This is a genomic window from Streptomyces sp. XY431, assembly GCF_001279805.1.
Taxonomy (GTDB): Bacteria; Actinomycetota; Actinomycetes; order Streptomycetales; family Streptomycetaceae; genus Kitasatospora; species Kitasatospora purpeofusca.
Map to the genome: position 1 here is coordinate 1 of NZ_LGDO01000424.1, position 51,480 is coordinate 51,480.

At 73.9% G+C, this 51,480-nt stretch carries 45 protein-coding genes and 1 tRNA gene; 29 read left to right on the forward strand and 17 right to left on the reverse strand.

The features are described 5' to 3' along the window. Positions 1–2,874: SdrD B-like domain-containing protein (locus ADK60_RS27755; protein WP_159400614.1), on the reverse strand; the 2,874-nt coding region annotated here is incomplete at its 3' end. 82 nt (positions 2,875–2,956) lie between these two features. Next, positions 2,957–3,721 (reverse strand): MarR family transcriptional regulator, encoded by a 765-nt coding sequence (locus ADK60_RS27760; RefSeq protein WP_045940599.1) that lies wholly within the window; start codon positions 3,719–3,721, stop codon positions 2,957–2,959. A 234-nt stretch (positions 3,722–3,955) separates the two neighbouring features. Between ADK60_RS27760 and ADK60_RS27765 the strand changes: the two genes are divergently transcribed. Next, positions 3,956–4,615: a DUF4097 family beta strand repeat-containing protein gene (locus ADK60_RS27765; protein ID WP_045940598.1), complete on the forward strand. Its 660-nt coding sequence runs from the start codon at positions 3,956–3,958 to the stop codon at positions 4,613–4,615. Positions 4,616–4,716: 101 nt separating this feature from the next. Here ADK60_RS27765 and cydC read toward each other — a convergent pair whose 3' ends face one another. The 4 genes from cydC to ADK60_RS27785 all read right to left on the reverse strand — a co-directional run bounded on the left by cydC (position 4,717) and on the right by ADK60_RS27785 (position 10,818). Beyond that, positions 4,717–6,426, reverse strand: coding sequence for a thiol reductant ABC exporter subunit CydC (gene cydC / locus ADK60_RS27770; RefSeq protein ID WP_053649605.1), 1,710 nt, complete (start codon positions 6,424–6,426; stop codon positions 4,717–4,719). Between the two features lie 74 nt (positions 6,427–6,500). Beyond that, positions 6,501–8,303 carry a thiol reductant ABC exporter subunit CydD gene (gene cydD / locus ADK60_RS27775; RefSeq protein WP_053649607.1) on the reverse strand — a complete coding sequence of 601 codons (1,803 nt, stop codon included), beginning with the start codon at positions 8,301–8,303 and terminating at the stop codon, positions 6,501–6,503. A gap of 82 nt (positions 8,304–8,385) precedes the next feature. Next, positions 8,386–9,462, reverse strand: a complete 1,077-nt coding sequence (locus ADK60_RS27780) for a cytochrome d ubiquinol oxidase subunit II (protein ID WP_053649609.1) — start codon at positions 9,460–9,462, stop codon at positions 8,386–8,388. Positions 9,463–9,522: 60 nt separating this feature from the next. Continuing rightward, the gene (locus ADK60_RS27785) at positions 9,523–10,818 is read right to left on the reverse strand and encodes a cytochrome ubiquinol oxidase subunit I (protein WP_053649611.1); all 1,296 of its coding nucleotides are present in this window, start codon (positions 10,816–10,818) and stop codon (positions 9,523–9,525) included. A gap of 248 nt (positions 10,819–11,066) precedes the next feature. Here ADK60_RS27785 and ADK60_RS27790 point away from each other — a divergent pair, with 248 nt between their 5' ends. The 12 genes from ADK60_RS27790 (at position 11,067) to ADK60_RS45110 (ending at position 21,789) form a co-directional block, all read left to right on the forward strand. Continuing rightward, the gene (locus ADK60_RS27790) at positions 11,067–11,990 is read left to right on the forward strand and encodes a LysR family transcriptional regulator (RefSeq protein WP_045940587.1); all 924 of its coding nucleotides are present in this window, start codon (positions 11,067–11,069) and stop codon (positions 11,988–11,990) included. Positions 11,991–12,241: 251 nt separating this feature from the next. Beyond that, positions 12,242–12,565, forward strand: a complete 324-nt coding sequence (locus ADK60_RS27795; protein ID WP_030397790.1) for a 2Fe-2S iron-sulfur cluster-binding protein — start codon at positions 12,242–12,244, stop codon at positions 12,563–12,565. Further along, positions 12,565–13,830 carry an NAD(P)/FAD-dependent oxidoreductase gene (locus tag ADK60_RS27800; RefSeq protein WP_045940586.1) on the forward strand — a complete coding sequence of 422 codons (1,266 nt, stop codon included), beginning with the start codon at positions 12,565–12,567 and terminating at the stop codon, positions 13,828–13,830. Before ADK60_RS27795 ends, ADK60_RS27800 begins: the two co-directional genes overlap by 1 nt. A 332-nt stretch (positions 13,831–14,162) precedes the next feature. After that, positions 14,163–14,651, forward strand: a complete 489-nt coding sequence (locus tag ADK60_RS27805; RefSeq protein ID WP_045940585.1) for a PhzA/PhzB family protein — start codon at positions 14,163–14,165, stop codon at positions 14,649–14,651. Positions 14,652–14,687: 36 nt separating this feature from the next. After that, positions 14,688–15,863: a 3-deoxy-7-phosphoheptulonate synthase gene (locus tag ADK60_RS27810; protein WP_053649613.1), complete on the forward strand. Its 1,176-nt coding sequence runs from the start codon at positions 14,688–14,690 to the stop codon at positions 15,861–15,863. A 97-nt stretch (positions 15,864–15,960) separates the two neighbouring features. Further along, on the forward strand, positions 15,961–16,584 hold the full coding sequence (locus ADK60_RS27815) for an isochorismatase family protein (RefSeq protein WP_045940583.1): 624 nt from the start codon (positions 15,961–15,963) through the stop codon (positions 16,582–16,584). Then, entirely contained in the window at positions 16,581–18,545 is a 1,965-nt protein-coding gene (locus tag ADK60_RS27820; RefSeq protein ID WP_053649615.1) for an anthranilate synthase family protein, read from the forward strand. Before ADK60_RS27815 ends, ADK60_RS27820 begins: the two co-directional genes overlap by 4 nt. A 301-nt stretch (positions 18,546–18,846) precedes the next feature. Then, positions 18,847–19,683 (forward strand): PhzF family phenazine biosynthesis protein, encoded by an 837-nt coding sequence (locus ADK60_RS27825; protein WP_045940581.1) that lies wholly within the window; start codon positions 18,847–18,849, stop codon positions 19,681–19,683. Beyond that, positions 19,676–20,398 (forward strand): phenazine biosynthesis FMN-dependent oxidase PhzG, encoded by a 723-nt coding sequence (gene phzG, locus ADK60_RS27830; RefSeq protein WP_079008731.1) that lies wholly within the window; start codon positions 19,676–19,678, stop codon positions 20,396–20,398. The genes ADK60_RS27825 and phzG overlap by 8 nt, the downstream gene beginning before the upstream one ends. Before the next feature lie 55 nt (positions 20,399–20,453). After that, positions 20,454–20,936 (forward strand): PhzA/PhzB family protein, encoded by a 483-nt coding sequence (locus ADK60_RS27835; protein ID WP_045940580.1) that lies wholly within the window; start codon positions 20,454–20,456, stop codon positions 20,934–20,936. Positions 20,937–21,073: 137 nt separating this feature from the next. Further along, positions 21,074–21,610: a hypothetical protein gene (locus ADK60_RS27840; protein WP_234326000.1), complete on the forward strand. Its 537-nt coding sequence runs from the start codon at positions 21,074–21,076 to the stop codon at positions 21,608–21,610. 23 nt (positions 21,611–21,633) lie between these two features. Then, the gene (locus tag ADK60_RS45110; RefSeq protein WP_157855447.1) at positions 21,634–21,789 is read left to right on the forward strand and encodes a hypothetical protein; all 156 of its coding nucleotides are present in this window, start codon (positions 21,634–21,636) and stop codon (positions 21,787–21,789) included. Positions 21,790–22,016: 227 nt separating this feature from the next. Here the strand turns inward: ADK60_RS45110 and ADK60_RS27845 are convergent, their stop codons facing one another. The 7 genes from ADK60_RS27845 to ADK60_RS27875 form a co-directional block, all read right to left on the reverse strand. Beyond that, complete coding sequence (locus ADK60_RS27845; protein ID WP_053649617.1) at positions 22,017–23,192, reverse strand: hydroxymethylglutaryl-CoA synthase; 1,176 nt, start codon at positions 23,190–23,192, stop codon at positions 22,017–22,019. A gap of 2 nt (positions 23,193–23,194) precedes the next feature. Further along, on the reverse strand, positions 23,195–24,253 hold the full coding sequence (locus ADK60_RS27850; RefSeq protein ID WP_030397801.1) for a hydroxymethylglutaryl-coenzyme A reductase family protein: 1,059 nt from the start codon (positions 24,251–24,253) through the stop codon (positions 23,195–23,197). Continuing rightward, positions 24,250–25,332, reverse strand: coding sequence for a type 2 isopentenyl-diphosphate Delta-isomerase (gene fni / locus ADK60_RS27855; RefSeq protein WP_045940577.1), 1,083 nt, complete (start codon positions 25,330–25,332; stop codon positions 24,250–24,252). The genes ADK60_RS27850 and fni overlap by 4 nt, the downstream gene beginning before the upstream one ends. Continuing rightward, complete coding sequence (locus ADK60_RS27860; RefSeq protein WP_053649619.1) at positions 25,329–26,606, reverse strand: phosphomevalonate kinase; 1,278 nt, start codon at positions 26,604–26,606, stop codon at positions 25,329–25,331. Before ADK60_RS27860 ends, fni begins: the two co-directional genes overlap by 4 nt. Next, on the reverse strand, positions 26,603–27,664 hold the full coding sequence (gene mvaD / locus ADK60_RS27865; protein WP_079008732.1) for a diphosphomevalonate decarboxylase: 1,062 nt from the start codon (positions 27,662–27,664) through the stop codon (positions 26,603–26,605). The genes ADK60_RS27860 and mvaD overlap by 4 nt, the downstream gene beginning before the upstream one ends. Further along, positions 27,654–28,691, reverse strand: a complete 1,038-nt coding sequence (gene mvk / locus ADK60_RS27870) for a mevalonate kinase (protein WP_078896587.1) — start codon at positions 28,689–28,691, stop codon at positions 27,654–27,656. The genes mvaD and mvk overlap by 11 nt, the downstream gene beginning before the upstream one ends. A gap of 177 nt (positions 28,692–28,868) precedes the next feature. After that, entirely contained in the window at positions 28,869–29,780 is a 912-nt protein-coding gene (locus ADK60_RS27875; RefSeq protein WP_053649621.1) for an aromatic prenyltransferase, read from the reverse strand. Between the two features lie 419 nt (positions 29,781–30,199). Between ADK60_RS27875 and ADK60_RS27880 the strand changes: the two genes are divergently transcribed. Further along, positions 30,200–30,272, forward strand: a tRNA-Lys gene (locus ADK60_RS27880). Between the two features lie 73 nt (positions 30,273–30,345). Here the strand turns inward: ADK60_RS27880 and ADK60_RS27885 are convergent. Further along, on the reverse strand, positions 30,346–30,648 hold the full coding sequence (locus ADK60_RS27885; protein WP_053649623.1) for a hypothetical protein: 303 nt from the start codon (positions 30,646–30,648) through the stop codon (positions 30,346–30,348). A gap of 204 nt (positions 30,649–30,852) precedes the next feature. Between ADK60_RS27885 and ADK60_RS27890 the strand changes: the two genes are divergently transcribed. The 9 genes from ADK60_RS27890 (at position 30,853) to ADK60_RS47025 (ending at position 42,282) form a co-directional block, all read left to right on the forward strand. Beyond that, the gene (locus tag ADK60_RS27890) at positions 30,853–31,656 is read left to right on the forward strand and encodes an RNA polymerase sigma factor (RefSeq protein ID WP_053649625.1); all 804 of its coding nucleotides are present in this window, start codon (positions 30,853–30,855) and stop codon (positions 31,654–31,656) included. A gap of 34 nt (positions 31,657–31,690) precedes the next feature. After that, positions 31,691–33,040 (forward strand): hypothetical protein, encoded by a 1,350-nt coding sequence (locus ADK60_RS27895; RefSeq protein WP_053649627.1) that lies wholly within the window; start codon positions 31,691–31,693, stop codon positions 33,038–33,040. A gap of 182 nt (positions 33,041–33,222) precedes the next feature. Next, a complete protein-coding gene (locus tag ADK60_RS27900) occupies positions 33,223–35,055 on the forward strand; it encodes an LCP family protein (RefSeq protein WP_079008733.1) in 1,833 nt (610 codons plus the stop codon). A 184-nt stretch (positions 35,056–35,239) separates the two neighbouring features. Continuing rightward, on the forward strand, positions 35,240–36,025 hold the full coding sequence (locus tag ADK60_RS27905; RefSeq protein ID WP_045940572.1) for a VOC family protein: 786 nt from the start codon (positions 35,240–35,242) through the stop codon (positions 36,023–36,025). Positions 36,026–36,196: 171 nt separating this feature from the next. After that, positions 36,197–36,979 (forward strand): HAD family hydrolase, encoded by a 783-nt coding sequence (locus ADK60_RS27910; protein WP_045940571.1) that lies wholly within the window; start codon positions 36,197–36,199, stop codon positions 36,977–36,979. Next, positions 36,976–39,387 carry a glycoside hydrolase family 65 protein gene (locus ADK60_RS27915; protein ID WP_045940570.1) on the forward strand — a complete coding sequence of 804 codons (2,412 nt, stop codon included), beginning with the start codon at positions 36,976–36,978 and terminating at the stop codon, positions 39,385–39,387. Before ADK60_RS27910 ends, ADK60_RS27915 begins: the two co-directional genes overlap by 4 nt. A 142-nt stretch (positions 39,388–39,529) precedes the next feature. After that, positions 39,530–41,269 carry a pyruvate dehydrogenase gene (locus ADK60_RS27920; protein WP_107094738.1) on the forward strand — a complete coding sequence of 580 codons (1,740 nt, stop codon included), beginning with the start codon at positions 39,530–39,532 and terminating at the stop codon, positions 41,267–41,269. A gap of 85 nt (positions 41,270–41,354) precedes the next feature. Next, the gene (locus ADK60_RS27925) at positions 41,355–42,044 is read left to right on the forward strand and encodes a helix-turn-helix domain-containing protein (protein ID WP_079008734.1); all 690 of its coding nucleotides are present in this window, start codon (positions 41,355–41,357) and stop codon (positions 42,042–42,044) included. 31 nt (positions 42,045–42,075) lie between these two features. After that, positions 42,076–42,282 (forward strand): DUF6126 family protein, encoded by a 207-nt coding sequence (locus ADK60_RS47025; protein ID WP_053649629.1) that lies wholly within the window; start codon positions 42,076–42,078, stop codon positions 42,280–42,282. Between the two features lie 18 nt (positions 42,283–42,300). On the opposite strand, the gene pdxR is transcribed toward ADK60_RS47025, so the two are convergent. Continuing rightward, positions 42,301–43,941 carry a MocR-like pyridoxine biosynthesis transcription factor PdxR gene (gene pdxR / locus ADK60_RS27935; RefSeq protein WP_107094736.1) on the reverse strand — a complete coding sequence of 547 codons (1,641 nt, stop codon included), beginning with the start codon at positions 43,939–43,941 and terminating at the stop codon, positions 42,301–42,303. Positions 43,942–44,106: 165 nt separating this feature from the next. Between pdxR and ADK60_RS27940 the strand changes: the two genes are divergently transcribed. Continuing rightward, positions 44,107–44,985 (forward strand): hypothetical protein, encoded by an 879-nt coding sequence (locus tag ADK60_RS27940; RefSeq protein ID WP_053649631.1) that lies wholly within the window; start codon positions 44,107–44,109, stop codon positions 44,983–44,985. A 6-nt stretch (positions 44,986–44,991) separates the two neighbouring features. Here the strand turns inward: ADK60_RS27940 and ADK60_RS27945 are convergent, their stop codons facing one another. Beyond that, positions 44,992–45,462 (reverse strand): carboxymuconolactone decarboxylase family protein, encoded by a 471-nt coding sequence (locus ADK60_RS27945; protein WP_234325997.1) that lies wholly within the window; start codon positions 45,460–45,462, stop codon positions 44,992–44,994. A 98-nt stretch (positions 45,463–45,560) separates the two neighbouring features. On the opposite strand from ADK60_RS27945, the gene ADK60_RS27950 reads away from it, so the two are divergent. The 4 genes from ADK60_RS27950 to ADK60_RS27965 all read left to right on the forward strand — a co-directional run bounded on the left by ADK60_RS27950 (position 45,561) and on the right by ADK60_RS27965 (position 49,251). Then, positions 45,561–46,454, forward strand: a complete 894-nt coding sequence (locus ADK60_RS27950) for a sigma-70 family RNA polymerase sigma factor (protein WP_053649633.1) — start codon at positions 45,561–45,563, stop codon at positions 46,452–46,454. Positions 46,455–46,685: 231 nt separating this feature from the next. Further along, positions 46,686–47,060 carry a YciI family protein gene (locus ADK60_RS27955; protein ID WP_053649634.1) on the forward strand — a complete coding sequence of 125 codons (375 nt, stop codon included), beginning with the start codon at positions 46,686–46,688 and terminating at the stop codon, positions 47,058–47,060. 50 nt (positions 47,061–47,110) lie between these two features. Further along, positions 47,111–48,466, forward strand: a complete 1,356-nt coding sequence (locus ADK60_RS27960) for an RNA polymerase sigma factor (protein ID WP_234371295.1) — start codon at positions 47,111–47,113, stop codon at positions 48,464–48,466. Then, positions 48,463–49,251, forward strand: a complete 789-nt coding sequence (locus ADK60_RS27965) for an alpha/beta fold hydrolase (protein WP_053649636.1) — start codon at positions 48,463–48,465, stop codon at positions 49,249–49,251. Before ADK60_RS27960 ends, ADK60_RS27965 begins: the two co-directional genes overlap by 4 nt. An 80-nt stretch (positions 49,252–49,331) precedes the next feature. Here the strand turns inward: ADK60_RS27965 and ADK60_RS27970 are convergent, their stop codons facing one another. Then, the gene (locus tag ADK60_RS27970; RefSeq protein ID WP_053649638.1) at positions 49,332–49,949 is read right to left on the reverse strand and encodes a GNAT family N-acetyltransferase; all 618 of its coding nucleotides are present in this window, start codon (positions 49,947–49,949) and stop codon (positions 49,332–49,334) included. Positions 49,950–50,092: 143 nt separating this feature from the next. Between ADK60_RS27970 and ADK60_RS27975 the strand changes: the two genes are divergently transcribed. Then, on the forward strand, positions 50,093–51,480 hold a 1,388-nt coding region (locus ADK60_RS27975), incomplete at its 3' end, for a serine/threonine-protein kinase (protein ID WP_053649639.1).

Here is a 51,480-nt window from a genome sequence, read left to right on the forward strand (position 1 = left end):
GGAGTCCTTGGTGGGGTCGGTGCCGGAGGCCCGGCTGGTGACCTTGGCGCCCTGCGGGAGCGTGGTCAGGTCGAACTGCACCTGGTAGGTGCCGTCGGGCAGGTTGTCGAACAGGTAGAGGCCGTTGGCGTCGGTGGTGGTCGTGACCGGCTGGCCGTCCTTGTTGCGCACCGGCTGGCCGTTCGCGTCCAGCAGGTTGACCTTGACGCCCGCGACGCCGGTGTCGCCCGGCTTCTGGACGCCGGAGCCGTCCTTGTCGACCCAGACGAAGTCACCGATCGCGTTGTTCGGCTCGGTGACCCGCTTCACCGCGACGCCGACCTTGGCCGGCTCGGCGGGCAGCAGCTGCCGGCCCTCGTTGTCGGTGGCGGTGTAGGCGAAGCTGTTCCACGCGTACTCGGTGTCCGGAGCGTCGAACGGGGCGATCATCGGCCAGGTCAGGGTGAACGACTCCCCCGCGGCCATGGCGCCGGCACGGTGGATGCGGAACCAGGTCGCCGTCCCCGGGGCGGGGAAGGTGGTGCTCCAGACCGCGTTCGCGTTGCAGCCGGTCCGGTCGACGAGCACGCTCTCGACACAGGGGTTGGGGTCGGTGGTGTACTCGATCACCACGCTCGGGTCGCTGCTGACGATCGGCTCGCTCAGCGACGGCGTCCAGGTGCTGCCGCGCTGCGCGTCCTGGGTGAGGACGTAGTTGTCGCCGGGGGTGGGCAGCCTGTCGTAGGCGATGAAGTTGGTGACCGGGTCCGGCGAGTCGTTGCGGACGGTCATCCGGTAGGAGATGCGACCACCGGGGGTGGCGGTGCCGATGCTCAGGTAGTCGGAGTCGAGGTCGCCCTTCACCTCCTTGAACGAGCGCAGCACGCTCGGCACGTCCACCTGGATCTTGGAGGAGGCGTGGCAGAGCAGCTCGGTGGTGTTGCCGTTCCCGTTGAGGTCGAGCACGTCCGGGGTGCTGCCGCTGTCGGAGCCGGAGAACATGCAGGCGACCGGGTTGGTCGGCTGGTCGACGGTGACGTAGACGTCGTTGGTCAGCTCACCGGAGCGGATGCTGCTGGCGACCTGGACGTCGAAGAGCATCCGGTAGGCCAGCGGGTCGTGCAGATAGGTCGAGTCGGGCGCGCCGGCCGGCCACTGCATCCTCAGCAGCTGGCGGCCGTCGGGGCCGGGGGTGACGGTGATCGACTCGGGGGCCTTGGCGTCCGGGTAGTTCGGGTCCGGCCGGGCGGAGCCCTCGATGTAGACGACGCCGGGCGGCAGCAGGTCGAGCAGGACGAGCGGGCGGTCCAGGTCACGGGCGCTGCGGTTGTAGGGGATGACCTGGAAGGTGGCCTTGCCGCCGGGGGCGGACAGCTCACCGGCGACGGTGGTCTTGGCCGCGCCGAGGTTGGTCGCCTCGGTGATGGTGGTGCTGGCGCAGGCGTTGGCGTTGGCGTTGTTGGTGCCGTCGGTCGCGGAGGTGTCGACACAGTTGGTCAGCGGGACGGGGGCGGCGCGCCCGTCGTGGCCGGGGGTGGCGACCTGGGTGACCAGCTGCACCGCGTTGCCCGGGCTCCAGCCGGTGGGGATGGGGCCGTTCCAGACGAACTGGAGGCCGTCGAGCCAGCGGCCGGCGGGGATGCCGAGGATGTCGTTGGCGGGGTCGCCGGCGCCCTCCGCGAAGGTGATCCGGCGGGAGGTGGCGCCGTTGAGCGCGGTGCCGGGGCTGAAGGTCAGCCAGGTCGGGTCACCGTTGAGCCGGTACTGGAGGGTCAGCTGGATGCTGGTGGGGTTCCAGGCCTCCAGCTGGAGGGACTGGGGGAAGATCCAGTTGTAGAGGCCCTCGGTGGTGCCGGCGCCCGGGTCGGTGATGGTCAGGCTGGTGGCCGGGCCCGAGGTGTTGGTGGCCGACAGGCTGAAGCTGTTGAGGTCGCCGGAGGTGACGGTGTCGCGCCACACCTTGCTGGCGGTGACCGCCACGCCGGTGGCCGGGGGCTGGAACTGGCCGGTGGTGGCGGAGGAGGAGTCCAGCGTGGTCTCGGGGTCGGCGCCGAGCGGGTCGCCCAGCAGGTCCACGTTGTTGGTGGAGGTGGTGCCGTTGGGGAAGTCGGCCTCCGGGTAGTACACGACCAGCGCGCCGGGGTTGCGGCAGCCGCCGCGGCCGTTGCCGGAGACGAACGGGCCGATGTCGTAGCCCCAGGTGTTGGGGCCGGGGGCGACCTGGGTCCAGCCGGGCGAGCGGCCGGGGTCGACCACCGCGCCGGGCGGCAGGGTGTCGAGCAGGCGGCTGGTGTCCAGGTCGACGTTGGGCACGTTGTCGGTGGCGCAGGGGCTGAACTGGTAGGTGACGGTGCGCCCGTCCTGGCTGCTGGTCTGGATGCCCTTGGTCACCGTGTACTGCGGCTGGACCTCGGCCCTGGTGTTGGCGCTCGCGTTCTGCGAGGTCTCACCGGTGGCGCTCATGGTGGCCGAGTTGGTGGAGGTGGTGCCGTTGGGGGTGGTGAAGTTGGGGTACTTCATGACCACCGTGATGGTGGCGGTGGTGCCGGGGCTGAGGTTCTGCAGCTTGATGTCCATCGTGCCGCCCATCGCGCCCGTCGCGGGCACGGTGGAGGCGGCCTGGTCGACCGAGGAGGGGTCGGGGGTCCAGCCGACGAACTGCATGTTCGCGGGCAGGGTGTCGAGGATCTGGCCGCCGGTGCATTCATTGATCGAACACGTGTACCGGAGGGTGTAGGTGACGTTCTCCCCCGGGGAGACGGTCGCCTTGTCCACGCTCTTGGTGAAGGAGATCGCGGCCTGCGCCGGTGGGGCGATCAGGCCGCTGCCCAGGAGGGTTCCTCCTAGGAGGGCGAGAACCGAGGCGATCCGCCCGGTCCGGAAGGGAATACGCATACCGGACAGTTGATCCGACCGTTCGTCGCACGGCCGGGCGGCGCGAGGGCAGGTGACGGTGTTTCACCTTGTCAGACGAGCGTCAAATCCCATCGTCCGGATCGGTCGGGTACGAAGCCGGGACCGAGGCCGGGTTCGCGCCGGTGTGGAGGATGTCGCGGGCCTGTTCGGCGGAGCGGCTGATGCTCTCGCCGACGAAGTCCATGAAGCGCGCGATGTTCTCCAGACGAACGGCCGCCGGGGTGCCGGTGCCGAGGACGCCGACGCCCTCCCGGGCGGTCTCGGCGAACCGGGCGTGGGCCTGGGCGGCGGCGATCATCGACTGGTACCAGACGTCGCCGTCGACGACGTAGCGCTCGCGGCGGCGCTCGTCGCGTTCGCGGCGGACGAGGCCCTGGGCCTCCAGGAAGGCGATCGCCTTGGAGACGGACGCCGGGCTCACCTGGAGGCGCCGGACCAGTTCGGCTGCGGTGACGCTGCCCTCGTCGGTGGTGAACACGCAGGTCAGGACCCGGGCCATCATCCTGGGCAGGCCCTGTTGCATCACCAGGGTGGTGAACACCTCCTCGTACGCGCGCACGGCCTCCGGGTCGCGCCCGTGGGCGGTCGGCTCGGGCGGCTGCGGCCCGCGGGGGGCGGCCTGCCGGCTCCGGTGGGCGCGGCGCTCGGTGGCGCGGTGGGCCACGTCGGCGCGGTAGGCGGCGGGGCCGCCGTTGCGCATCACCTCGCGGGTGACCGTCGAGGTGGGGCGGTCGAGGCGCCTGGCGATCTCCGCGTAGGCGAGGCCGTCGGCCACCCCGAGTGCGATCTGCTGGCGTTCCTGCTGGGTGAGTCTGCCTCCCGGCACCGCGGTCTCCCTTCGTGTGGTCCCCGGCCTGCGCAGCATAGCGTTCATGCACCGTCAATGCAACGACCTACGGTGCTGACGTTGCGTTGAAAGTGGATCCGTTGCAACGATATTCGGTCTCTGGCCTGCGGTGATGCCACTTTTGCGCAACAAGGCTATTGATGGATATGCGAACGCAACGTAGCGTTCGTGATGTCAGAAAACAGCAGCGAGACACCGCAGGAGAGCAGCATCATGGAGAAGTTCGCCACCACCGCCCCGATCACCGCCGTCGTCGACCTGCCGGCCGGGCGGGTCCAGGTGATCGCCGCCGACCGTGCCGACGCCACCGTCGAGGTGCGGCCGGCCGAGTCCGGCCGCGGCCGCGACATCCGCACCGCCGAGCAGACCGCCGTCGGCTTCCAGGACGGCGTCCTGCGGATCAACACCGTGCCCGGCGGCCGGCTGGTCGGCGCCGGCGCCGTGGAGGTCACCCTCCAGGTGCCCGTCGGCTCCCGGATCGAGGTGACCTCCGAGAGCACCGAGCTCCGGGCCGTCGGCCGCCTGGGTGACGTCGTCGTCCAGGGCGCCTACCGCCGGATCAAGATCGACGAGGCCGACAGCGTGCGGCTGACCGCGGTCGACGGCGACGTCGAGGTCGGCCGGCTCAACGGCCCGGCCGAGATCAGCACCTCCCGGGGCGCCATCCGGATCGCCGAGGCGCTGCGCGGCGCGGTGGTGCTCCGCACCGAGTCCGGCGACATCGAGGTGGCCGCCGCGGCCGGGGTCTCCGCCGCCCTGGACGCCGGCACCGGCCACGGCCGGATCAGCAACAGCCTGCGCAACGACGGCGCCACGGCCCTCGACATCCGGGCCACCACCTCCTACGGCGACATCGCCGCCCGGAGCCTGTGACCGGCCGGAGCGCAGCCGACCCGGGTGCGCGGTGCCCGGGGACGTGCGGGAGCCGGGTGCCGTCGGTGGCACCCCACCCGCCCCCCGGCGGGCGGGGCGGGTCAGGACACGGCCGCGGCCGGTGCGCCTGCCGGCACGAGCCGGCCCGCGGCGAGGGTCAGCACCTCGTCGACGGCGTCCAGGGCGGCGTGGTCGTGGGTGACCAGCAGCGTGGTGCGGCCGCGGGTCGCGTCGAGGACGTCGGCGAGGACGGCGGCGGCGGTGTCCGGGTCGAGTCCCTCGGTCGGCTCGTCCAGGACCAGCACCGGCGGGTCCGCGAGCAGGGCGCGGGCGAGCAGCAGCCGGCGGCGCTGACCGCCGGAGACGGTGGCGCCGTCCCCGCCGAGCATGGTCTCCCAGCCCTCGGGGAGGGAGTCGATCCAGTCGAGCAGCCGGGCCCGGCGGGCCGCGTCGCGGAGCTCCTCGTCGGTGGCGTCGGGGCGGGCCAGCCGCAGATTGGCCCGGATGGTGGTGTGGAAGACATGGGCGTCCTGGGTCATGCCGGTGATCGCCCGGCGGACGTCGGCGCCCGCGCAGTCCCGCAGTTCCCGCCCGCCGACGCGGATGCTGCCGCCCTCGTACGGGAGGAAGCGCATCAGCGCCGCGATCAGGGTGGACTTGCCGGAGCCGCTGGCGCCGACCAGCGCGACCCGGCGGCCGGGCGGCAGCCGCAGGCTCACGCCGTCCAGGACGGCCGGGCCGTCGGGGCGGTGGCGCACCCGCAGGCCGGTGATCTCCACGCCGAGCGGTCCGTCGAGGGGGAGCGGGGCCGGGTCGGCCGGGTCGGTGACCGGGGCCGGGGTGTCCATCAGGTCGGCGAGCCGGCGGGCGGAGGCCCAGACGTCGGCCAGCCGGCGGGCGGCGGTGGGCAGGCCGGCCAGGGCGTCGAAGGAGACCAGGGCGAGCACCGCGAGGACGGTGAGCCACACGGCGGGCAGCCGGCCCTCGGCGTGCGCGCGCAGGCCGAGCCAGGTGACCCCGACCGTGGCCGCCGCCTGGAGCAGCAGGACCACGGCGGAGGCGAGCGAGGTGGTGAGCGCCCGGCGCTCCTCCAGGGCGGCGATCCGGGCGGTGGCCGCCGAGGTCCGGGCGTGCGCGCGGCCCCGGGCGCCGTACGCGGCGAGGTCGGCCGCGCCCCGGGTCAGGTCGACGGTGAGCGCGGCGAGTTCGGCGCGCGCGGTCTTCTCGGCGCGGCCGTCCCGGTGGGACAGCGTGAGCACCAGGGCGGGCACCACGAGCCCGGCGAGAACCAGCAGCAGGCCGAGCAGCAGTCCGGCCGTCGGGAGCAGCACCAGTGCGGTGCCGGCGGCGGCCGCGGCGACCAGGACGGCGGCGGTGACCGGGATCAGCACCCGCAGCAGCAGGTCCTGTGCGGCGTCGACGTCGTCGACCAGCCGGGTCAGCAGGTCGCCGCCGCGGAAGGCGGGGGTGCCGGCCGGAGCGAGCGGGACGAGCGCCTCGTACACCCGGGCGCGGAAGTCGGCTACGGCGCGCAGCACACCGTCGTGCCCGAGCAGCCGGTCGGCGTAGCGCAGGGTGCCCCGGCCGAGGGCGAGGGCGCGGACGGCGACGATCGCGACGGCGACGGCGGCGATCGGCGGCTGTTCGGCGGCGCGGGTGATCAGCCAGGCGGCGGTGGCCATCAGTGCGGCGCCGCTGAGTTCGCTGCCGGCGGCGGCGAGCACGGCGGGCAGCAGCCGGCGCCAGTGCGGCAGCAGTTGGCGCAGCAGTCGGAGGGTGGGGTGGGAGCCGGGGGCGGTGGGGTCGGGCATCGGAGCTCCGGGGGCGAGCGGTCGGGGCGCGGGGAGGCCGGTCGCGGGGACGGTGGCCGAGGGGGAGGGGCGAGTCATGAGCGGACCAGCCCGGTGAGGTCCGCGGCGGCCGGGCGGGCCGGGGCGGGGCCGACGGTCCCGGCCCGGACGGTGAGGATCCGGTCGGCGTGCGGCAGCAGGCCGGTCCGGTGGGCGACCACGATCGCGGTGCGCCCGCGCATCAGCTCGGCGGTGGCCCGGGTGACGGCGGCCTCGCTCTCCGGGTCCAGGTGGGCGGTGGGCTCGTCGAGCAGCAGGACGGGCGCGTCCTTGAGGAAGGCGCGGGCCAGGGCGGTGCGCTGGCGCTGGCCGGCGGAGAGTCCGGCGCCGTGCTCGCCGAGGACGGTGTCGTACCCCTGCGGCAGTGCCGCTATGAAGCCGTCGGCACAGGCGGCCCGGGCGGCGGCCCGGACCTCGGCGTCGGTGGCGTCCGGGCGGCCGAGGCGGATGTTGTCGGCGACGGAGGTGGCGAACAGGTGCGGGCGCTGCGGGACCCACGCCACCTGGGCCAGCCAGGCGTCGGGGTCGAGCGCGGCGAGGTCGGTGCCGTCGACCAGGACCCGGCCCGCGCCGGGGGTGACGAAGCCGAGGAGGAGGGCGAGCAGGGTGGACTTGCCGGCGCCGCTCGGGCCGACCAGGGCCAGGTGCTCGCCGGGGTGGACGGTGAGCGAGACCTCGGCGAGGGCGGGTTCGGCGCGGTCGGGGTGGTGGACGGTGACGCCGTCGAGGCGCAGCCGCGCGGTGCGGGCCTCGGGGACCGGGGCCGGGGCCTGGGCCGGGGCCTTGACCAGGAGCCGGGCGGTCGGTGCGGTGGCGGGGTCCGCGTCGGCTGCGCCGTCGGTGTCGCCCGTGCTGTCGCTGCCGCCGGCGCCGTCCGTGGCGCCTGCGCCGTCCGCGTCGTCCAGGAGCGTGAACACCCGCTCGGCCACCGCGATGCCCTCGGCGCTGTCGTGGAAGGCCGCGCCCGCCGCGCGCAGCGGCAGATAGGCCTCCGGCGCGAGGAAGAGCACGACCAGGGCGGTGCGCAGGTCGAGCGCGCCGTCCAGCAGCCGCAGGCCGACCGGGACGGCGACCAGTGCCACCGACAGGGTGGCGACGGTCTCCAGGACGAGGGAGGAGAGGAAGGCGACCCGCAGGGTGCGCATGGTGGCGCGCCGGTGCGCGTCGGCCATCTCCCGCACCACCCGGGTCTGGTGCCGCTCGCGGCCGAACGCGCGCAGGGTGGGCAGCCCGGCGACGACGTCCAGGAAGTGGCCGCCCAGCCGGGCCAGCAGCCGCCACTGCCGGGCGGTGCGCTGGGCGGTGTGCAGGCCGACGAGCGCGCCGAACACCGGGATCAGCGGAAGGGTGATCACCACGATCAGCCCGGAGGTCCAGTCGGCGAGGCCGAGCCGGACGACCACCACCAGCGGGACCACGGCGGTGGCGGCCATGGTGGGCAGGTAGCCCGTGAGGTAGGGGTCCAGGGCGTCGAGGCCGCGGGTGAGCAGGGTGGCGGTCTCGCCGTGCCGGCCGGCGGCCAGCCGCCGGGGGCGGGTGTCCCGCAGGTGGGCGGTGAGGCGGTCGCGCAGGTCCCGCTTGGTCGCGGCGGCGGCGCGCTGGGCGAGGGCGCCCCGGGCCCAGGCCAGCAGGGCGCGCAGGGCGAGGACGGCGCCGAGCGCGGCCAGCGGGCCGGTCCACCGGCCGCGTCCGGCGAAGCCGTCGGCGAGCAGGCCGGCCAGCAGTTCGGCCTGGCCGAGGACGAGCCCGGCGCCCAGCAGGGCGAGTGCGGTGGACATGGTCAAGTGGCGCCGGAGCGCCGGGATCTCGCGCCGCAGGCGGCGTTCGGCCGGCTTCATCCCGTGGTCCCTCCGTGGTCCGCCAGGCGGTCGGACGCCGCCGGCCGGCAGCCGCGGTGGGCTGCCGGCCGACGGCGGTCGGTCAGAAGTAGCTGGGGTGGCGCCGGCCGGTGCGGCCGCGGAACGCCCACCAGCTCCAGCCCTGGTAGAGCAGGATCAGCGGGACGATCACCACGCCGAACCCGATCAGCACCTTCAGCGTGGCCTCGTCGGCGACGGCGTCGTCGACGGTGATCCCGCCGCCGGAGGAGGCCGACAGCAGGTAGGGGTACTGGCCGGCCCCGATCAGCAGCACCGGCAGCGCGGTCGCCAGGCAGGTGGCGGTGAAGGCGAGCGTGTCGCGGCCCCGGTCGAGGTACCACCACCCGGCCGCGATGGCCGCCACGACCAGGACGAACAGCACCACCGAGGTCCCCGTCCTGCTCATCGAGGCGCCGGCCCCGAACAGCGAGAGCAGCAGCGCCAGGGCTCCGGCGCCGCCCGCCGCGGCGAGCAGGGTGGCGCCCATGCGCCGGGCGGTGGCGGCGGTTCCGGGCTCCGAGCGGAGCGCGACGAAGGCCGCGCCGTGCCCGGCGAACAGCAGGGCGGTGGCCACCCCGCAGGTCAGCGCGAACGGCCCGAACACCTCGCCGGCGCCGACGTGGAAGGAGCCGTCGGCCCGGCGGGGCACGCCGTGCAGCAGCAGGCCGACCACGATGCCCCAGCACACGGCGGGCAGCGCGCCGCCGAGGACCACCAGGGCGTTCCACACCTTGACCGCCCGCGGGCCGCGGGAGCGGCCGCGCAGCTGGATCGCGGCGTTGCCGAGCACCAGGCCGGCCAGGATCGCCACGATCAGCGGGTAGAGGCCGGACAGCAGGCTGCCCTCCAGGTGCGGGAAGGCGCCGAACATCACGCCGGCGAAGGCGACCAGCCAGACCTCGTTGCCGAGGAAGAACGGCGCGATCGCGTCGAGCGCGGCGTTCCGCCCGCCCGGTCCGGCGCCGGTGCCGGGTCCGGCACCTGCTCCGGTGCCGGTACCGGCGTCCGGCCGGGGCCCCGCGTCGGCGGAGCCGAGGAACGGGGACAGCATCTGGGCGCCGTAGTCGTAGCCGCCCAGTACGAAGTAGCCGGCGAGCAGCAGGCCGAGGAGGGCCAGCCAGAGGGTCTCCAGGCTCATTTAGCCCAACCTTCCGTCACGTCAGAGGAGTTCATCTCGGTGCGGGAGCGCTCGGCCCGCTCAGAAGGCCGGGACCGGCTGCTTCTCGTCGGCGCCGCCCGCACCGGGCAGATCGTCCGGGAGCGGGTCGCCGGCGCCGAGCTGGGCGCCGTCCGGGCCGCGGCGGGCGAAGCGGGTGATCAGCGTCCAGTTGGTCACCGCGAGGGCGAGGAAGATGGCGATGAACACCGTGCAGGACACGACCAGGGCGCCCTTGCTCACGTTCGAGACGGCGTCGTCGACGGTCAACTGGCCGTAGACGAGCCACGGCTGGCGGCCGATCTCGCGCACCACCCAGCCGCCGACGGAGGCGATGAAGGGCAGCGGGATGATCGCGGTCATCAGGTAGGCGAGCCAGCGCTTGCGCACCAGCAGGTCCTTCAGCAGCAGGAAGACCGCGATGAAGGTGATGGTCGAGACCGTGTTGCCGAGGATGGTCATCAGGTCCATCGAGTTCTTCACCCAGGACGTCCAGGGCAGGTAGTCCCCGGGACCGTGCGCGGCGACCTCCTGGGCCTGCGCCGCGGCGAGGTCGCCGCCGCTCAGAATGGCGGCCTTGACCGGCTGGGTCTTCTCGATGACCGGGACCTGGAGGTTGCCCACGATGATGACGAAGAAGGAGGAGAGCATGCTCACCCAGACGCCCAGGCGCAGCGAGCTCCGGAAGAGCTCGGTCTCCTTGGTGCCCTTGGCGAAGTGCCAGGCGCTGATGCCGGCCACGAAGATGCCGCCGGTGGTGAGCGCGGCGAGCGCGATGTGGGCGAGCGCCACCTGGGCGTTGGCGTTGGTGACCAGGGCCCAGAAGTCGGTCAGGTAGGCGACGCCGTCGCGCACCTCGTAGCCCACCGGGTGCTGGAGGAAGCCGTTGGCGACCAGGATCCAGAACGCCGAGAGGTAGGCGGTCAGCGCGACCAGCCAGATCAGCGTGACGTGGATGCCGCGCCGCATCCGGCCCCAGCCGAAGATCCACATGCCGAGGAAGGTGGACTCGGCGAAGAAGGCGATCAGGGTCTCCAGGGCCAGTGGCGCGCCGAAGACATTGCCCGCGAACTTGCTCAGTCCGCTCCAGCTGAGTCCGAACTGGAACTCCATGACGAGGCCGGTCACGATGCCGACCGCGTAGTTGATGACGTAGAGCTGGCCCCAGAAGCGAGTCATGCGCTCCCGGACCGCGCGTTTGGCGAGGTCGCGGGTGTACGCGGCCCGGGTGTGCATGATCGCCACGATGGGGACCAGCCCCATGGTGAGGATGACGAACAGCCAGTGCACGCTGGTGGTGGCCGCGAACTGGAGTCGGGCCAGATCCGCAGCGCTCATGATGCGACCTTCCTGGGGGGCGGTTGGCCTCCGGGTCGGCGGACGGATGAGGGTGTCGGGGAAGCGGACGCGGGGAGCGGACGCTGGGAAGGGGAGGGTTCCTCGCTCGCGTGTGCAGGTGGCGGGCATCGCTGCCCGCCACCTGCGCGACGAACCCCGCCGCTGACGTTAGGCGAGGATTGCTTATGTCTTCCAAGACCGGTTTTGCTATGTATGGATAACCCGTCGGACATGAGCAGAGGTGAACCGTGGATTTGCTGCAACTCCGTCACTTCCAGGCCGTCGCCCGTTTCGAGCACATCAGCCGCGCCGCCGAGGAGCTGAACGTCGCCCAGCCCTCGCTCAGCCGCACCATCGCCCGGCTGGAGGCCGAGCTGGGCTCGCCGCTCTTCGACCGGCAGGGCCGGCGGATCCGGCTCAACCAGTACGGCGTGGTGTTCCTGCGGCACGTCGACCGGGCGCTGAGCGAGCTCGACGACGGGCGCCGGGCGCTGCGCGAGGCCCGGGAGACCGGGCTCGGCCGGGTCGGCGTCGCCTCCGAGACCCTGCTGACCGTCGCCCATCTGATGGGCAGCTTCCGGGCCGCCTTCCCCGGGGCCGAGGTGCGGCTCTTCCAGTCGAACGTCGAGGAGATGGACCGGCAACTGCGGGCCGGCGAGGTGGACTTCTGCGTCGCCTCGCAGCCGCTGACCGCCGCCAACCTGGACTCGGTCGAGCTGCTGCGGGAGGAGGTGCTGCTGGCCGTCCCGCGCGGGCACTGGCTGGACGGCCGGGAGAGCGTGACGATCGCCGAGATCGCCGACGAGCCGTTCGTCACCACCCGCCGGGGCAACTGGCAACGGGCCCTGCTGGAGCGGCTGTTCGCCACCGAGGGGCTCACCCCGAGGCTGTCCTGCGAGGGCGACGAGCCGGGGGCCAGCCAGGACATGATCAGCACCGGGCTGGGCATCGGCCTGATCCCGGCGATGTCCCGGCTGGCGGGCACCGACTCGCACGTCCCGGTGGCCTGGGTGCACGTGGCCGCGCCGAACTGCTACCGGGTGCTCACCCTGGTCTGGAACCGGGACGCCTACCAGTCCGAGGCGGCCCGCCGGTTCCGTGAATTCACGGTCAGCAGGCCGCTCATGACGCACCGTCGGCCGGATCCGAGGATGGGCCGGGAGTCGGTCTGAGCCGCGCCGGACGCGCCGAAGATCGATCCTGGCGTGCCCCGGACTCCTTTGCTACGCTCAAAAGCGCTGCCGTGTCCTGGCCGAGGGCTTCGCGTGTCCGAATGGCCGGTATGAGATGGCGGGTTGGCAGGATCGACGTTTCCTGCGGCAACCACCGGCGGCGCCGTCCTCCCTCCATTCACCCACTTGACCGGTGCCCTGTGTCGGCGTGCCCATGTGCGCGCGCCCGGGCGCCATCGAGGAGTTCCGTCATGCCCAAGATCACGTATGTCGCCGTGGACGCGGCCGAGCGCACGATCGACGTCCAGGCCGGCACCAGCGTCATGCGCGGGGCCGTCTTCAACGACATCGACGGCATCGTCGCCCAGTGCGGCGGGAATCTGCAGTGCGCCACCTGCCACGTCTACGTCGACGAGTCGACGCTCGACAAGCCGGAGCCGATCCAGCCGAACGAGAACGAGATGCTGGACTTCACCGCCTGCCCGCGCCGTCCCAACAGCCGCCTCAGCTGCCAGCTCACGGTGACCGAGGCGCTGGACGGCCTGATCGTGCACCTGCCCGAGCGGCAGAAGTGATGGCCGAGGGATCCCACCCCGACTCGGTCGTCGTCGTCGGTGCCGGCCAGGGCGGCTACCAGACGGCGGCCTCGCTGCGTGAGCACGGCTACCGCGGACGGCTGGTCCTCATCGACGCCGAGGACGAACTCCCCTACGAAAAACCGCCCCTGTCCAAGGCCTACCTCAAGGGGGAGGCGGACGAGGCACAGCTCTGGCTGCGGCCGGTGAGCTACTACGCGCGGCAGTCGATCGAACTGGTCGCGGGGTCGGTGACGGCGGTCGACCCGGCCGCCCGCACGGTCCGGCTGGCCGACGGCTCGGTCTACGAGTACGGCCACCTGGTGCTGGCCACCGGGGCGACCCCGCGGACGCTCGGCGTGCCGGGGGCCGGACTGCGCGGCGTGCACACCCTGCGCACCGCGCAGGACGCCGCCGCGCTGCGCACCTCGCTCGGGGCGGCCAGGAACGCGGTGGTGGTCGGGGCCGGGTTCATCGGCCTGGAGTTCGCCGCGGCGGCCCGCAACGCGGGGTGCGAGGTGACGGTGGTCGAGGCACTGGACCGCCCGCTGGCCAGGGTGGTCTCGGCCCGCACGGCCGAGCACTTCACCCGGCTGCACCGGCGGGAGGGCTCCCGGCTGGTCTTCGGCCAGGGGGTCGCCGCCCTGCACGGCGACGAGCGGGGCGCGGTCACGGCGGTGGAGCTGGCCGACGGTGCCCGGCTGCCGGCCGACCTGGTGCTGGCGGGGATCGGGGTGATCCCGCGCACCGGTCTCGCGGCCGCGGCCGGGCTGCGGGTGAGCGGCGGCATCGTCGTCGACGCCCACCTGCTGACCAGTGATCCGCACATCTCGGCGATCGGCGACTGCGCGGCGTTCCCGCAGGTGCGCTCGGGCAACCGGCTGCGGCTGGAGTCCGTGCAGAACGCGGTGGGGCACGCCGAACTGGTGGCCGCGCGGCTGACCGGCGAGAGCCGGGGCTACCGCGAGCTGCCGTGGTTCTGGAGCGACCAGTTCGCGACGACCGTGCAGATCGCCGGCCTGGACGAGGGCCACGACACGGAGGTGGTGGTCGGCGAGGACCCGGACGCGTTCTCGGTCCTGCTGTTCCGGGGCGGCGAGCTGCAGGCGGTGGAGTCGGTCAACCGGCCCACCGACCACCTCGCGGCCCGGCAGCTGCTGGACCGGGGGGTGTCGCTGAACCCGGTCGAGGCCGCCGCCCCCGGCTTCACGCTCCGGGGGCACCTCACGAGCCGCCGGGAGGAGCCCGCCGTGCCCGTGGGCTGACCGGACGTCCGGTTGGCCGATACTCGCCGGACCCCGCCCGGACCGTGCCCGGATCGCGCCCGCGCCGCCGTACCCCGGCGCGGGCGCCCGGCAACGGAACAAAGGATTCCGAAAACATTGGCCCCACTGCTTTCAAAAGTGCGGCTGAAGAACAACCGTTTTTTTATCCCCGGACGGTTTTCGGCCATGCCCGGGGCGGGCCCGCCGGGTCCGAACCTTCACAGTTAGTTCATAAGCCGCTGTTGCGGAAACATCTGCCGGTGAGGCAGGATTCAAACAAGATCGCTTGCTTGCTCATTCACTCGTCCGAATAACAAACAGGGGATACCACCGTGCCTGAATCCGTCAGCCCGCAGGGATTCACCGACGAGGCCGAGCTGCGCCGCCTCAACCGGGCCGTCGTCGAGCGGTACATGAAGACCCTCGGCCAGGACCGGCTGCGTCGGCACGAGCTCTTCACCGAGGACGGCGTGGGCGGCCTGTGGACCACCGACACCGGTTCCCCGGTGGCCACGCACGGCCGGGACCGCCTCGGCGAGCACGCCGTCTGGTCGCTCAAGTGCTTCCCGGACTGGGAGTGGTACAACGTCGAGATCTTCGAGACCCAGGATCCGAACCGCTTCTGGGTCGAGTGCGACGGCCGCGGGAAGATCCTCTTCGGCGATTATCCCGAGGGCTGGTACGAGAACCACTTCATCCACTCGTTCGAACTGGAGAACGGGCGGATCACGCTGCAGCGGGAGTTCATGAATCCGTTCCAGCAGCTGCGTGCCCTGGGTATTCCGGTCCCCGAGATCAAGCGGACCGGAATACCCACCTGAGAAATCAATAAATAGACCGCCGGATCGGAGTACGTCGTGGAAGACGTTATACGGGAGATTCGTATCCGCGGGGCGTTGCAGCAACCCGAATGGAGCGACCTACCCCAGGTCAATCGGGTGGGCGAGGCACTGGCCTCTCGCCCTGCCCTGGTCCAGCCGGACGACCTTGCGACCTTGCGAACCCTGCTGGGAAAAGTCGCGCTCGGAGAGGCGCTCGTGCTGCAGTCCGGGGACTGCGCCGAGGATCCGCAGGAATGCACACGTCAACATGTGGCGCGGAAGTCCGCGCTGCTCGACCTGCTCGCGGGGACCCTCGGTCTGCGGACCGGAAAGCCGGTCCTCCGCGCGGGCCGTATCGCGGGGCAGTTCGCCAAGCCCCGTTCCAAGCCCACCGAAGTCATCGACGGGGTCGAACTTCCGGTTTTCCGTGGGCACATGGTGAATGGACCGGAGCCGGACCCGGAGATCCGCCGGCCCGATCCGCTGCGCATCCTCACCGGCTACATGGCGGCCGGTGACATCGTCGAGCACCTCGGCTGGCGCGACCGGGCGGCCGGCCGCGACGTGGTCGAACCCCTTGTGTGGACCAGCCACGAGGCACTGCTGCTCGACTACGAGACGCCGATGCTGCGCGTCGACGACAAGGGCCGGCTGTTCCTCGGTTCCACCCACTGGCCGTGGATCGGCGAGCGCACCCGTCAGGTCGAGGGCGCCCACGTCGCACTGCTGTCGCAGGTGGCCAACCCGGTGGCGTGCAAGGTCGGCCCCGGCATGGAGCCCGACGAGCTGCTCGCGCTGTGCGAGAAGCTCGACCCGTGGCGCGATCCGGGCCGGCTCACGCTCATCGCGCGGATGGGCGCCGAGAACGTGGCGGACCGGCTGCCGAAGCTCGTCGACGCGGTCCGCGGTGCGGGCCACCCCGTGGTCTGGCTCAGCGACCCGGTGCACGGCAACACCGTCACGGCGCCCGGCGGGTACAAGACGCGCCTGGTGGAGACGGTGGCGCTGGAGGTGTCGCGGTTCGTCGAGGCCGTGCGCGGCGCGGGCGGCGTGGCCGGCGGGCTGCACCTGGAGACCACTCCGGACGACGTGACCGAGTGCGCCTCGACCGAGGCCGACCTCGGCTCCGTCGGCGACCGGTACACCTCGTGCTGCGACCCCCGGCTCAACCCGGCCCAGGCCGTCGCCGTGGTGTCGGCCTGGACCGTCTGACCGGTCGGCCGTCCCCGGGCCACGTCCTTCGCGCCACATCCTCCGCCCCGCTCTGCGCGCCCCACCACGCCCGCGCATCAAGCAAAGAACCGGAGCCATGACCGGCATACCCCCCATCCAGTCGTACCCGTTACCGGCCGAGGGCGAGCTGCCGCCGGCCACCGTGTCCTGGACCGCCGAGGCGGACCGCGCGGTCCTCCTCGTCCACGACATGCAGCGGTACTTCCTAGAGTCCATCCCCGAGAGCACCAGGAACGAACTCGTCGGCAACGCGGCGCGGTTGCGCGACCGCTGTGCCGGCCTGGGCGTCCCGGTCGCCTACACCGCCCAGCCGGGCGGCATGACCGACGAGCAGCGCGGCCTCCTCAAGGACTTCTGGGGCCCCGGCATGCGCCCCGCCCCGGAGGACCGCCAGGTGGTCGACGCGCTGGCGCCGGCCCCGCAGGACTGGCTGCTCACCAAGTGGCGCTACAGCGCCTTCTTCCGGACCGACCTGCTGGAGCGGATGCGCGACACCCGCCGCGACCAGCTCGTGCTGTGCGGCGTCTACGCCCATGTGGGCGTGCTGGCCACCGCGATCGAGGCCTTCACCAACGACATCCAGGTGTTCCTCGTCGCCGACGCCACGGCGGACTTCTCCGCCGAGTACCACCGGTCCGCGCTGAAGTACGCCGCCGAGCGGTGTGCCCGGGTCACCACCGTCAAGGGGCTGTTCGGATGACCCGCGACCTGCCCGGGACCCCCGGGCCCGACAGCGGTTCCGACAGCGGTCCCGACCTGCTCGCCGAGGTGCTGGCCGGCCGGCCGGAGGCCTTCGCGCTGCTGCACCGGCCCGGTGCGGCCGGGGACACCGGTCCGGTGGTGGAGGTGCTGACCGGCTCGGTCACGCTGCCCGCCACGCTGGCCGAGATCCCGCTGCCCGGTGCGGAGGCGGCCGCCGCCGCGGCGCCGATCGTCGGGGACCGGCACGAGGTGCTCGTGGTGGTCCCCTACCGGCAGCTCGCCGAGCGCGGCTTCGAGGCCGCCGACGACGGGACCCCGCTGGTGGCGATGACCGTCACCGGCCAGCAGCGGCTGCCGCTGGAGCGGGCGCTGGCCCGGATCCCGGACGTGCCGACCCCGCTGGCCGGCGGTGCCTTCGACGTCGACGACGAGGCCTACGGCGAGGTCGTGGGCCGGATCGTCAAGGAGATGATCGGCACCGGCGAGGGCGCGAACTTCGTCATCAAGCGCACCTTCGTCGCCGACATCACCGACTTCGGGCCGCTGAGCGCGCCGGCGCTGTTCCGCCGGCTGCTGGAGCGGGAGAGCGGCGCCTACTGGACCTTCCTGGTGCACACCGGGGAGCGGACCCTGGTCGGCGCCTCGCCGGAGCGGCACGTCAGCCTCCGCGACGGCACCGCGGTGATGAACCCGATCAGCGGCACCTACCGCTACCCGCCGTCCGGGCCGACCCTCGCCGGCGTGCTGGAGTTCCTGGCGGACCGCAAGGAGACCGACGAGCTCTACATGGTGCTCGACGAGGAACTCAAGATGATGGCCCGGATCTGTCCGGACGGCGGCCGGGCGGTGGGTCCCTACCTCAAGGAGATGGCCCGGCTCGCGCACACCGAGTACCTGATCGAGGGCCGGACCGATCGCGACGTGCGGGACATCCTGCGCGAGACGATGTTCGCGCCCACCGTGACGGGCAGCCCGGTGGAGAGCGCCTGCCGGATCATCCACCGGTACGAGCCGGGCGGGCGTGGCTACTACAGCGGAGTGGCCGCGCTGATCGGCCGGGACGCGGCGGGGGAGCGGGTCATGGACACCGCGATCCTGATCCGCACCGCGGACATCTCCGAGCAGGGGCGGATCGGCATCGCGGTGGGCTCCACCATCGTGCGGCACTCCGACCCGGCCTCGGAGGCGGCGGAGACCCGGGCCAAGGCGGCCGGGCTGGTCGCCGCGCTCGACGGCGGGGAGCAGCAGCGTTTCGCCGGCCACCCGAGCGTGCTCAGGGCCCTGGAGTCGCGCAACGAGTCCGTCGCCGACTTCTGGCTCGCCGACACCGCGTCCCGGGTCTCCTCCCGGCCCGAACTCGCCGGGCGCAGCGTGCTGGTGATCGACGCGGAGGACACCTTCACCTCGATGATCGACCAGCAGCTGCGCTCCCTGGGCCTGCGGGTCACGGTCCGCCGGTTCGACGAGGAGTACGCCTTCGAGGGCCACGACCTGGTCGTGATGGGGCCGGGGCCGGGCGATCCGCAGGAGGCCGCGCATCCCAAGATGCGCCACCTGCGGGCCGCGCTCGACACCCTGCTCGCCGAACGCCGGCCGTTCCTCGCGGTGTGCCTCAGCCACCAGCTGCTCGGGCTGCGGCTCGGTCTGCCGATCCGCCGCCGCGCCGTGCCCAACCAGGGTGTGCAGAAGGCGGTCGACCTGTTCGGCGGCGCCGAGCGGGTCGGGTTCTACAACACCTTCGCCCTGGTCGCCGAGGCGGAGGAGTTCGCCGCCGAGGGCGTGGGCCGGGTCCTGGTGAGCCGGGACCCGGAGAGCGGAGAGGTCCACGCGCTGCGCGGTCCCGGCTTCGCCTCGCTCCAGTTCCACCCCGAGTCCGTCCTCACCAGGGAGGGGCCGCGGATCGTGGCCACCGCCCTGTCCGGACTGCTCGGTCCGGCGCGGGTCCCCGACCCCGCCTGAGCCGCCCGCCGCCCGGCACCGCCGGGCGGCCGGGCCGCCCCAGGACCGCCGGGCCGGCGCTCTCCCCCGTGAGTGCCGGTCCGGCTCCCCCCCCCCTGCCCGTGGCCGCGTCGCGATCCGGCGCGCGGCCCGGCGCACCTCGCTGTCCGAACGAGGCACACCCGCGCCGTCCGAACGAGGCGCGTCCGCGTGCTCCGGCCGGGGCGCACCCGCGCGCCCGGCGCCGAGGTGCGGCACACCCCCGCCGCCGAGCCGCGGCCCGCATTCCCCATGACGAGAAAAGACGAGAGCGGGAGGACCCATGCACAAGTACGTCGTCGTCGACGCGTTCGCGCGCCGGCCCCTCACCGGCAATCCGGTGGCGGTCTTCTTCGGGGCCGACGACCTGTCCGGCGAGCAGATGCAGCGCATCGCCCGGGAGATGAACCTCTCCGAGAGCACCTTCGTCCTCACCCCCAAGCAGGGCGGGGACCACCATGTGCGGATCTTCACCCCGGTGAACGAACTCCCCTTCGCGGGGCACCCGTTGCTCGGCACGGCGATCGCGCTGGGTGAACACACCGAGGCCGACACGCTGCGGATCGAGACCGCGATGGGCGTCATCCCGTTCGACCTGGAGCGGGTGGACGGCCGGACCGTCGCCACCAGCATGCGCCAGCCGGTGCCGGTCTGGGAGCCGTTCGAGCGGGCCGAGGAACTGCTGTGGGCGCTCGGGGTGAGTTCCTCGACGCTGCCGGTGGAGATCTACCGCAACGGCCCGCGGCACGTCCTGGTCGGCTTCGAGAGCGTCGAGGCGCTGTCCAAGGTGGACCCGGACCACCGAGCGCTGGCCCGGTTCCCGGACATGGCGACCAACTGCATCGCCGGCTCCGGGACCACCTGGCGCAACCGCATGTTCTCGCCCGCGTACGGGGTCGTGGAGGACGCCGCGACCGGCTCCGCCGCCGGGCCCATCGCCATCCACCTGGCCCGGCACGGCCTGGGCGTCTACGGGCGCCGGATCGAGATCACCCAGGGCGTCGAGATCGGCCGCCCCTCGCCGATGGGCGCGCTGGTGCACGGCGAGGGCGACCGCGTCGACAGCGTCGAGGTCTCGGGCCACGGTGTCGTCACCATCGAAGGAGTGCTGCATGTCTGACCAGTCCGTCCAGTCCCACCAGTCCGTCCAGTCCGTCCAGTCCGACCGGCCGGTCCGGGCCGACCAGCCCGACCGGAAGCGGTCCGAGTCGCTGACCGGGACCGTCGCGCTCGACTTCCCGGAGTTCCGCACCCCGCCGGCCGAGCCGATGGGCCTGCTGAACTCCTGGCTGGCGGCCGCGGCCGAGCACGGGGTGCGGGAGCCCCGCGCGCTCGCGCTGGCCACCGCCGACGCCCGGGGCCGCAGTTCGTCCCGGATCCTGGTGATCAACCGGATCACCGAGACCGGGATCGTCTTCGCCACCCACGCCGACAGCCAGAAGGGCCGGGAGCTGGTGGAGAACCCGTGGGCGTCCGGCGTCCTGTACTGGCGCGAGACCAGCCAGCAGATCGTGCTGGCCGGCCCGGTGCGGCAGCTGCCCGACGCCACGGCGGAGGAGCTGTGGGCGGCCAGGGCGGTGTTCACCCACCCGATGACCACGGTGTCCCGGCAGAGCCGGCCGGTGGAGGACCTCGAGCACTTCGAGGAACTGCGGGCGAAGGCGCTGGAGCTGGGCCGGCCGCGGCAGCCGCTGCCCCGGCCCGCCTCCTACGTGGCCTTCGAACTCGTCCCCGACGCACTGGAGTTCTGGGCCGACGGCACCGACCGGCTGCACGAGCGGCTGCGCTACGACCGCACCGCCGACGGCTGGGGGATCAGCCGGCTCCAGCCCTGACCCCCCGCGCGGCCCGCCGCGCACCCCGACCGGCCCTATCTCCCGAGGAGATGTCATGACCTCGCCACAGATCTTCACCGACCACCACGACCTGCGCGCCCGCAACCGCCGGGCCGTCGAGCAGTACCTGGAGACCGGCCCGGAGGCCCGGCTGCGCCGCTACACCCTCTACACCGAGGACGGCACCGCCGCGCTCTTCTACACCGACATCGGCCGGCCGATCGTCGTCACCGGCCGGGAGAAGCTCAAGCGGCACAACGAGCTCTCGCTCGAAGTCCTGCCCGACTGGCGGTGGTTCGACGTCCGCGTGTACGAGACCCAGGACCCGGGCCAGGTCATGGTCGAGTGCGACGGCGAGGGCACCATCCGCTTCCCCGGCTATCCCGAGGGCCACTACCGCAACCACTTCATCCACGGATTCACGCTCCGGGACGGCCTCATCGCCGCCAGCCGCGAGTACACCAACCCGATCGAGCACATGAAGTCGCTCGGCATCGAGACCCCGCACATCAGGCGGGACTGGATTCCCACCGACTGACCCGTCGGGCAGGGAGTCCGGGTGCCGGACGCGCGCACGAAGGAGATTCGATGGAGTTCCACTCGTGTCCCAGGAACCACGGACGGGAGGTCCCCGCAGCCGCGGGGTCCGTCCTCTGCGGCCCGTGCATCAGGCAGTTGGAACACACCCTGCGGGCCCTCCCGGAGCTGCACCAGGAGTGCCTGCACCACATCCAGACCGAGCCCCGGCGGCGGAACCCGACCCGGGTCTCCGGGAGCCGTCGCCGGGACCGGCTGAACCTGTCCGCGATCGACGCCCGCAACAACATCGTGGCGATCCTGGAGTCCTGGTCGCGCTTCGCCGCCGAACGGCTCGGCACCACCGCGGTGATCCGCTCGGTGCCGCACCTGACCCGGTTCCTCGGGCGCCACCTGGACTGGCTCACCGCACAGCCGCCGGCCGCCGACTTCGCCGACGAGATCGAGGACCTGCGGCTCGAACTGCTCAACGCGATCGACCCCGAGGCCGGCGACCGCGCGGTGCCCACCCGGGCCTGCGTGGTGGACGGCTGCCCCGGGACGATCGACGCCTCACCGCAGCACCACAACGGGGGACGGACCAGCGTCGGCTGCTCGTCCGGACATTCATGGGGGATACGCGAATGGCTCACGCTACGGCACCTCTTGGACCAACCGCGAACGGCGGCCGTCTGAGCCGGCCGCCCAGGCACCGGCTCGTGCCGACGAACGTGGCCGCGCTCGCCGCGGGCGTCTCGGAGGCGACCATCCGCAAGTGGGTCAGCCGCGGCAAGATCACCCGCTACGGCACACCGGGCCGCTCGGAGTTCGACATCCAGGAACTCACCGAGATCGCCCTGCGCCGCCGGTCCTGACCGGCCGCCGGTGCCGACCCGGCGCGACAACCCCGCGGATCCATTGCCGGGCGGGCGGGAACACCGCCCGTCAACGGATCCGCGGGAGCTCCGGGACCGGCCGCGCACGGCGGCCGGGGCGCCGCACGAGGGGCCGGGGGCTCTCCGCGAAGGAGAGCCCCCGGCCCTCAGGGGTTGTCCGACAATTCGCGCTCATGCGACGCGAATTGTCGGACAACCCCTCGCCGTCAGCGCTTCTCGTAGATCCGCTTGTGCCCGCCGATGCCCGCCAGCCGGAACGGCCCGGTGGTCCCGGCCGGGGTCGGGTGGTCGCCGCCGTCGGTCGGGAAGCCCCACTCGTGCAGCTCGCGGTAGCGGTCGTAGCCGATCGGCTGCCGCCGCTCGATCGCCGCCCGGTGCGCCTCCGTCCGCAGGTGCTCCCGGTAGCCGGGCACCACCGTCCCGGCGAAGAACTCCGCGACGCTGCCCGAGCCGTAGCTGAGGAAGCCCACCGCCTGCCCGTCGAGGTCCTCTGCGCCGTCGAGCAGCGCGGCCAGGCCCAGGTACACCGACGCGGTGTAGCTGTTGCCGATCACCGCGTTGTACCCGGTGGTGCGCCCGAGGGCCCGCTCGACGGCGGCCTCGTCGGTGTCGTGCCCGGCGGAGTTCAGCAGGTGCCGGTGCGCCTTGTAGGCCATCTTGGTGAACGGCTGGTGGTAGCAGAAGGCGCCGAAGTCCTCCAGCGGCCGGCCGCCCTGCTCGGAGTAGTCCTTCCAGGTGCCCTGCACCGCCTGGAGGTAGGCGCCGATGGACTCCTGTCCGTCGACCAGTGCCGCGTCGCGGTAGTTCGGCCGCCAGAAGTCCATCACGTCCGCGGTGAACAGGCCCGAGGGGTCCTCGATCCGCACCAGCGCCGGGTCCGCGGTCACCAGCATCGCCACGGCGGCCGCGCCCTGGGTCGCCTCGCCGGGGCTGTCCAGCTCGTACTTGGAGACGTCGCTCGCCACCACCAGGACCTTCTGGGACGGGTCGCGGTGGATCAGGCCGAGGGCGAACTGCAGGGCGGCGGTGGCCCCGTAGCAGGCCTGCTTGAGCTCGACCACCCGGGTCGCCGACGGCAGGCCGAGCAGCGAGTGGACGTACACGCCCGCGGCCTTCGCCTGGTCGATCGAGGACTCGGTGGCGAACACCAGGGTCCGGATCCCGTCCGTGCCGTGCCGGGCGACGATCGGCGCGGCGGCCGCGGCGCCCAGGGTGACGATGTCCTCGTCGGCGGCCGGCACGCTCATCGACCGCTGGCCGATGCCCGTGTGGTACTTGCCGATCGGGGTGCCGTTGTACTCCGCGAGCGCGGTGTGCGGCAGCACGAACTCGGTGGTCGCGAACGACAGATCGTGAATTCCGACAGTGGCCCCGTTGGACATCGCTATACCCCGACCTTCTCCGTGTTGCCGCGTTCCAGGTGGACGTGGGCGCGCATCAGCTCGCCCGGGTTGGTCTGCGCCGCGAGCAGCGACAGCTCGCCGCAGAGCACGGTCGCCGCCGCGATGACGGCGAGCCGGCGGGCGTTCTCGCCGGGCTCGCGGTCGGCCCGGCAGCCCAGCCGGGCCAGGTTGGTCTCCACGAAGGCGAGCCCCTTGCCGTTGCCGACCGTGCCGACGATCAGGTTCGGCAGGGTGCAGGCGAAGTACAGGTCGCCGTCGCGGTCCTCGGCCATCACGACGCCCTGCGAGCCCTCGACGATGTTGGCCGCGTCCTGGCCGGTGGCCAGGTAGAAGCCGAGCAGCATGTTCGCGAAGTGGGCGTTGGCCGAGCGGATGCCGCCGGCGAGCAGGGTGCCGAGCATGTTCTTGCGGATGTTCAGCTGGACGATCTTCGCCGCGGTGGTGTGCAGCACCCCGGTGACGACCTCCCGCGGCACCAGCAGCTCGGTCACCACGTTCTTGCCCCGGCCCAGGATGCCGTTGACCGCGGTGGCCTTCTTGTCGGTGCAGTAGTTGCCCGAGATCGACCCGTAGGAGATGCCGGGGACGGTCTGCAGCAGGTGCTGCAGCAGCACGTCGGAGGCGAGGGTGGCCATGTTGTGCCCGGAGGCGTCGCCGGTGGTGAACTCGAACCGGACGAACAGCAGGTTGGCGTTGATCTCGTGCCGGACGCCGACGAGTTCGGCGAACCGGCTGCAGCCGCGCACCACCTCCTGCAGCTCCGCGAAGCGGTCCCGGATACTCCGGGCGGCGGCCAGCGCCGTCCCCGCGTCGGTCGCCTCGACCAGCACCGAGCGGGTCATCCGCTCGTCCACCAGGGTGGCGACGATGCCCTGCTCGGCGAGCATCGAGACCTTGGCGCCCCGGCCCACCGAGGGCCACAGCGGCGACTCGTAGGTGGCCAGCGGGACATGGGTCTCGGTGGTGGTGACGTTGCCCGAGATGCGCACCGGACCCACCCAGCGCATCGGGACGCCGGCGATGGCGTGGTCCTCGGTCATCGGATGCCTCCGGTGGTGGTGGTCCCGGCGGCGGAACGCCGGGCGAACTGCGCGGTGTCGATGCCGCGGTCGGCGCAGAACTCGCGCAGGGTGCCCTGGATCAGCAGGTCCCGGCCGGTCAGCGCGGCCGGGGTGGCCGCGCCGAGCATGGTCATCAGCGCCGCCAACTGGTCCAGCCAGCTGGTCAGCTGGGTGACCAGCGCCTCCACGCCCTCGTCCATCAGGGTGCGCAGGAAGGTGCCGGACGCCCCGACGCCGTTGGCGCCGAGCGCCAGGGCCCGGGCCACGTCCAGCGGGTGGCGCACGCCGCCGGAGGCCAGCACCGGCAGGTCCACGCCCCGGCTGTCCAGGAGACACGCGGCGGTGGACAGGCCCCAGCCCTCCAGGAAGGTGTAGTCGCGCAGGTCGCGCCGGCCGTTCTCGATCCGGGCGAAGTCGGTGCCGCCCCGGCCGCCGAGGTCGGCCACCCGCACGCCCAGGTCGCGCAGGACAAGGACGCTCTCCCGGCTGAGGCCGAAGCCGACCTCCTTGACGATGACCGGGACACCCACGCCCTCCACGATCCGGCCGATCTGCGGCACCCAGGCGGAGAAGGAGCGGTCGCCCTCCGGCATCACCGTCTCCTGGACGGTGTTGATGTGGATCTGCAGCGCGTCGGCCTTCAGCAGGTCGACGGCGCGGCGCGCCTTGTCGACCGAGGCGGTGGCGTTGACGTTGGCCAGGACGAAGCCGTCCGGGTTCTCCTCGCGCAGCACGCTGAAGGTGCCGGCGCAGGACTCGTCCTTGAAGTAGGCGCTCATCGAACCGGAGGCGATCGGCACCCCGGTCTCCCGGGCGGCGATCGCGAGGTCCCGGTTGATTCTGCCGGTCATCTCGCTGCCGCCGGTCATCGCGTTGATGTACAGCGGGACCGGCCAGGAGAAGCCGGCGAAGTCCGTGGCCAGCGACACGTCCGGGCGGTCGATCCCGGCCAGGGCGTGGTGGACGAACGTCACCTCGTCGAACTGGTTGCGTCCGACGTGGCCGTGCTGCTGCTCGACCGCGAGCCGGACGTGGTCGTCCTTGCGTTGAGAGATCATTCCTCGTTCCCTTCCGTGGCGGGACGCAGGTCCAGGGGTCGCACCCCGGCCGCGGCCCACCGTTCCCGTAGGTGGTCGATGTCCGGCGAGGCGCCGGTGGCCCCGGCGTGGGAGTTGTGGGACGCGGCGGGACCCGGGGCGGTCCGGGTGCCCGGGGCGTCGGGGGTGGCGCGGGTGTCGTGGGTGGCGCGGGGGCCAGGGGCTTCCGGGGCTTCCGGGGCGTCCAGGGCTTCCGGGGCGGTCCGGGTGTCCGGCACCTCCAGCAGGGCGATGCCGCAGTCACCGCCCCCCGCGCCGGAGGGCTTGGCCGCGCCGCCGACGGCCTCGGCGGTGTCGCACAGCGCCGTCAGGGCGGGCGTGAAGACGCCGAGCCCGGCCTCCTCGTCGAGCCGGGCCAGCTCCCGGCGGGCGCGCCGGACGCTGTCCAGCAGCGCGGGCCGGTCGCCGTGTTCGAGCGCGTCGGCGGCGGCCCGCACCAGGTCGGCGCTGGCGGCCACGAACCGGCGGTGCGGCGGGGTGCCGCGCCAGGCCCTGCGGTGCAGCCCGGACACCAGCTCCGTGGTGGAGGCGGGGGTGCCGGTCCAGCCGACCTCCAGCGCCACCCCCGGGGGCGGCGGCAGCCGGCGCACCTCGAAGCCCGGCCAGGGCTCCGCCAGCGCCCCGGCCACCCCCCGCCGGCGGACCAGGTCGAGCACGGCGGCCCGGTCGGGCGCCCGGTAGGCGATCCAGCCGCCCCAGGTGCTGGCGGCCAGGTCGCCGCCGGAGCCCTTGGGGTCGAGTTCGGCCGAGGCCAGCAGCGCCAGCCGGTACCGCTCCTCGGCCGACAGCGTCAGACCGCAGTGCGCGGCCACCGCCGCGACGGTCGCCACGGTCACCGCACCGCTCGACCCGAGGCCGAACTTGACCCCGTCCTGGTGCAGCTCGCTGCTGATCGCGATGTCCAACTCCGGCGCCGGGCGCCCGTGTTCGGCCAGCAGTCGGGTGACGGTCCGGAGTGCGGCGAGCACATGGGCCAGCTCCCGGCGGGCCCGGTCGGCGTCCTCGACCCCGACCGGGTCGAGCCGGTCGCCCCGGCGGAGCCAGCGCACCGGCGCCGCGAGGAGGTCGGAGGAGACCGCCGTCCCGGTCCCGGCGGGCTCGGTGACGGTGGCGGTGACATACCGGTCGACCGCCACCAGGACCGCCGGGTTGCCCGGCTCCACCACCGCGTACTCGCCCGCGACGAACAGCTTGCCCGGCGCGCGCCGGACCACCGGCGGGCGGCCGGTGGTCACGCGTCCGCGTCCAGCAGCCGGGCGCCCGGTCCGGGGCCGGCGATGTGCACCGAACCGCCGCGGACGGCCTCGCGGACCACCCCGGCCACCCGGTCCGCCTCGGACCGCCGGCAGAGCACCTTGACGTTGGGTCCGGCGTCCATGGTCGCCCAGGCCGACACCCCGGCCCGGCGCAGCTCCAGCACCGCGTCCAGCACGGTCACGGTGGCCGCCGAGAGGTAGCGCACCGCGGGGCGGGCCGCCAGCATGGTGGCGTGCATCCCGAGCGCGTTCCGCTCGGCGACCTCGCCCACCGCGTCCAGGTCGGCCCGATGCAGCGCCTCCCGCATCTCGGCCAGGTCGGCCTGGCTGGAGGCGGCCCACGGCCGGTACAGCGGCGAGGTGGCGACGGTGCGCCGCATCGCCTCGCGGCTGGACACCGCCTTCGGGCCGGCGTCGACCACCGCGACCACCAGCGCCGGGTCCAGCGCGGCCACCGGCACCGGGACCGGTTCGGCGTAGGAGCCGAGGTCGGGGTCGCCCCCGCGGTCCGGCTGCCCGGCGTGCCAGATCGCGAAGCCGCCGAAGACGGAGCGCGAGGCCGAGCCGGAGCCGCGCCGGGCCAGCCGGGACAGCCCGGTGGCGTCCAGGCCGAGTCCGTACGCGGCGCCGGCGGCGGTGGCCAGCGCGGCGAAGCCGCTCGCGGAGGAGGCCAGTCCGGCGCCGGTGGGGACGGTGTTGCGGGTGTCCACGACGGCCCGCAGCGGGCTCCCGGCGCGTTCCCTGACCAGGTCGAGGAAGGCCGTCACCCGGCGGCGCGGCTCGCCGTCCAGGGGCGCGCCGTCGAGTGTCACGGTGTCCTCCCCGGCCCCGGGGTCGAGCCGGACCCGGGTGGTGGTCGGGAACACGTCCAGGGTCATCGAGAGGCTGTCGGTCCAGGGGAGGACGAGCTGCTCGTCCCGCTTGCCCCAGTACTTGACCAGCGCGATGTTCGGGTGGGCGACGGCGGTGGCGTCCCCGGCGGCGCTCCCGGTGCCGGGGCGCGGGCGGGTGGTGGCGGTCGGCTGCTCAGCGGCCATGGCCGGGGTACTCCCTCAGCGGTACGGACCAGGTCTGGACGGCGCCGGCGGCGAGCAGCGCGCGGGTGACCTCCGCGGCCGACTCCTCGGACGCCAGCGCGATCACGCAGCCGCCCATGCCGCCGCCGGTGATCTTGGCGCCGAGGCCGCCGGCGGCCAGTGCGGCCGAGACCATCCCGTCGATCCGGTCGGTGCTCAGGCCGCCCGCGCGGAGCAGCTCGTGGTAGTCGGTGAGCTGGGCGCCGAGCTGCTCCGGCCGGCCCTCGGCGAGTGCCAGCCGGGCGGTCCCGGTCAGTTCGGAGGCCCGGCGCAGGAAGGCCTCCTGGGTGCCCGGCCGCTGCCGGAAGCCCTCGCGGAGCAGCTCGACGGCGTCCTTGGTCCGGCCCGCCACGCCGCTGTCGGCGACGATGAACAGGCCGTCGCAGCCGATCGGCAGCTCCTCGGCCCGGCCGGCCCGGAACAGCAGCGGGGCGGTCGCGCCGACGGCCATCGCGTCGACGCCGCTGGCCCGGCCGTGGGCCACGTTCTCGGCGGTCTGCACCAGGTCGAACGCCTGCTGCGGGGTGACCTCGCGCTCGAACAGGTCGGCCAGCGCGTGCACCACGGCCCGCGCGCAGGCGGCGCTGGAGCCGAGGCCGCGGCCGACCGGGATCGCGCAGTCGATGATCACATCGAGGTGCAGGCGGTCGGGCACGCCCATGGCGGCCCGGAACTCGGCGGTCAGCCGGTGCAGTCCGCCGGAGGCCTGGGCGGCCTTGGGCCGGGACTCGGAGCCGGTCATGGTGAGGGAGAAGTCGTCCGGGTCGGCCGGGGACTGCGCGGAGTACCCGGCGGTGGCGGTGACACCCAGCTGCGGGAGCGGGAGGGCGAGCGCCGGGGCTCCGTAGACGACCGCGTGCTCACCCAGCACGATCGCCTTGGCCCGGGCCCGGCCGGTGCCGACCGGCCGGGCGCCGCGGTTCTCCGACAACCCCTCGGGTGCGGCGGGTAGGGACAACGAACTCAGCTCCCCGTTTCGTTTCTGCATGGAGATCGCTCATCCAGAGTTCTCGGAAGGAAGGAATCCGGTGGCGGGCGGGAATCCGCCGGCGGGGCCCGGGTGCCGCGTCGGACGCGGCACCCGGGCCCGGGCCGGGACGGAAAAGGGCCCGCCGGGGACCGTGTTCTGGTCCCCGGCAGGCCCGGGTGGTGCGGGTGCCGCGTGTTACTGCTCGGCGACGAGCATCTTCTCGACCGGCCGGCGCCACTGGTAGTACGACTGGATCTTGTGGTACTCGCCCTTGGGCGTGACCGTCACGCCGTAGACGAAGTTGCGGCCCTCGGTGCTGTACGGGGCGTCCTGGACCAGCCGGGTGATCTGCGGGGCGACGGTCACCGGCAGCGCGAGCGGCTCGGGCGTCATGACGGAGTAGGTGATCCGCGAGATCTTCGGGGAGTCCCAGCTCAGCGTGGCGTACATGACGAACGCCTTCTCGTTGAAGGTCAGCAGCTCCTCGCTCGGGGCCGGCAGGCCCAGTTCGGCGAGCAGCGAGCGGACGCCCTCGGGCGCGAAGGTCTCCCGCGGCACCCGGCCGGAGGCCCCGCCGCCGAAGTAGAGGTTGACGGTCCGGCTGCCGTAGTCGATGCCGACGGTGCTGACGATGTCCGACAGGCCGTAGCGGTCGAACAGCTCCAGGTTGGCAGTGATGCCCTCCGGCGCCGACGGCAGCGCGGCGACCTCGCGGACCGTCAGCAGCCGCTCGATGGTGGGGAAGGACCAGGTCTTGGTGAACCCGGCCCGGACCCCGAAGTCGACGCCGCAGCTGTCGATCGGGAGCTCGCCGTGGACCTCGGCCAGCAGCTTGCCGACGGGGTGGTCGGTCTTCTCGGTCAGGCCGTTCGCCAGCGCGACGGCGTAGGGGTCGAGGCCCCGGGGGAGCATGGTGAACCGGCAGTCGAGGTCATCGGCACCGAGCGGGCTGTTCTGCACCCGGAAGGAGATCACCGACTCCGGCAGCACGTCCTGGTAGGCGGTCAGGATCGGCCACACCGTCTCGCGCTCGAAGGGCACGTCCACCACGCGGGCGGTTCCCTCGATGGCCGCGTAGAAGTTCTCCAGGAAGGCGCTTTCCGACATTCTTCTTCCACCTGTCCAATCGTGGCGTCTGTGTGGATCTGGGGGGTTCGTCGCGGGGGTCGTGCACGCCGCGACGTCGCACAGCCGTCAGCCGCGGGCCGGACACCCGCACCGGACACCGGGCGGGTGCGTACGCCGAGGCACACGCGGGTGACGGACGAACCGAGGGAATCACTGCCGTGCCGACCGAAGACCTGGTCCGACCTGCGCGGACCGGTGGTTCTGGCACTCAACACCCGCCCCCGGAACGGGTTTTGGGCAGGGTGGGCGTGCAGAAATAGTGACACGCGCCCCGCCCGGGGGCCAAGCCCCCCGGAAAGTGACCTGGGTCACGCCCCCGGGTCCGACCCCGGGACCCCGGACGCGGGGGGTATTCGGCGGCACGGGGCGGCCCGGTCTGGCATGATGTCCACGGTGTCGGGGTGCTAGCTCAATGGGTAGAGCAGCGGACTTTTAATCCGTAGGTTCAGGGTTCGAGCCCCTGGCGCCCCACCGACGCGAAAGGCCCGGGCCGGAGAACCTCCGGCCCGGGCCTTCGTCGTGCGGTGCCCCGGTCCGCCGGCGGTCAGCGGTGGGCGACCAGGTAGCCGAGGCCGGCCGCGATCCCCGAGCTGATCAGGCCGGAGGCCAGCACATGGAGCCGGGCGGGCACTTCGAGCAGCAGTCGGACCCCGCCGATCCGCAGGTCCAGCACCGGCGCCGCCGCCGTGTCCTGCGGCCCGTCCGCGGCGACCGATGACGCGGCGACCGGGGATACGGGGGCCGGGGCCGTGGCGACCTGCGCGACCGGGCCGACCCGGGTGGCCGGGGCGGCCGACGGGGTCGGGCCGGTCGCGGGGTCGGGGTTCTGCTGGGGCTGGTGCGACATGGTGCACTCCTGCGCGGTGGGCCGGGTCCGGCGGACCCCGTCATCACCGGCATAGGCGCCGACCTACCCCGCTCCCCACGCCGGGCCCGGCCAAATGCCGTGGCGGACAATTGTTCTGACTGACCGTTGGCGATCCGCGGGCCGGTGCCTATAACGCCGGTCGAGGGCAGCGCGGTGTGCGGCGCTTGATTTTCAGGAGGGTCGATGGTGCAGGTCGAGCGGAGCGGTGCCTGGCCGCAACCGACGCCACCCCGTAGAGCTCCGGGTGCCGCCGAGCGGCTCGCGGCCGCCCCGTCGGCCGCGACCGACGAGTCCGCGGTCCGGCGCAAGGCGGACCAGGCGCTCGTGGACCGGCTCGCCGCCCGGGGCTGGACCGGCCCCGAGTACGTGGTGCTGGAGGCCGGGCTGCTGGAACGCGGCCGGCGGACCCTGCACCGCTGGATCACCACCGGCGAGATATACCGCCGCTGCTTCGACAAGGGCCGCCCGCTCCAGGGCGACCAGGCCGAGCGGACGGCCCTGCGGGAGCGGCTCGACGAACGGGAGTCGGTGGTCGGCGAGGCGGTCACGCTCGCCTGGCACCGGTTCCGTGAGCACGCCCTCGTCGGCGGCGACTGGAACTGCGACGGCGGCGCCACGCTCGCCTCGTACTTCGTCGGCGCGGTGCTGCTCGCCTTCCCCGACGCCCACCGCCGCTGGCTGCGCGAGCACCGGCGGGAGCCCGAACCGCTGCCGGCGGACGGCCTGCCCGAGACCGCGCACGGCACCGGCCCGGCGGCCGACGAGGTCTTCGGCGACGCGGAGCACGGACTGGCCGCCGCCGAGGAGTTGATCGCCCGGTTGCAGCCGGGCATCGGTCCGGAGCGGTGCCGAGTGATCGCACAGATCGTGTACGGACGGGCCTGTGGCATGTCCGATGCGGAGATCGGCCGAGTACTCGGCATCTCGGCGGACGCGGTGGCCATGCGGATGCTGCGGTTCCGCGGGACGCTCGATGCCGGCCAGTAGAGCCCGACAGACCAGAACGGAGGAGGACGCACTCATGACCAATCCCATGCCCGAGGCCGTCACCGGCGACCTGATCCGTTGGGCTCGACAGGTGCTGTCGTCGGCGGGCGGCGCCGACGAGGAGACCGCCGCCTGGGCGGCCGAGCTGGCGGGGCTGTCCGTGCCGCCGGACGGCCCGGCCGAGGTGGACACCAGCGGTCTCACCCCCGACCTGCGGAGCTTCCTGGGCACCCTGGCGGAGTCCTCGGTCTCCCCGGGGCTCGCGCTGGAGGAGGTCGAGCCCCACCCCGGCCCGGAGCGCTGGCCGGACGCCCCGGTCCCGGCGGAGGACCCGGTGGACGAGGTCCCTCGGCACTACCTGGACGGGCAGCACTGCCTGTTCCTGAGCGTCGACATCGAGTCCTTCGGACGGGAACAGCGGGAGCCGCTCCTTCACCGGCTGAGGGTGATCCTCGACGTGGCCGCCCGACTCGCGGGCTGGGAGGAGCCGGTGGCCGCGGAGCAGGCCGGGGACGGGGTGCTGTACCTCGTGCCGGAAGGGGTGGACCGGAGCTCGCTCGGCCTCTGGGTCCGTTGCCTGGTCGCGGAACTGCCCCGGCATGTGCCGCCCCATGCGCTGGCCCTGTGGATCGGCCGGCGCCGGCCGGAGGAGTGGGAGAGCCGATGGGCGACCCGCGGCAGCCGGGGGGTGCGTCGTCTGCTGGCGTCGAGGCGCGAGCCGGCCATCGGCCGCTTCGTCCCCGGGGCGCCGGTCGTGGCGGTGGAGGAGGAGGTGTTCACCGCGCTCGGCGGCAGGGCCGGGCGGGTGCTCGGCATCGCGGGGGACGGCTGGTACCGCTTCGAGGGTCCACCGGGGCGGGGCGGGTACTGGGCCGCGGCACTGCCCGGTGTCGCGGGTGCCTCGGGTGCCGGCCCGGGAACGTCCTCCGGTGCCCCGTCGGAGCTGCTGCTGCTGGGAGAACTGGTCGGCAGAGTGCGCGAGCTGGTCTGCGCGCTGATCCGGGACCGTGCGGGCGGACGACGGCCTTGGCCTTCGCTGCTGGAGGAGCTGAAGGGCTTCGCGGTCACCTTGGCGCTGCTGGACCAGCTGGTCGCGCTGCCGGATCCGCTCTCCCTGCGCGAACTCTCCGGCCAGGTCTCCACGGCGGTCCGCGAGCTGGACGAATTCGGGTTGACCGGGCGGGCGGCCTGTGCGGAGAGCGCCGAGCGACGCCTGTTCGGACTGGTGCTGCTGCTCGGCCCGGTCGTGCCGGAAGGCGGTGGACCGTCCGTCGCCGGACCACCGGCGCCGCCAGTGCCGCAGGTGTCGCGATTGAGGCGGTCGGGATTACAGCTGACCACGCCGAGCATGCGAGCGATGCACTCTGACGATCGGTTTGTATGATCCCAGGCGGGTTCGTTGGGGGACATCGGACCCGTACGGAGGGCCGCGGACGGCGCGGCCGGGGGTGTTCGTCGGTTATTGCGACCGTCGTACGTGCAACCCGGGAGCGGTCTCGACCGTCTCTCTGTGTGCAGTGCGTCCGGTCGTAGTGGGCGCAGCGTCCGCCGGTGAAAGGTTCAGGCATGTCAGGTCAGTGGGGCGAGGGTCCGGCTCGCGGTGACGACGCGCCCGGTGCGCTCACGGCCGACGGTGCCGCCGGCGGTGCACCCGGCACACCCGGCGCCTCGGTGCCCGGGCCCCGGCCCGGCGGCCGCGCCGAGGCCCGACGGGCCGCCCAGGGCAAACCGGGCCAGGCCAAGGCCGGGACGCCTCAGGCCCAGGCCGGGCCGCCCCCGGCCGGTGGCGGCGGACGGGCCGCGGCCAGGGCCGCCGCCCGCAAACCGAAGCGCGACGTCAAGAAGATCGCCGCCTGGTCCGCCGCCGGCGCGCTCGTCCTGGTGGCCGGGTGCGGTGGGCTGATCTACTACAAGCTCAACGGCAACATCAAGTCGTTCGACGCGGACGCGATAGCCAAGGACCGCCCGCCGGAGGCGCAGGCCGACGCGGACGGCAACAAGCCCGTCAACCTGCTGCTGATCGGCTCCGACAGCCGGGGCAAGAACAACTCCGACCTCGGCGGCGGCGAGGACGGCGGCGCCCGCTCGGACACCACGATCCTGCTGCACGTCTATGCCGACCACAAGCACGCCGTGGGCATCTCCATACCGCGCAACGCGATGGTGCCCATCCCGTCCTGCAAACTGCCCAACGGCAAGTGGACCAAGGGCTCGAACAGTGACCTGTTCAACGCGGCCTTCTCCACCGGCGGCTCCGACGACGGCAACCCCGCCTGCACCCAGAACACCGTGGAGAAGCTCACCGGGATCCGGGTCGACCACACCATGGTGGTGGACTTCCAGGGCTTCTCGGCGATGACCAAGGCGGTCGACGGCGTGGACGTCTGCCTGCCCGAGGACATCTACGAGAAGGACCTCAACGAGAAGCTGAACGCCAAGGGCGCCGTGGTCCTGAAGAAGGGCCCGCAGAAGGTGGAGGGCCAGCAGGCCCTCGACTACGTGCGGCTGCGGCACGGCATCGGCGACGGCTCCGACATCGGCCGGATGAAGCGCCAGCAGGCCTTCATCAGCTCGCTGGCGAGCAAGATCAAGAAGCAGGGGCTCAACCCGACCACCCTGCTGCCGCTCGCCAACGCCGCCACCAGCTCGCTCACCGTCGACCCCGGCCTCGACAGCGCCGACAAGCTGATGTCCTTCGGCCTCTCGCTGCGCAACATCGACCTGCACGACCTCAAGTTCGTCACCCTGCCCTGGCGCTACCGCACCGTGGACCCGAACATCGACATCGTCCAGGCGGACGCCAAGAAGCTCTGGGACACCCTCAAGGCCGATCAGACCATCGACGGCCAGAACGCCACCGGCGAGCAGCCGGCCGAGGCCCCCTCGCCGACCGCCCCGCCGGCCGTGGCGGCGACCACCGCGACCACCCCGGCGGCCGCGGCCCACGCCGCCGCGTCCGGTTCCCCGCTCGCCGACACCAGGAACATCAAGGTGTCGGTCTACACCGGCACCAGCGCCACCGGCATGGCCGGCAAGGCGGCCGAGCAGCTGAAGGCGGCCAAGTTCACCGCCACCGCCGTCGGCCGGGCCGACAACCTCAAGTACACGACCACGATGGTCCAGTACGGCTCCGGGCAGAAGGCGAACGCGGAGAAGGTCGCCGCGGTGTTCCCCGGCGCGGTGGTCGAGCCCGGCACCTCGGCCGGTGTCACCGTGATCGTCGGCAAGGACTTCGCGGCGGCCAACGGCGCCACCACCCCGGGCGCCTCCGGCAGCGCCTCGGCGGCGGCCCCGTCCGCCCCCGCCGTGCCCCAGCCGCTGCCCAGCAGCCTCGTCGCCGACGCCCGCTCGGCGGACGACAACATCTGCGACAACACCACCTACGGCTCCGGCGGCTGACCCGCCCCGGCCCCGGTGCGCGCCGGGGCCGGAGGCGGCGGTGGAGGCGCCGGGACGCCGTCCGGTGGCGGGATCGCGGAGGCACGGCGATCGTGGGCGGTGTACGGCCGTCCGGCCGCGCGGCCCGAGGGGGCCTGCGCCCGGTGGCCCGTCCGGCGGAGGACCATCGCTTGGAGGCCCAGGAATGCCCGTAGTCACCGCACCGTACAAGCCCGGCACCCCGTGCTGGGTGGACCTGATGGCGAGCGACCAGCAGGCCGCGCTCGACTTCTACCGCGACCTGTTCGGCTGGCAGGGCGAAGTCGGCCCGCCCGAGTTCGGCGGCTACGCCGTGTGCTCGCTCAACGGCAGGCCGGTTGCCGGGATCATGGCCCGCTCCGGTCCGGAGGGGCAGCCGCTGCCCCCGGTCTCCTGGACCACCTACCTCGCCGCCGACGATGTCGACGCGGCCGGGCAGGCCATCTCCGGCGCCGGCGGCACCATCGTGTACCCGGTGATGGACGTGGGCGACACCGGCCGGATGCTGGTCGCGGCGGACCCGACCGGTGCGGTCTTCGGCGTCTGGCAGAAGCTGGAGTTCATCGGCGCGGGCGTCGTCAACGAGCCCGGCGCGCTGGTCTGGAACGAGCTCAACACCACGGACACCGGGGCGGCCGGACGGTTCTACCAGCAGGCGCTCGGCCTGCGCCCGGCCACGGTCCAGGGCATGGACGGCTTCTACTCGCTCAACGTCGGCGACCACACGGTGGGCGGCATGCAGCCGGTCGCCGAGTACCTGCCGCCGGGCACCCCCTCGCACTGGATGACCTACTTCTCGGTGGACGACACCGACTCCACGGTGGACGCCCTGGTGAAGGCCGGCGGCTCGGTGGTCCAGCCGCCGTTCGACATGCAGGCCGGGCGGATGGCGGTGGTGCGGGACCCGCAGGGCGCGGTCTTCGCGCTCACCGCCACCCCGGACTCCCCCTGAGCCCCGCGCTCCCCCCGGAACCCGGACCTCCCACGGGCCCTGGACGTCCCACGGGCCCCGGACTCCCCCCGGGCCCCGGGCGGCCCGCCCGCGCCGGCCGGGCCGCCCGTTCCCGCGACGCGCCGCCGGGAATGGGCGGTCGGACGCGCTCCGGCGGGTAAGACTGCACCCATGCTGGGGCTACCGGACGACATCCGCGCTTTCCTGTTCGACCTCGACGGGGTGCTCACCCAGACCGCCACGGTGCACGCCGCGGCCTGGAAGGACACCTTCGACGCCTTCCTGCGGGCCGAAGCCGCCCGCACCGGCGGGCCGTTCACCCCCTTCGACGCCGTCGCCGACTACGACGCCTTCGTGGACGGGCGGCCCAGACTCGACGGCACCCGCGCCTTCCTCGGCAGCCGGGGGATCGAGCTGCCCGAGGGCACCGACGCCGACCCGCCGGGCGCCCGCACCGTCCAGGGCATCAGCCGGGCCAAGAACGACACCGTGCTGCGGATGATCCGCGAGCAGGGCGTCGCGCCCTACCGGGGCTCGGTCGACTACGTGCGCCGGCTGCGCGCGCTCGGCCTGCCCACCGCCGTGGTCTCGTCCAGCGCCAACTGCCGGGACGTGCTGCGGTCCGCGGGCATCGAGGGCTACTTCGACGTGATCGTGGACGGCCTCGTCGCCGCCCGCGACGGACTGCCGGGCAAGCCCGCGCCGGACACCTACCTGGCCGCCGCCCGGACGCTGGGCGTCGAGCCCGCGCACGCCGCCGTGTTCGAGGACGCGCTGGCCGGGGTCGCCTCCGGCCGGGCCGGCGGCTTCGGCGCGGTGGTCGGGGTGGACCGGGTCGGCCAGGCCGCCGAACTGCGCCGCGACGGCGCCACCGTGGTGGTCCGGGACCTCGCCGAACTGATCCCCGACCCCGGGCCGCAGACCCCCGACAAGCCCGAGGAGACACCGGCATGACCGGCCAGGAGCAGCCCTTCGTCGTCGACCCGTGGCAGGTCGTCGAACCGGGCCTCGACCTCACCTCGATGGCCCGCGCCGAATCCGTGTTCGCGCTCTCCAACGGCCACATCGGCCTGCGCGCCAACCTCGACGAGGGTGAGCCGCACGGCCTGCCCGGCACCTATCTCAACGGTGTCTTCGAGCTGCGCCCGATGCCGTACGGCGAGGGCGGCTACGGCTACCCGGAGTCCAGCCAGAGCGTCATCAACGTCACCAACGGCAAGATCGTCCGACTGCTGGTGGACGACGAGCCCTTCGACCTCCGCTACGGCGAACTGGTCAGCCACCGCCGCTGGTTGGACTTCCGCGACGGCCTGCTGCGGCGGTCCGCCGAGTGGACCTCACCGGCCGGGCGGACCGTCCGGGTCGAATCCACCCGGCTGGTCTCGCTCACCCAGCGGGCGGTCGCCGCGATCGAGTACACCGTGGAGGCGGTGGACGCCCCGGTGCGGATCGTGCTGCAGAGCGAACTCGTGGCCAACGAGCAGCTGCCCGGCGGCGCCGACGGCGACCCGAGGGCCGCCGCCGTGCTGGAGGCCCCGCTGCTCGCCGAGGCCAGCCACGCCGGCGGGACGAAGGCGGTGCTGGTGCACCGCACCCGCTACAGCGGCATCCGGGTCGCCGCCGGCATGGACCATGTGATCGAGGGGCCGGACCGGCTGGACACCGTCGCCGAGGCGGAGGAGGACCACTGCCGGATCAGCGTCACCACCGTGCTCCGCCCCGGCGAGCGGCTGCGGCTGGTGAAGTACATGGCCTACGGCTGGTCCGCGACCCGCTCGCTGCCCGCCGTCCGGGACCAGGTGGAGGCCGCGCTGACCGCCGCCCGGTACACCGGCTGGGACGACCTGGTCGCCGAACAGGCCGACTTCCTCCGGGAGTTCTGGGAGACCAGCGATGTCGAGATCGAGGGCGACGTCGAACTCCAGCAGGCCGTCAGGTTCGCCCTCTTCCACGTGCTCCAGGCCGGGGCCCGGAGCGAGGAGCGCGCCATCCCGGCCAAGGGGCTGACCGGCCCCGGCTACGACGGGCACAGCTTCTGGGACACCGAGGCCTTCGTGCTGCCGGTGCTCACCTACTGCCTGCCGTCCGCCGTCACCCAGGCCCTGCGCTGGCGGCACACCACCCTGCCGATGGCCCGCGAGCGCGCGGTCCAGCTCGGCCTCGCCGGGGCGGTGTTCCCCTGGCGGACGATCCGCGGCGAGGAGTGCTCCGGCTACTGGCCGGCCGGCACCGCCGCGTTCCACATCGGCGCGGACATCGCGGTCGCCGTCGCCCGCTACGTCCGGACCAGCGGGGACGTCGAGTTCGAGCGCGAGTACGGGCTCGAACTCCTGGTCGAGACGGCCCGGATGTGGCGCTCGCTCGGCCACCACGACGCCGCCGGCCGGTTCCGGATCGAGGGCGTGACCGGCCCCGACGAGTACAGCGCCGTCGCCGACAACAACGTCTACACCAACCTGATGGCGCAGACGAACCTGCTCGCCGCCGCCGAGTCCGCCGCCCGGCACCCGCGCGAGGCCGCCGCGCTCGGCGTCGACACCGAGGAGACGGCGGCCTGGCGGGACGCCGCCGCGGCGATGTTCGTCCCCTACGACGCCAACCTCGGCGTCCACCCGCAGGCCGACGGCTTCACCGACCACCAGGTCTGGGACTTCGAGAACACCCCGGCGGAGAACTACCCGCTGCTGCTGCACTACCCGTACTTCGACCTGTACCGGAAGCAGGTGGTCAAGCAGGCCGACCTGGTGCTCGCCATGCAGGTCCGCGGCGACGCGTTCACCGACGAGCAGAAGGCCCGCAACTTCGCCTACTACGAGCGGCTGACCGTCCGCGACTCCTCGCTCTCCGCGTGCACCCAGGCGGTGATCGCCGCCGAGGTCGGGCAGCTCGACCTCGCGTACGACTACACCGCCGAGGCCGCCCTGATGGACCTCCACGACCTCGGCGGCAACACCCGGGACGGCCTGCACATGGCCTCGCTCGCCGGGGCCTGCATCGCGCTGGTGGCGGGCTTCGGCGGACTGCGGGACCACGGAGAGGCGCTGTGGTTCCGGCCCAGGCTGCCGGCCGGGCTGACCCGGATCGGCTTCTCGCTGCTGATCCGGGGGAAGCTGCTGGCGGTGCGGATCGACCACGACGAGACCACGTACACGCTGCGCCGGGGCGATGTGATCCATCTGCGGCACGACGGGGAGCAGGTGCAGGTGAAGGCCGGCGAACCGGTGTCGCTGCCGACCACCTCGCCGCCCGCCCAGGAGCGCTGCGGCCAGCCGCCCGGCCGCGAACCGGCCCGCCGCCAGCCCCAGGCGGGCGTCCCCGGCGGCCGCATCTCCTCCGGCCCGGACCACCTCGCCGCCGAGTAGGCCCGGCGCCTTCCCCGCCTTCCCCGCCGTCCCCGCCGTCCCCTCCGTCCTGCCGTCCCCTCACCCGGACGGGCCACCCCCGGGTGCGGGGGGCGGCGGGGCGGCGGAGGGTGCTGGTGTCGTGCGTCCCCGGCAGCAGGAGATCCCCGTGGTGAGTGTGGCCGAGCAGATGGTGGCGGTGCTCCGGCAGGCCGGCGTGGAGCGGGTCTACGGCGTGGTCGGCGACAGCCTCAACCCCGTGGTGGACGCCATCCGCCGGACCGACGGCATCGGCTGGGTGCACGTCCGCAACGAGGAGGCCGGTGCCTTCGCGGCCGCCGCCGAGGCCGAGCTGACCGGCCGCCTCGCGGTCTGCGCCGGCTCCTGCGGCCCCGGCAACACCCACCTCGTCCAGGGCCTCTACGACGCGCAGCGCAGCGGCGTCCCCGTGCTCGCCCTGGCCTCCCACATCCCCTCCGGCCAGATCGGCACCGGCTTCTTCCAGGAGACCCACCCCGAGCGGGTGTTCACCGACTGCAGCGGCTGGTGCGAGATGCTCTCCACCGCCGCCCAGATGCCCCGGCTGCTGCGGATCGCGATTCAGCACGCCCTCGGCGCCCGGGACGTCTCGGTACTGGCCTTCCCCGGCGACGTGGCGGCCCTGTCCGCCGCCGCCCCGACCGGCACCAGCCACTTCCTCACCGAACGGGCCGTCGCCGCCCCGCCCTGGTCCCAGGTGCAGGAGCTGGCCCGGGTGCTCAACGCCGCCCCCAGGGTGGCGCTGTTCTGCGGCGCGGGCGTCCGCGAGGCGCACGCCGAGGTGATGGAGCTCGCGGCCACCCTGTGCGCGCCGGTCGGGCACTCCCTGCGCGGCAAGGAGTGGATCCAGTACGACAACCCGTACGACGTCGGGATGAGCGGCCTGCTCGGCTACGGCGCCTGCCACGAGGCCCTGCACTCCGCCGACCTCGTCCTGCTGCTCGGCACCGACTTCCCCTACGACTCCTTCCTGCCCCAGGCCCGCACCGTCCAGGTGGACCACGACGCCACCCGGCTCGGCCGCAGGACGGCGCTGGACCTCGCCGTGCACGGCGACGTCCCGGCCACCCTGCGGGCGGTCCTGCCGCTGCTGGAGCGGAAGACCGACCGGTCCTTCCTCGACGACATGCTGCGCCGTCACTGCCGGGCGCTGGAGGACGTGGTCGGCGCCTACACCCGGGACATCGGGAAGCACCTGCCGATCCACCCCGAGTACGTGGCCTCGGTGCTGGACGAGGTGGCCGCCGAGGACGCGGTCTTCACCGTCGACACCGGCATGAACAACGTCTGGGCCGCCCGCTACCTGCGGCCCAACGGGCGCCGCCGGGTGATCGGCTCCTTCCTGCACGGGTCGATGGCCAACGCCCTCCCGCACGCGATCGGCGCCCAACTCGCCTTCCCCGGGCGGCAGGTGGTGGCGATGTCGGGCGACGGCGGGCTGTCGATGCTGCTCGGCGAGCTGCTCACGGTGGCCAGGCACCGGCTGCCGGTGAAGACCGTGGTCTTCAACAACGGCGCGCTCGGCATGATCAAGCTGGAGATGCTGGTCTCCGGCTACCCGGAGTCGGAGGTCGACAACGGGGACGTCGACTACGCCGGGATCGCCCGGGCGATGGGCATCCCGGCCAAGCGGGTCACCGAGCCGGAGCGGGTGCGGGAGGTGCTGGCGGAGGCGCTGGAACGGCCCGGCCCGGCCCTGGTGGACGTGGTCACCGACCCGAACGCGCTGTCCGTGCCGCCGCACATCACCGCGGCCCAGCTGAAGGGCTTCGCGCTGGCCGCCGGCCGTACGGTGCTGTCCGGCGGGGTCGGGCGCATGATCGACCTGGCCCGGTCCAACCTGCGGAACATCCCCCGGCCGTAGCCGCCGGGGAGGCCCCGGCCTCGGGGTGATTTGCCTCGTGGGCAAAAAGTTTGCCCGGGCGGCACAAGAGGTGTCCACTGGGCACATGACCACCAGCCCAGCCGGTCCGCCCGCCGATCCCGGCGCTCCCACCGACCCCGGTGTTCCCGCCGCCGTCCCGGTCGCCCCCGCGGACGACCACGAGACGCCGGAGGTGGCCGGCCTCGCCGCGAGGCTGCGCGAGCACCGGCTCGGCAGCCGCCTCACCCTGGAGGTCGCCGCCGCCCGGGTCGGTCTCTCCCCAGCCTACTTGTCCCGGCTGGAGACCGGACGCCGACAGCCCTCCCTGCCCGTCCTGCTCGGCCTCGCCCGCGCGTACGGCACCTCCGTCTCCGGTCTGCTCGGCGAGGCGTTCACCGAGCCCGACCCGGTGGTGCGCGGCGGCGCGATCGAACCGGGCCGGGCCGGCGGCTGGGGCTACCGGCGGGCCGGCGCGCCCGGCCGGGCGATGCAGGCGCTGCGCGTGCACGTCCCCCCGGGCGTGCAGGACGCGGTGGTCCGGGTCCACCCGGGCGAGGAGTGGCTGTACGTGCTCCGCGGCCGGCTCAGGCTGACCCTCGGCGAGCGGGTCCACCTGCTCGACGAGGGCGACTCGGCGCACTTCGACTCGCTCACCCCGCACTGCATCGCCGCCGACTCCTCTTCCGGGGTCGAGCTGCTCTTCATGCACACCCTGCTGCAGAGCCCCGGCGGCGAACTCTGCCTCGGCGGCGGCCCCGCCGCCCCGCACCACTGACCCGACGTCAGGACATCCGGAGGAGATCCCCATGGCCGATCCCACCACCACCGAGACCGTGGCCGCTGCCGCTGCGCCCGCCCCCGCAGCCGTGCGCGCGAAGCCGGCCAAGACCATCGACGCGGGCAAGCAGGCCAACCGCCGGATCGGCGTCCGCCTGGTGATCTACACCGTCGCCACCCATGCCTTCGCCGGCTTCATCCTGCTCCTCTTCGAGCTGGGCAACCGCAACAAGTAGCCGTCCGCCGCGGGCGGTTCAGCTCTCGCGGAGGATCCCGCAGAGGGCGTCCAGGGCGGCCGGGAAGGCGTGGTCGGACGGGGTCGCGTAGCCGACGACCAGGGCCGGTGCGGCGTCCGTCGGGGCGTCCGGCGCGGCGTCCGGTGCGGCGGGCCGGGCCGGGGCCCGTTCGGCGGCCGGCCCGGCCCGGTACCAGTCGAGCCCGGTGAGGACCAGGCCGGCCGCCCGGGCCCGCTCCATCAGCTCCGCCTCCGGACGCGAGCCCGCCGGCAGTTGCAGGACGGCGTGCAGTCCGGCGGCGATACCGGTGACCCGGACCTGCGGCGCCCGCTCGGCGAGCGCCGCGACCAGCAGGTCCCGGCGGCGCCGGTAGTGCAGCCGGCAGCGCCGCACATGCCGGTCGTAGCGGCCCGAGGTGATCAGCTCGGCGAAGGTCAGCTGGTCGGTCACCGGACTCATGGTGTCCGCCAGGGCCTTGAGCCTGGCGACCGGTTCCACCAGCTCGTCCGGGAGGGCCAGCCAGGCCAGCCGCAGACCGGGGGCCAGGCTCTTGGCGGCGGTGCCGCCGTACACCACGCGGTCCGGATCGAGCGCCTGCATCGCCCCGAGCGGCTGCCGGTCGTAGCGGAACTCGCCGTCGTAGTCGTCCTCGATCACATACCCGTCCCGCTCCCGGGCCCAGCGGACGGCCGCCGCCCGGCGGTCGGCGGCCAGCGCGGCGCCGGTCGGGAACTGGTGCGCCGGGGTGAGCAGCACCGCCCCCAGGCGCTCCGCGGGCCCGCCGGCCCCGCCCAGGCCGTCCAGCAGATCGGTGCGGGCCCCGTCGCAGTCCAGCGGCAGCGGGGCGAGGCCGAGCCCGGCCGCCCGCAGGACCTCGCGCTGCGGCGGCAGCCCGTAGCCCTCGACCGCGATCCGGCCCGCCCCGCGCCCGCGCAGCGCGGCGGCCAGCAGACCGAGGCCCTGGCCGAAGCCCGCGCACACCAGCAGCCGGTCCGGATCGGTGCGCACGCCCCGGACCCGGGCCAGGTAGTCGCTGAGCGCCCGCCGCAGCTCGATCCGGCCGAGCGGCGAGCCGTAGTCGAAGGCGTCGTGCGGAGCGACGGCCAGGGCCCGGCGGGCGCTGGCCAGCCAGGCGCTGCGCGGGAACAGCGAGAGGTCGGGCCGCCCGGCGAGCAGGTCGTGCCGCCCGGTGGGGCGGCGGTCGGCGCGGACGGCGGCGGGGCGCCCGGCGGGCCGGGGCGCGGCGCGTTCGGCGACCGTGGTGCCGGAGCCCGGCCGCGAGCCGAGCCAGCCCTCCGCGGTCAGTTGCCCGTACGCCTCGACGACGGTGTTGCGGGCGATGCCGAGGTCCTCGCCGAGCGCCCGGGAGGACGGCAGCCGGGTGCCCGGGGCGAGCCGCCCGTCCTGGACGGCCTCGCGCAGCGCGTCCTCCAGGGCGGCACGCAGCCCGGCCCCGGCGGCCCGGCGTTCGGTGAGGTCGAGGTGCAGATCGCCGCCGAACGCCGTCCAGGGGGCGTTGTCGCGGGCCCGGCCGCCGCGGGCGTCGCGGGGCGTGCCGCAGGAGGCGCCGGGCGTGTCCCGGGGGGCGCTCCGGGGGGTGTCGGGAGCGTTCCGGGGGGCGCTCGGCACGGGGCCGGGGGTCGTTCGGGGGCGGCTCATGGCGGGATTATCCCCGCGCCCCCCGCCGCCCGCGGATCTCCGATACATTGCGCCGGACGCACGACCGCGGTGGGGGTGGCGAACATGGCTTACCGGTACGGGAGTTCGGCGGTTCCGCGGCGAAGAAGGCGACCCGGCGGCGGAGGCTGCCTCGGGGCCTTCCTGATGCTGCTCTGCTGTGCGCTGCTGGGCTACCCGCTGGCCCTGCCGGTCCTGCTGCCGGCCCTGATGAGCGCCCAGGCCCCGCCCCAGCACGTCACCCCGGGGCAGGTCGCGCTCCTGGCCGCCGTCCCGTACACGGTCGCCCTGCTGCTGGACGGGCAGGCGGCCCGGCGCCGCCGCCGGGTCGCGCCCTGGGTGGTGCCCGCCCGGGCGGCCGTACTGGCCGGCGCCTGCTCGCTGCTCGCCCACCTGGTCGGCGCGTACGCGGTGCCGAAGCTCCTCGGCACCCAGGACCCGGCCTCGGCGAACGGCTATGCCCTGCAGTGCCTCGCGGTCGGCGCCTTCGCCTGGGGGTGGCGGACCTCGGTCCGCGCCTGGTCCGGCGACCTGCTGGAGCGCCCGCCGGTCCGCCCGGCCCGCACCGGTACCGGACGTTCCGCCACGCGCACCACCACCGTCTCCCGGCCGTCGGCGGGGGAGGTGTGGGTGGCGATGGTGCCGTTCCGGGACCGGGCGGAGGCCGCCCGGCACTACTGCGTCGTGGTCGGCACCCGGTCCGGCCACGCCGAGGTGCTGCAGATCACCAGCAAGGACAAGGACCACCGGGACGACTACATCCGGATGGAGAACGAGGGCTGGGACCGCACCGGCAAGCCCTCCTGGGTCGAGATCGGGATGGCCCCGCGCCGGGTGCCGTACGAGAGCTTCCTCTCCGACCACCCGCAGGGCCCGTGCCCGCCGCGGATCTGGCGGGAGATCCAGCGCCGCCAGGCCGCCCTCGGCGCCGCCCGGGCGCCGCGTCCGCGCCCGGTCGGCGGCCCGACCCCGTCCCCCCGCGGCCCGCGCCGCCCCCCGACCTCCGCGCGCAGCCGCCAGCCCTGACCCGGATCAGCTCCAGGTCGCGCCGGCGGGCTCCTGGACCGTCGCGTTGATCCGGTTGAAGAAGTTCGTCAGCCCGATCATCAGGATGATCGCCGAGAGCTGCTCCTCGTTGAAGTGGTCCGCCGCCGCGTCCCAGACCGCGTCCGGCACCGCCTGGCCGGAACGGTCGGCGATCCGGGTCGCCGCCTCGGTCAGTTCGAGCGCGGCCCGCTCCTCCTCGTCGAAGAACGGCGCCTCCCGCCAGGCGGCGACGGCGTGCAGCCGCTCGTCCGTCTCACCGGCCTTCTTGGCCCCGGTGACGCCGGCGAACACACAGGCGCTGCACCCGTTGATCTGGCTGGCCCGCAGGTGCACCAGCTCCAGGATCCGGTGCGGGACCCCGCCCTGGTACATCGCCTTGTAGATGCTCTGGATGCCCTTCATGGCGTCCGGCAGGACCATGGCGGGGTTCTTCATGCGGGCGGTGTGGCTGGTCATCGGTGGATCCTCCGGGTCTGGGTCGTCCGCGTCCTCGTCACGCGGAGCGGTTAACGTCCGTCAAAGAACTGACGGATCCCGACGCGAGGATGTGACAGGTGGACGGGGAAGAGTTTCTGGCGGCCCGCTTCGAGGAGCACCGGCCCCATCTCCGGGCGGTGGCCTACCGGATGCTCGGCTCGCTGAGCGAGGCCGAGGACGCGGTGCAGGAAGCCTGGTTCAAGCTGAGCCGCTCCGATGTGAGCGAGGTGGCCAACCTGGCCGGCTGGCTGACCACCGTGGTCGGACGGGTCTGCCTGGACCTGCTGCGCTCGCGGGTGGCCCGGCGCGAGGACCCGCTGGAGCACCAGGAGGGCCAGGAGGTCCGGCTGCCCGATCCGGTCATCGGCGGAATCCGCGCCCTCGACCCCGAACAGGAGATACTCACGGCCGACTCGGTCGGCATCGCACTGATGATCGTCCTGGAGACGCTGGCACCGGCGGAGCGGCTCTCCTTCGTCCTGCACGACATGTTCTCGGTGCCGTTCGACGAGATCGCCCCGATCCTCGGCCGCACCTCCGCCTCCACCCGCCAGCTCGCCAGCCGCGCCCGGCGCCGGGTCCAGGGCGCCGCACCCGCGCCGGACGCCGACCTGGCGCTGCGCCGCGAGGTGGTACGGGCGTTCCTGACCGCCGCCCGCGGCGGGGACTTCGAGGCGCTGCTCGCCGTCCTCGACCCCGACGTGGTGGCCCGCTCCGACGGCGGCACCCTGCGCCCCGCCACGCTCCGGCGCGGCGCGACCGAGGTGGCGACCGGGGCGAGCCTGTTCGGGTCGCAGTTCGCCGGCGAGTCCCGGATGGTGCTGGTCAACGGGGAGCCGGCCGTGGCCACCTTCCTCGACGGCCGCCCGATCTCGCTCGCGGCGTTCACCGTGCGCGGCGGCAGGGTCGTCGGCCTGGACATCTTCACCGATCCGGAGCGGCTGGAGCGGCTCGGCCTGTCGGCCGTCTGACGCCGTGCCCGCCGCCGCGGGCCGGGTCGTGGGCCGGGTCGTGGGGCGGGTCGTGGGGCGGGTCGTGGGATGTCTCACGACCCGGCCCGCGGCACGCCCCTACCCCCCGTCGTCCTTGTGCGGCAGGATGTCGAAAAGATCTTGTCCAGGGATGTCGAGGCCGGGCGGCCCGCTCCGACCGAAGGGTGAGAGCGCGCCGAACGGGGCGCACGGACCGGGAGGACACCCGAGATGAAGTACATCGCCATGATCTACGGCAGCCAGGCGAAGTGGGACGCGTTCCCGGCCGAGGAGTGGCCGGCGGCGATCGCCAAGCAGGAGGCCTTCAACACCAAGTACCGCGAGACCGGCGAACTCCTCGGCGCCTACGGCCTCGCCGACGCGGCCGCCGCCCAACTGGTCCGCCGCGCCGAGGGCCTGCCGGTCGTCACCGACGGCCCGTACCTGGAGACCAAGGAGTACCTGGCCAGCTTCTACGTCCTCGACTGCGAGAGCCTGGAGCGCGCCCAGCGGATCGCCGCCGACATGCCGTACGCGGACGTCGACCCGGTGGAGCTGTGGCCGATCCTGCACGAGTCCCCGTCCCCCGACGCGGCGGACGTGTGAGCGGCGGGCCACTCCCTGAGCCGGGCGGGCCACTCGTCGGACCGGGTGGCTTGCTCCCGGAGCCGGGTGGCCTGCCCGTCGGACCGGGCGGCCCCGAGGGTCTGCTGCGCGAACTCGCGCCGCAGGCCCTCGGGGCGTTGGTGCGCCGCTACGGCCGCGGCCTGTTCGACGCCTGCGAGGACGCCGTGCAGGAGGCCCTGCTGGCCGCCGCCACCCAGTGGCCGGCCGACGGCCTGCCGGAGAACCCGCGCGGCTGGCTGGTGACGGTCGCCACCCGGCGGCTGGTCGACACCGTCCGCAGCGAGGCGGCCCGGCGCCGCCGCGAGGACGCCCTCGCCCTCGCCACCCCGCAGTCGGCCCTGCTCGGCCCCGCCCCCGACGCGGCGGCCGACGCCGACCGGGACGACTCCCTGCACCTGCTGTTCCTCTGCTGCCACCCCGACCTGTCCGCGCCCAGCCGGATCGCCCTCACCCTGCGCGCCGTCGGCGGCCTGACGACGGCACAGATCGCGGCCGCGTTCCTGGTGCCCGAGTCGACGATGGCGCAGCGGATCAGCCGCGCGAAGCAGACCGTCCGCTCCTCCGGCCTGCCCGCCCGGCAGCCGGCCGAGCGCCTCGCCGAGGTCCGCCAGGTCCTCTACCTGATCTTCAACGAGGGCTACACCACCAGCGGCGGCGAGGACCTGACCGCCCCCGAGCTGTCCACCGAGGCGATCCGGCTGGCCCGGCTCCTGCTCCGGCTGGTCCCGGACGACCCCGAGACCGCCGGACTGCTCGCCCTCATGCTGCTCACGGACGCCCGCCGGCCCGCCCGCACCGGCCCGGGCGGGGTCCTGGTGCCGCTGGCGGAGCAGGACCGTTCGCGGTGGAACCGGCCCCTGCTGGAGGAGGGCGTGGCCCTGATCGGCCGGACCCTGCCCCGCGGCCCGGTCGGCCCGTACCAGGTCCAGGCCGCGATCGCCGCCGTCCACGACGAGGCGCCGGACGCGGAGTCCACGGACTGGCCGCAGATCCTGGCCCTCTACGGCGTGCTCGAAGGCTTCGGCGCCAACCCCTTCGTCACCCTCAACCGCGCCGTCGCCCTCGCCCTGGTGGACGGCCCGGCGGCCGGCCTGGCCGCGCTCGCCCCGTTGACGGAGGACCGGAGGTTCGCCCGCCACCACCGCCTCCTCGCCACCCGGGCCCACCTGCTGGAACTGCTCGGCGACCCGACGGCCGCCACGGTCTACCGCGAGGCCGCCCGCCGCACCACCAGCGCCCCCGAACGCCGCCACCTCACCGAGCGGGCCCGTCGACTGGAGACCGACCGGCCTTCGGAGGCCGGTCAGCCTTCGGGGACCGACCGGCCTTCGGGGACCGACCGGTCTTCGGAGGCCGACCGCCGACTGGAGACCGACCACCGATGACCGAACGCACCGTGATCCGCGACGACGTCACCCTGGTCTGCCACGACCGGGGCGGCGACGGCCCGCCGCTGCTCCTGCTGCACGGCCTGGCCGGGTACGGGGGCGAGTGGGACACGCTCGCGCGGCAGCTCGGGCCGAGGTTCCGGGTAGTGACCGTCGACCAGCGCGGCCACGGCGCGAGCACCCGGCGTCCGGCGGACGTCTCCCGGGCGACCCACGTCGCCGATGTGGTCGCCGTGACCGAGCAACTGGACCTCGGCCCGGTGACCCTGCTCGGCCAGTCCTACGGCGGGCACGCCGCGATGCTGACCGCGGCCGCGCACCCGGAAGTCGTCGAGCGCCTGGTGATGGTCGAGGCCGGACCGGCCGCCGCCTCGGCCGAGACCGTCGCCGACATCGGTGCCTGGTTCGCCTCCTGGCCCACTCCGTTCGCCTCGGTGTCCGCCGCCGTCGAGTTCCTGGGCGGCGGCCCCGTCGGCGAGGCATGGGCGGCCGGGCTCGAAGAACGCGCCGACGGCCGGCACCCGCGCTTCGACCCGGACGTCATGGTGGCGGCCCTCACCGACAACACCCACCGTTCCTGGTGGCCCGAGTGGGTCCGGATCGCCTGCCCCACCCTGGTCGTCCTCGCGCAGTCCACCATCATCGACGCCGAGCAACTCGACCGGATGCACCGCGACCGCCCCGACAGCGTCCTGGCCAGCGTCCCCGGCACCACCCACGACCTCCACCTTCAACGCCCGGAGGCACTGGTGGAGCTGGTCGAAGCCTTCGTCGGACGGTAGCCGGCCCCGCCGCGCGGGCCCCGCGCAGGAAGTCGGTGGGGCCGACTTCCTGCGCGGCCGGCGCCGGGCAGCCGTTGCCGCTATCGGAGCTGTCCGGGCTGCTCGGGCCGGCCAGGCTGTTCGGGCTGCTCGGGCGCCGTGCGCAGCCGGGCGTGCAGATGGCCGTCGAGGGGGTAGTCGGGCGGGGTCGCCGGCAGGACGCGGTCGAAGGCGTACCGGCTCTTCTCCGCGACCCGGCAGGAGGCGGTGTTGTCCACCTGGTGCAGCAGTTCGAGCCGCCGGAGCCCGCCCGGACCCAGGGTGTCGAAGGCCCAGCCGGTGAGCGCCTCCAGTGCGCGCGGCGCGACGCCCCGGCCACGGGCGGGGGCGGCCGTCCAGTAGCCGACCTCGGCGGTGGGCCCGCCGGGCGAGACCCGCTTGAGCACGAGGTTGCCCAGCGGCGGCCCCGGTTCCGCGCCCGGCCGCGCCTCCAGGACGGCGAAGGCGAACCGGTGCCCGGCCGCCCAGGCCTCCTGCTGGGTGCCGACCCAGCGGAGCGCGTCGGCCTCGTCGTCGACGACCGAGGTCGTCCAGCGGCGCAGTACCGGGTCCCGGTACACCTCGACGAGTGCGGGCGCGTCCTCGCTCCGCCAGGGCCGGAGCAGCAGAGCGGGGGCGGACGGGGTGGCGTCGACGTGCAGGACCACGGTGTCGTTCATCGGGGGATGGTAACCGGAGGCCCGGCCGACGCCTGGTCAACAGTGGTGGCACCGCTGGCCGATGGGGGTGCCGTCGCCCGAGGGGCGCGTGGCAGACTGGGCGGCCGACGGACAGTTCGTTCGAGTAGGACACGGGGGCGGGCATGACCGGTCGGGGGACCGTGCTCGGCGGGCGCTACACGCTGGCCGAGCGCATCGGCGGCGGCGGGATGGGCGCCGTCTGGCGGGCCGAGGACGCGGTGCTCGGGCGGCCGGTGGCGGTGAAGATCCTCCACCCGGCGCTGCTGGCGGACGTGATGTTCGCCGAACGCTTCCGCCGCGAGGCGCGGCTGCTGGCCCTGCTGGACCACCCGGGCATCGTCGACGTGCACGACTACGGCGAGGAGGAGCCGCCGGACGCGGACGGCGACCGCCTCGCGTACCTGGTGATGGAGCTGGTCGACGGCCGGCCGCTGGACCGGGTCCTCGCCGCGGACGGCGCCTTCCCGCCCGCCCGGGCGCTCGGGCTGCTCGCCGAGGCGCTGGACGCCCTGCACGCCGCCCACCGGCGCGGCATCGTGCACCGCGACGTCAAGCCGTCCAACCTCATGCTCCGGGACGACGGCCGGGTGACGGTCACGGACTTCGGCATCGCCCGGTCCATGGCCGGGACCAGGCTCACGGCCTCGCACGCGGTGATCGGCACCGCGCTCTACATGGCCCCGGAACAGGCCGAGGGCAAGGCCGTCACCCCGGCCGTCGACCTCTACGCGATCGGCGTGGTCTGCTACGAACTGCTCGTCGGCAGGCCGCCGTTCACCGGCGGGGGCATGCTGGAGGTGGCGCTGAAGCACCTGCGCGAGCCCGCGCCGGAGCTGCCGGGGGACATCCCGCCGGCGGTGCGCGCGTTCGTCGCGACGGCGCTGGCGAAGGACCCGGGCGACCGGTTCACCGACGCCGCGGCGATGGCGGCGGCGGCCCGGGCGGCGGTGGACGGCGAACGGCCGCCGGCGCTCCCGGCGCCCGCCGGTGCGAAGCCTGCCCCCGAGGCTGCAGCGGCCGGGGAGCCTGCGATCGGGGAACCTGCGGCCGGGGAACCTGTCGCCGCTGTGGGTCCGGTGGCGAGTACGGAACCGGCCAGGCGGATGCGCCGGCGGGGCTTCCTGGTGCCGGTGGTCCTGCCGATCGTGATCTCGGTCGGTACGGCCACCGTGCTGCTCGTCGACCGCGCGCCGTTCACCTCGCAGGCGCAGGAGCCGAGTTCGCCGCCGGCGGTCACGGTGACCATGACCGCCTGGCCGACGGGTGCGTCGCCGGCCGGGGGCCTGCCCCCGACCCCGTCCGCCGTCCCGTCCGTGCCGGGTGCTCCGTCCGGTGCACCGACCGGTTCGTCCTCCTCGGCCGCTCCGGCCGCGAAGCCGACACCTCCGGCCACGGCCCCGCCCACAACTCCGCCGCCCTCCGCCTCCCGGCCGGGCGGGTCCCCGTCCGCCGCCCCGAACGCTCCGCAGCCGCCCCAGCAGTCACCCGCCCAGGCCCAACAGCCCACCTC

Coding starts and splice junctions, on each gene's coding strand:
- ADK60_RS27965 (WP_053649636.1), top strand. CDS start 48,463: ATGACCGAACGCACCGTGATCCGCGACGACGTCACCCTGGTCTGCCAC.
- phzG (WP_079008731.1), top strand. CDS start 19,676: ATGTCTGACCAGTCCGTCCAGTCCCACCAGTCCGTCCAGTCCGTCCAG.
- ADK60_RS27875 (WP_053649621.1), bottom strand. CDS start 29,780: ATGTCGGAAAGCGCCTTCCTGGAGAACTTCTACGCGGCCATCGAGGGA.
- ADK60_RS27890 (WP_053649625.1), top strand. CDS start 30,853: ATGGTGCAGGTCGAGCGGAGCGGTGCCTGGCCGCAACCGACGCCACCC.
- ADK60_RS27895 (WP_053649627.1), top strand. CDS start 31,691: ATGACCAATCCCATGCCCGAGGCCGTCACCGGCGACCTGATCCGTTGG.
- mvaD (WP_079008732.1), bottom strand. CDS start 27,664: ATGGCCGCTGAGCAGCCGACCGCCACCACCCGCCCGCGCCCCGGCACC.
- ADK60_RS27970 (WP_053649638.1), bottom strand. CDS start 49,949: ATGAACGACACCGTGGTCCTGCACGTCGACGCCACCCCGTCCGCCCCC.
- ADK60_RS27945 (WP_234325997.1), bottom strand. CDS start 45,462: ATGACCAGCCACACCGCCCGCATGAAGAACCCCGCCATGGTCCTGCCG.
- cydD (WP_053649607.1), bottom strand. CDS start 8,303: ATGAAGCCGGCCGAACGCCGCCTGCGGCGCGAGATCCCGGCGCTCCGG.
- ADK60_RS47025 (WP_053649629.1), top strand. CDS start 42,076: ATGGCCGATCCCACCACCACCGAGACCGTGGCCGCTGCCGCTGCGCCC.
- ADK60_RS27925 (WP_079008734.1), top strand. CDS start 41,355: ATGACCACCAGCCCAGCCGGTCCGCCCGCCGATCCCGGCGCTCCCACC.
- ADK60_RS27815 (WP_045940583.1), top strand. CDS start 15,961: ATGACCGGCATACCCCCCATCCAGTCGTACCCGTTACCGGCCGAGGGC.
- ADK60_RS27900 (WP_079008733.1), top strand. CDS start 33,223: ATGTCAGGTCAGTGGGGCGAGGGTCCGGCTCGCGGTGACGACGCGCCC.
- ADK60_RS27905 (WP_045940572.1), top strand. CDS start 35,240: ATGCCCGTAGTCACCGCACCGTACAAGCCCGGCACCCCGTGCTGGGTG.
- ADK60_RS27780 (WP_053649609.1), bottom strand. CDS start 9,462: ATGAGCCTGGAGACCCTCTGGCTGGCCCTCCTCGGCCTGCTGCTCGCC.
- ADK60_RS27825 (WP_045940581.1), top strand. CDS start 18,847: ATGCACAAGTACGTCGTCGTCGACGCGTTCGCGCGCCGGCCCCTCACC.
- fni (WP_045940577.1), bottom strand. CDS start 25,332: ATGATCTCTCAACGCAAGGACGACCACGTCCGGCTCGCGGTCGAGCAG.
- ADK60_RS27795 (WP_030397790.1), top strand. CDS start 12,242: ATGCCCAAGATCACGTATGTCGCCGTGGACGCGGCCGAGCGCACGATC.
- ADK60_RS27915 (WP_045940570.1), top strand. CDS start 36,976: ATGACCGGCCAGGAGCAGCCCTTCGTCGTCGACCCGTGGCAGGTCGTC.
- ADK60_RS27835 (WP_045940580.1), top strand. CDS start 20,454: ATGACCTCGCCACAGATCTTCACCGACCACCACGACCTGCGCGCCCGC.
- ADK60_RS27845 (WP_053649617.1), bottom strand. CDS start 23,192: ATGTCCAACGGGGCCACTGTCGGAATTCACGATCTGTCGTTCGCGACC.
- ADK60_RS27800 (WP_045940586.1), top strand. CDS start 12,565: ATGGCCGAGGGATCCCACCCCGACTCGGTCGTCGTCGTCGGTGCCGGC.
- ADK60_RS27910 (WP_045940571.1), top strand. CDS start 36,197: ATGCTGGGGCTACCGGACGACATCCGCGCTTTCCTGTTCGACCTCGAC.
- ADK60_RS27850 (WP_030397801.1), bottom strand. CDS start 24,253: ATGACCGAGGACCACGCCATCGCCGGCGTCCCGATGCGCTGGGTGGGT.
- mvk (WP_078896587.1), bottom strand. CDS start 28,691: ATGCAGAAACGAAACGGGGAGCTGAGTTCGTTGTCCCTACCCGCCGCA.
- ADK60_RS27955 (WP_053649634.1), top strand. CDS start 46,686: ATGAAGTACATCGCCATGATCTACGGCAGCCAGGCGAAGTGGGACGCG.
- ADK60_RS27940 (WP_053649631.1), top strand. CDS start 44,107: ATGCTGCTCTGCTGTGCGCTGCTGGGCTACCCGCTGGCCCTGCCGGTC.
- ADK60_RS27765 (WP_045940598.1), top strand. CDS start 3,956: ATGGAGAAGTTCGCCACCACCGCCCCGATCACCGCCGTCGTCGACCTG.
- ADK60_RS27820 (WP_053649615.1), top strand. CDS start 16,581: ATGACCCGCGACCTGCCCGGGACCCCCGGGCCCGACAGCGGTTCCGAC.
- pdxR (WP_107094736.1), bottom strand. CDS start 43,941: ATGAGCCGCCCCCGAACGACCCCCGGCCCCGTGCCGAGCGCCCCCCGG.
- ADK60_RS27785 (WP_053649611.1), bottom strand. CDS start 10,818: ATGAGCGCTGCGGATCTGGCCCGACTCCAGTTCGCGGCCACCACCAGC.
- ADK60_RS27885 (WP_053649623.1), bottom strand. CDS start 30,648: ATGTCGCACCAGCCCCAGCAGAACCCCGACCCCGCGACCGGCCCGACC.
- cydC (WP_053649605.1), bottom strand. CDS start 6,426: ATGCCCGACCCCACCGCCCCCGGCTCCCACCCCACCCTCCGACTGCTG.